Annotated in this window: 44 protein-coding genes and 1 pseudogene (1 of these 45 running past the window's edge); 19 read left to right on the plus strand and 26 right to left on the minus strand. The window is 61.4% G+C overall.

The genetic code is table 11. From position 1 onward, the window contains the following. Positions 1 to 1,718 precede the first annotated feature (1,718 nt). The 6 genes and pseudogenes from PG897_RS19050 to PG897_RS19075 all read right to left on the minus strand — a co-directional run. Positions 1,719 to 1,939, minus strand: a pseudogene (locus PG897_RS19050) (IS1595 family transposase); the annotation flags it as partial. Between the two features lie 1,183 nt (positions 1,940 to 3,122). After that, positions 3,123 to 3,821 (minus strand): IS5 family transposase, encoded by a 699-nt coding sequence (locus PG897_RS19055; protein WP_442866314.1) that lies wholly within the window; start codon positions 3,819 to 3,821, stop codon positions 3,123 to 3,125. A 229-nt stretch (positions 3,822 to 4,050) separates the two neighbouring features. Continuing rightward, the gene (locus PG897_RS19060) at positions 4,051 to 5,151 is read right to left on the minus strand and encodes an IS110 family transposase (protein WP_270829256.1); all 1,101 of its coding nucleotides are present in this window, start codon (positions 5,149 to 5,151) and stop codon (positions 4,051 to 4,053) included. A 113-nt stretch (positions 5,152 to 5,264) separates the two neighbouring features. Then, the gene (locus tag PG897_RS19065) at positions 5,265 to 6,473 is read right to left on the minus strand and encodes a tyrosine-type recombinase/integrase (RefSeq protein WP_270829257.1); all 1,209 of its coding nucleotides are present in this window, start codon (positions 6,471 to 6,473) and stop codon (positions 5,265 to 5,267) included. Between the two features lie 246 nt (positions 6,474 to 6,719). Then, entirely contained in the window at positions 6,720 to 7,934 is a 1,215-nt protein-coding gene (locus tag PG897_RS19070) for an MFS transporter (protein ID WP_201881183.1), read from the minus strand. 83 nt (positions 7,935 to 8,017) lie between these two features. Beyond that, positions 8,018 to 8,782 carry a COG4705 family protein gene (locus PG897_RS19075; RefSeq protein WP_201881190.1) on the minus strand — a complete coding sequence of 255 codons (765 nt, stop codon included), beginning with the start codon at positions 8,780 to 8,782 and terminating at the stop codon, positions 8,018 to 8,020. 388 nt (positions 8,783 to 9,170) lie between these two features. On the opposite strand from PG897_RS19075, the gene PG897_RS19080 reads away from it, so the two are divergent. From PG897_RS19080 to PG897_RS19095, 4 genes are all read left to right on the plus strand, one after another. Continuing rightward, entirely contained in the window at positions 9,171 to 10,796 is a 1,626-nt protein-coding gene (locus tag PG897_RS19080) for an MCR-3-related phosphoethanolamine--lipid A transferase (protein ID WP_042049508.1), read from the plus strand. 454 nt (positions 10,797 to 11,250) lie between these two features. Beyond that, positions 11,251 to 13,800 (plus strand): bifunctional lysylphosphatidylglycerol flippase/synthetase MprF, encoded by a 2,550-nt coding sequence (mprF, locus tag PG897_RS19085; RefSeq protein ID WP_201881192.1) that lies wholly within the window; start codon positions 11,251 to 11,253, stop codon positions 13,798 to 13,800. A 9-nt stretch (positions 13,801 to 13,809) separates the two neighbouring features. Then, a complete protein-coding gene (locus PG897_RS19090) occupies positions 13,810 to 14,496 on the plus strand; it encodes an AcvB/VirJ family lysyl-phosphatidylglycerol hydrolase (protein ID WP_042049512.1) in 687 nt (228 codons plus the stop codon). Between the two features lie 156 nt (positions 14,497 to 14,652). After that, a complete protein-coding gene (locus PG897_RS19095) occupies positions 14,653 to 16,206 on the plus strand; it encodes a methyl-accepting chemotaxis protein (RefSeq protein ID WP_201881194.1) in 1,554 nt (517 codons plus the stop codon). A 67-nt stretch (positions 16,207 to 16,273) separates the two neighbouring features. Here PG897_RS19095 and PG897_RS19100 read toward each other — a convergent pair whose 3' ends face one another. Beyond that, a complete protein-coding gene (locus PG897_RS19100) occupies positions 16,274 to 17,857 on the minus strand; it encodes a GGDEF domain-containing protein (RefSeq protein WP_054544651.1) in 1,584 nt (527 codons plus the stop codon). 86 nt (positions 17,858 to 17,943) lie between these two features. Here PG897_RS19100 and PG897_RS19105 point away from each other — a divergent pair, with 86 nt between their 5' ends. From PG897_RS19105 to maiA, 6 genes are all read left to right on the plus strand, one after another. After that, positions 17,944 to 18,603, plus strand: coding sequence for a TIGR01621 family pseudouridine synthase (locus tag PG897_RS19105; RefSeq protein ID WP_099359131.1), 660 nt, complete (start codon positions 17,944 to 17,946; stop codon positions 18,601 to 18,603). Between the two features lie 11 nt (positions 18,604 to 18,614). Beyond that, a complete protein-coding gene (locus PG897_RS19110; protein ID WP_407707040.1) occupies positions 18,615 to 19,268 on the plus strand; it encodes an HAD family hydrolase in 654 nt (217 codons plus the stop codon). 236 nt (positions 19,269 to 19,504) lie between these two features. Further along, complete coding sequence (gene hppD, locus PG897_RS19115; protein ID WP_005302356.1) at positions 19,505 to 20,602, plus strand: 4-hydroxyphenylpyruvate dioxygenase; 1,098 nt, start codon at positions 19,505 to 19,507, stop codon at positions 20,600 to 20,602. Between the two features lie 47 nt (positions 20,603 to 20,649). Further along, on the plus strand, positions 20,650 to 21,810 hold the full coding sequence (locus tag PG897_RS19120) for a homogentisate 1,2-dioxygenase (protein WP_017778803.1): 1,161 nt from the start codon (positions 20,650 to 20,652) through the stop codon (positions 21,808 to 21,810). 11 nt (positions 21,811 to 21,821) lie between these two features. Further along, on the plus strand, positions 21,822 to 22,820 hold the full coding sequence (locus PG897_RS19125; protein WP_095592492.1) for a fumarylacetoacetate hydrolase family protein: 999 nt from the start codon (positions 21,822 to 21,824) through the stop codon (positions 22,818 to 22,820). Between the two features lie 73 nt (positions 22,821 to 22,893). Continuing rightward, positions 22,894 to 23,532, plus strand: coding sequence for a maleylacetoacetate isomerase (gene maiA / locus PG897_RS19130; protein ID WP_041207222.1), 639 nt, complete (start codon positions 22,894 to 22,896; stop codon positions 23,530 to 23,532). 81 nt (positions 23,533 to 23,613) lie between these two features. Here the strand turns inward: maiA and PG897_RS19135 are convergent, their stop codons facing one another. The 5 genes from PG897_RS19135 to PG897_RS19155 all read right to left on the minus strand — a co-directional run bounded on the left by PG897_RS19135 (position 23,614) and on the right by PG897_RS19155 (position 29,035). Further along, positions 23,614 to 24,114 carry a thioredoxin family protein gene (locus tag PG897_RS19135; protein ID WP_195879259.1) on the minus strand — a complete coding sequence of 167 codons (501 nt, stop codon included), beginning with the start codon at positions 24,112 to 24,114 and terminating at the stop codon, positions 23,614 to 23,616. A 178-nt stretch (positions 24,115 to 24,292) separates the two neighbouring features. Continuing rightward, on the minus strand, positions 24,293 to 25,957 hold the full coding sequence (gene asnB, locus PG897_RS19140; RefSeq protein WP_201881210.1) for an asparagine synthase B: 1,665 nt from the start codon (positions 25,955 to 25,957) through the stop codon (positions 24,293 to 24,295). A gap of 206 nt (positions 25,958 to 26,163) precedes the next feature. After that, a complete protein-coding gene (locus PG897_RS19145; protein WP_201881213.1) occupies positions 26,164 to 26,529 on the minus strand; it encodes a cupin domain-containing protein in 366 nt (121 codons plus the stop codon). Between the two features lie 125 nt (positions 26,530 to 26,654). Beyond that, entirely contained in the window at positions 26,655 to 28,229 is a 1,575-nt protein-coding gene (locus tag PG897_RS19150; protein WP_065017970.1) for a cation:proton antiporter family protein, read from the minus strand. A gap of 56 nt (positions 28,230 to 28,285) precedes the next feature. Beyond that, on the minus strand, positions 28,286 to 29,035 hold the full coding sequence (locus tag PG897_RS19155; protein WP_005302324.1) for an HAD-IIA family hydrolase: 750 nt from the start codon (positions 29,033 to 29,035) through the stop codon (positions 28,286 to 28,288). Between the two features lie 212 nt (positions 29,036 to 29,247). On the opposite strand from PG897_RS19155, the gene PG897_RS19160 reads away from it, so the two are divergent. After that, positions 29,248 to 30,267 carry an adenosine deaminase gene (locus PG897_RS19160; protein ID WP_201881215.1) on the plus strand — a complete coding sequence of 340 codons (1,020 nt, stop codon included), beginning with the start codon at positions 29,248 to 29,250 and terminating at the stop codon, positions 30,265 to 30,267. Between the two features lie 81 nt (positions 30,268 to 30,348). On the opposite strand, the gene PG897_RS19165 is transcribed toward PG897_RS19160, so the two are convergent. The 3 genes from PG897_RS19165 to PG897_RS19175 all read right to left on the minus strand — a co-directional run bounded on the left by PG897_RS19165 (position 30,349) and on the right by PG897_RS19175 (position 34,417). After that, positions 30,349 to 31,470, minus strand: a complete 1,122-nt coding sequence (locus PG897_RS19165; RefSeq protein ID WP_201881220.1) for an alkene reductase — start codon at positions 31,468 to 31,470, stop codon at positions 30,349 to 30,351. 187 nt (positions 31,471 to 31,657) lie between these two features. After that, the gene (locus PG897_RS19170) at positions 31,658 to 33,193 is read right to left on the minus strand and encodes a TerC family protein (protein ID WP_201881221.1); all 1,536 of its coding nucleotides are present in this window, start codon (positions 33,191 to 33,193) and stop codon (positions 31,658 to 31,660) included. A 297-nt stretch (positions 33,194 to 33,490) separates the two neighbouring features. Continuing rightward, complete coding sequence (locus PG897_RS19175; protein ID WP_043169833.1) at positions 33,491 to 34,417, minus strand: cation diffusion facilitator family transporter; 927 nt, start codon at positions 34,415 to 34,417, stop codon at positions 33,491 to 33,493. A gap of 169 nt (positions 34,418 to 34,586) precedes the next feature. On the opposite strand from PG897_RS19175, the gene ydiJ reads away from it, so the two are divergent. The 4 genes from ydiJ (at position 34,587) to PG897_RS19195 (ending at position 40,805) form a co-directional block, all read left to right on the plus strand. After that, entirely contained in the window at positions 34,587 to 37,643 is a 3,057-nt protein-coding gene (ydiJ, locus tag PG897_RS19180) for a D-2-hydroxyglutarate dehydrogenase YdiJ (RefSeq protein ID WP_043169831.1), read from the plus strand. Continuing rightward, entirely contained in the window at positions 37,643 to 38,131 is a 489-nt protein-coding gene (locus PG897_RS19185) for a hypothetical protein (protein WP_043169828.1), read from the plus strand. Before ydiJ ends, PG897_RS19185 begins: the two co-directional genes overlap by 1 nt. A 136-nt stretch (positions 38,132 to 38,267) precedes the next feature. Beyond that, entirely contained in the window at positions 38,268 to 38,729 is a 462-nt protein-coding gene (locus tag PG897_RS19190) for a hotdog fold thioesterase (RefSeq protein ID WP_042008973.1), read from the plus strand. A gap of 180 nt (positions 38,730 to 38,909) precedes the next feature. Continuing rightward, complete coding sequence (locus tag PG897_RS19195; protein WP_005302298.1) at positions 38,910 to 40,805, plus strand: DEAD/DEAH box helicase; 1,896 nt, start codon at positions 38,910 to 38,912, stop codon at positions 40,803 to 40,805. A 374-nt stretch (positions 40,806 to 41,179) separates the two neighbouring features. On the opposite strand, the gene PG897_RS19200 is transcribed toward PG897_RS19195, so the two are convergent. Together PG897_RS19200 and rnt are read right to left on the minus strand one after the other, a co-directional pair. After that, complete coding sequence (locus tag PG897_RS19200; protein ID WP_005302295.1) at positions 41,180 to 42,502, minus strand: Na+/H+ antiporter family protein; 1,323 nt, start codon at positions 42,500 to 42,502, stop codon at positions 41,180 to 41,182. 270 nt (positions 42,503 to 42,772) lie between these two features. Continuing rightward, entirely contained in the window at positions 42,773 to 43,432 is a 660-nt protein-coding gene (gene rnt / locus PG897_RS19205) for a ribonuclease T (RefSeq protein ID WP_010633628.1), read from the minus strand. 148 nt (positions 43,433 to 43,580) lie between these two features. Between rnt and PG897_RS19210 the strand changes: the two genes are divergently transcribed. Both PG897_RS19210 and PG897_RS19215 read left to right on the plus strand, forming a co-directional pair. Further along, on the plus strand, positions 43,581 to 45,554 hold the full coding sequence (locus PG897_RS19210; protein ID WP_017778815.1) for a methyl-accepting chemotaxis protein: 1,974 nt from the start codon (positions 43,581 to 43,583) through the stop codon (positions 45,552 to 45,554). Between the two features lie 67 nt (positions 45,555 to 45,621). Next, positions 45,622 to 46,497 (plus strand): flagellar protein MotY, encoded by an 876-nt coding sequence (locus PG897_RS19215; protein WP_005302285.1) that lies wholly within the window; start codon positions 45,622 to 45,624, stop codon positions 46,495 to 46,497. A gap of 68 nt (positions 46,498 to 46,565) precedes the next feature. Here the strand turns inward: PG897_RS19215 and gloA are convergent, their stop codons facing one another. From gloA to rsxA, 8 genes are all read right to left on the minus strand, one after another. Continuing rightward, on the minus strand, positions 46,566 to 46,979 hold the full coding sequence (gene gloA / locus PG897_RS19220) for a lactoylglutathione lyase (protein WP_017778816.1): 414 nt from the start codon (positions 46,977 to 46,979) through the stop codon (positions 46,566 to 46,568). A gap of 96 nt (positions 46,980 to 47,075) precedes the next feature. Continuing rightward, positions 47,076 to 47,717, minus strand: coding sequence for an endonuclease III (nth, locus tag PG897_RS19225; protein WP_017778817.1), 642 nt, complete (start codon positions 47,715 to 47,717; stop codon positions 47,076 to 47,078). 14 nt (positions 47,718 to 47,731) lie between these two features. After that, positions 47,732 to 48,490, minus strand: coding sequence for an electron transport complex subunit E (locus tag PG897_RS19230; RefSeq protein ID WP_017764207.1), 759 nt, complete (start codon positions 48,488 to 48,490; stop codon positions 47,732 to 47,734). Between the two features lie 16 nt (positions 48,491 to 48,506). Continuing rightward, positions 48,507 to 49,139, minus strand: coding sequence for an electron transport complex subunit RsxG (gene rsxG / locus PG897_RS19235; protein WP_043169825.1), 633 nt, complete (start codon positions 49,137 to 49,139; stop codon positions 48,507 to 48,509). A 112-nt stretch (positions 49,140 to 49,251) separates the two neighbouring features. Continuing rightward, positions 49,252 to 50,304, minus strand: a complete 1,053-nt coding sequence (gene rsxD / locus PG897_RS19240; RefSeq protein WP_005302270.1) for an electron transport complex subunit RsxD — start codon at positions 50,302 to 50,304, stop codon at positions 49,252 to 49,254. A gap of 3 nt (positions 50,305 to 50,307) precedes the next feature. After that, positions 50,308 to 52,986 carry an electron transport complex subunit RsxC gene (gene rsxC / locus PG897_RS19245; protein WP_201884965.1) on the minus strand — a complete coding sequence of 893 codons (2,679 nt, stop codon included), beginning with the start codon at positions 52,984 to 52,986 and terminating at the stop codon, positions 50,308 to 50,310. Between the two features lie 2 nt (positions 52,987 to 52,988). Then, positions 52,989 to 53,552 carry an electron transport complex subunit RsxB gene (gene rsxB / locus PG897_RS19250; protein ID WP_005302265.1) on the minus strand — a complete coding sequence of 188 codons (564 nt, stop codon included), beginning with the start codon at positions 53,550 to 53,552 and terminating at the stop codon, positions 52,989 to 52,991. Between the two features lie 4 nt (positions 53,553 to 53,556). Continuing rightward, entirely contained in the window at positions 53,557 to 54,138 is a 582-nt protein-coding gene (gene rsxA, locus PG897_RS19255; protein WP_005302262.1) for an electron transport complex subunit RsxA, read from the minus strand. A 112-nt stretch (positions 54,139 to 54,250) separates the two neighbouring features. On the opposite strand from rsxA, the gene PG897_RS19260 reads away from it, so the two are divergent. Then, the gene (locus PG897_RS19260) at positions 54,251 to 55,147 is read left to right on the plus strand and encodes a DMT family transporter (RefSeq protein ID WP_270829262.1); all 897 of its coding nucleotides are present in this window, start codon (positions 54,251 to 54,253) and stop codon (positions 55,145 to 55,147) included. A 95-nt stretch (positions 55,148 to 55,242) separates the two neighbouring features. Here the strand turns inward: PG897_RS19260 and PG897_RS19265 are convergent, their stop codons facing one another. Beyond that, positions 55,243 to 56,541 (minus strand): methyl-accepting chemotaxis protein, encoded by a 1,299-nt coding sequence (locus PG897_RS19265; RefSeq protein WP_005302254.1) that lies wholly within the window; start codon positions 56,539 to 56,541, stop codon positions 55,243 to 55,245. Between the two features lie 326 nt (positions 56,542 to 56,867). Here PG897_RS19265 and fabV point away from each other — a divergent pair, with 326 nt between their 5' ends. Beyond that, on the plus strand, positions 56,868 to 57,671 hold the 5' portion of the coding sequence (fabV, locus tag PG897_RS19270) for an enoyl-ACP reductase FabV (protein WP_043169820.1). Its footprint extends 390 nt past the window's final position; 804 of the gene's 1,194 nt are visible here — the first part of the coding sequence; its start codon is at positions 56,868 to 56,870; the stop codon falls past the right edge of the window.

The following is a 57,671-nucleotide window of genomic DNA, read 5'->3' on the forward strand; positions in this document are numbered from 1 at the left end:
GCTACACGCCGAAACAGCGCTTGGCACAGGCCGCATGACCTCTACTTTTGAGTGCTCCAAAAAATGGGGGGATTACCGCAGTACATCATCGGCCTTGAAGAAGACACCGGAGCCGATCACCACGCCGACCACCATCGCAATGGCAGTCATCAGGCCATAGCGTTTATTCAATTCATTATTGCTCATACCCATACCATACCCCATAACTATTGCTCATATAGCCATTCTCAGTGAGGGGCGACACCACTCGGAGCCCCATTTCTTTAGGACCATTCTAGCTAGCCCAAAATATAAATTGTAAAGATGCGAAGTATTGTGAAATAAATTCCAGTCATCAACATGACTTAAATGATAAAGCGTTAGTAAATATGAGGGGAGCGGAGATAAAATTCAGTGCTCTCATCGCTTGCACCGATAATAGGAATGTGGAGATGTGATTGTTCTTGCCACTTGCATAAAATTCATTTCCGTTGAGGCTCCTTTATGTCCTTTATGTCCTTTATGTCCTTTATGTCCTTTATGTCCTTTATGTCCTTTATGTCCTTTATGTCCTTTATGTCCTTTATGTCCTTTATGTCCTTTATGTCCTTTATGTCCTTTATGTCCTTTATGTCCTTTATGTCCTTTATGTCCTTTATGTCCTTTATGTTTGTGGTATATTAAAATATATCTCTTGATAGTTCGGCAGTTGATGTGCTCATGATTTATTAACTTGGTGAACGGTTAGTGCTAATGAAAATAGTTCAAACATCGAATTGATAGGCTAATAGCGTAGTTGATGCGTGGTAACTGATATAAAGCCGCATAATTAATTACCGAGCCACCTATTTATCATCCGCTACGGCTGTATTATATAAAAAGTGGGACTGAATAGTCCCACGAATTACCACGGGTAGCGTGGCCTTGCCTTGGAGAAAATGGCAATATTAAAAAATAGAGGAAAAGCTATTTTACTACTACCAAAAATTATTCCTCAAAATTACAGGAAAGTCAAGCGTAGAAATATTTAAATAAAATAATAATTAACATAAAAAATAAATAAAAATATTATTTCTTTCTTTTGTGGCGACTCAATGATCTACCAAAATTAATGCACTTAATGCTTGCGCGCACGTACCGTATATTAGACACTAGGTTGAATCTTGGTCCTTGAGGGGCTGATTTTATGGTGCTTAAGTCGCGCTATTTCCTGTGAAACCCGTTTGCCATATCCCTGGCTTTTTCGTGCCACCTCATCGCTGAAGGTGGCTTTTTTTGTCTCAAAAATGTAAAGGCTATCACTCTCATGCAGAGTCTCGTGTTACTGGACTAATGGTCTGACCAATATTAAAGAAAGGGGAAAGCTTGAGCGAGGTGGGGGGCAGGAAGATTGCCACCTTCGATGCTGAAAGGGGGCATGATCGCCATGGGCTCGAGGATACACCACTTTTTGGAGAGAACAGGATTGATATCAACGCAAGGCGATCAGGCAAGAAACTACCATTAACAATTAGCTGCGTCCAGAGGGTGGAGCACCAAGGACTGGGAGAAAGCGACATCAGAACGATAAGTGGATACAACAAGCCCCGCAGCCATTCACACACCTTGGACGAGAATGAACACCGGCGCGGGGCCTGTGGTTGCCGCAGCGAAAACTCGCGAGACACCCACCACATGAGAGTAATACGCAGGCGGATGACAATCAATCATTGCATCCAGTCGCCAGACAAAAAAGAAGGCTATGTCCCAATTACGTGTTGCATGGGGTGCCCCAGCGCCTCATGCAAACACGCTTTGATACTCCCCCCTTCCCGTAATTCTCCCGCATTCTGCGCCAACCCTGGTAATTTTTCAGGTAGTGCATCGCCACACCATGGAAACGCACCATCCACTCTTGCAACCGATGGTGATACCCGTTCACGTGCTGGATGTGATACGCACCAGCCACTCGCTCACCATCATTACAACGGTGATTTAACACCAAATGAATCTGAATAGCAGTATTGGACTGCTTATAAAACCGAAACAATGGACAATATTACTTGACCACTACAGATAGATGGTTTGAGAATAAAGAAGTTACACCGAGGGCTCAGTGGCAAGCGGACATCAGAGAGGTCCCGACAAAGACAAACCAACATATCCTGACGAATCAATTAAACCTGTTCAGTGTGACTTTCTCAAGATAATGGGCGAATCGGGGTATCGGCAAGGTGACTGATTACTAGCCTTGATCAACATCTACCATCCCCCCCGCGCCAGTTGGAGTGTATCCAAAACAGTACAGACCTCCCGATATATCAGGGGTATTCCTCACACTTGTGAGGGTGTTTCAAAAACGGTTAGAGATGTTTCCGTGCTCCAGACGTAACTGGAGGTGTTTCTCTCAAGCTCTAGGTCTCCCGTACCTAAGTACAACCTTCCCCATACCCGTGGGGTGTTGCAGTGTTTTTTATATTGTTTATGTAGCACTTCAGCGCTTCTCTAGGCATATGGTGGTATTCATGTGGGGGTGTTTCTGAAGAAACAATTGAGCAGCTACGCAGTCGCTCTACTTCCTCACTTACGTGGGGGTGTTTCAGGGTTTTGCCGTGCGCAATCAAGGCTGCAGCCATCTTCCCCACGTTATGGGGGTGTTTCTCTGATAGAAAGCAGACAGGTGCCTTCCCCACTTCAGTGGGGGTGTCTCCCCAGAGGAGAGCCTATGAGCTACCAGGGATATAGAGGTGGAAAATGGAAATGGTTAATAGCTTATGCTGTCTATGTAACGGTTCTGCGCGCAAAAAACAAACCGACTATAACAATTACAATCTTTATTCTTGTGCACATTGCGGAAAATTCAAAATCTCATTAATAGCAGAAAGAAAACTACTGGAAATTGGTAACGTAATGATTGAGTTAATACAACAAAAAATAAATGCAACACCTGCCGGAAAAATATTAAGCATCGAAACCAACTCCAGTGAATTCATTTTTCATGACATAAATAAGCACACAATGTCATAACCACATAGCCGCTATTTTTTATTTAACCACATGGCTGCCCACTCAGGCGCCCGCGATGAAGATTAATTTATGTTACAAAAGGGAGTTGTTTCCCAAATCAATCATCAATCAGCAACTGCCCCAGCCCCTGGTGACCGCTACACTCGGGGCTTTCTGACAGACAGGCCCGAGGTCTTAAGCTTGTTTATGGCGCTTACATACACCATGACTTCTCCCACTTGACCGTTGTAGTTATGCAGACTGATTTTCCCCGCCAGCAACTGCTTGAACCGATACATTGCCGTCTCTGCCAGCGAGCGACGGTGATATCCCGACATCTTCTTCCAGTGCGTTAGCCCCTCCTTGCGCATCACCAGCACCGCCTCATTTCTTGGATGCCCCTTTTTCCACAGCCCAGCGTTCTTGCGGGGCGGGATACAGGCTGTCGCCCCTTTGTGCGAGATAAGCTGATGGCTGGCTTTGCTGTCATAGGCACCATCCGCATAAACACGTCCCAGCTTGCGCCGCAGAGGGTTGAGCAGAGTCGGCAGCACCTCTGCATCATGGACATTTTCCAGCGAGAGTTCCGCCGCCACGATATCGTGGGTCACCGATTCTACCGCCAGATGCAACTTGCGCCAGACTCGCCGTTTCTCGGCGCCGTGTTTTCTGATCTTCCACTCGCCTTCCCCAAATACCTTGAGGCCAGTCGAGTTGATAACCAAATCGGTAATGTGTCCTGTTGGGGGCTGCCGATAAGCCACCTTTACTGTACGGGCCCGCTTGCTGACACATAGATGGTCGCCCCGGTTTGCCAAGCCCTCAATCCATGAAAGTGAGTCAGGTGGAGATTGCAGCCATAGATCCGGATTTCACCGAGACAACAGCCTCTATCCCTGATGGAATTCGCTGACTGGCTCCGCTATCAACGCCACGAACTTGGAGTACTTTGTTTCACTCGGGTTTTACCAGCCACGGTCTGACCTGGCTCGCCATCACTTCATGATTGCCTGTGCAATCGGTGCTTCCTTACTAATTTTTGGTCATAGGGCTGTCAATCAGCCCTTACATTGCCAAACCTGTTTTTCATGCGGCCATGCCATAGTTGGCGTCATATTTTCTGTCGTGTGCCGGCAATGCCCAGATGATTCTAGCCGTCTTGTTGGCTTGCGCTACCGCCGCCACGTTAGGGTTGCGCCGAGCCATCATCCCGGCTAGCCAGCTTCCCGAGAACGACTCCTTGCGTTCTGCTACTCGTAGCACCGCCTGAGCGCCATGAATTAACAAGGTGCGCAGATAGCTGTCGCCACGCTTGCTGATCCCAAGTAGGTTCTGCTTACCACCGCTGGAGTGTTGCCGTGGCACTAACCCCAGCCACGCGGCCAATTGCCGGCCATTCTTGAAGTTTTTCGCATTGCCGATGGAAGCAACCAGTGCGCTTGCGGTGATAGGACCGATACCTGGCAGCTGGGCTAAGGTTTGGCTGGCGGCACTGTCCTTATGCCAGCGAACGATCGCGTCCCCCAATTCGTTTACCTGCATGTCGAGCATCTTGAGGTACTCGTGAAGTCGCATTAACAAATGGTGAAACGTTCCTGGCAAGCCGTTTTCACTGTCCTCCAGCAGCTCGGGAACGTGTTTGCCTATGTGGGTGATGCCTTGAGGAAGGATGAACCCATATTCTGCTAACAGGCCCCGGATCTGTTTGGCTTGGGCTGTCCTGGCCTTGATGAAGCCTTGTCGGGCACGATGCAAGGCCAGGATGGCCAATTGTTCGCTGCTCTTTATCTGCACGAACCGCATGGTGGGCCGAGTTAGAGCTTCACAAATAGCTTCGGCATCTGCAGCATCGTTCTTGTTGGTCTTTACATAGGGCTTAACGAACTGAGGCGCCATCAGCTTGACGGTATGTCCCAGCCCTTGCAATTTATTGGCCCAGTAATGGACACTGCAGCATGCCTCCATGCCTCCATGCCTCCATGCCTCCATGCCTCCATGCCTCCATGCCTCCATGCCTCCATGCCTCCATGCCTCCATGCCGATCAGGCTAGGAGGAAGATTGCTAAAGAATGAGAGCATCTGCTTCCGCTTCAACTGGTGCTTGAGGACCGTCTTGCCATGTTGATCAACGCCATGTAATTGGAAGAGATGTTTTGCCAGATCGATGCCGATAGACGTAGTCTTCATGGTGGCCGCCTCTTTTCAGTCAGTGGGAACTTACATTCGCCGCTTTGGCACTCAGATGCCGTTTTGGGGAGGGGCGACCATCTCATTAACGTCGCCTTCTGGCCGCTTTCTTCTTATTCGGTTGGTAGATCTCCAGCCACGAATTCAGCCCAAGCATCCATCATGGGTCTGCGTTGAGTCAGCAAGTCAGTGCGGTGGTATGCAGCTTCGACCTTGTTCTGCACTGTATGGGCTAACGCTCGTTCAGCGAGATCCCGCGCATAGCCCTGCTCGCTGCACCAGTCTCGAAAGCTGGAACGAAAGCCATGAGCAGTTGCCATTCTGCCAGGAGTACAGCTCTCCGCTTTAGCTCTTCTCAGAAACATCGTCAGCACTGTGTCTGAGAGTGGTACTTGGTCTCTAGGAGAAGGGAATACCAATTCGTCATGTAATCCCCTTAACCCCTTCAGGATCTCGACAGCACGAAGAGATAACGGAACACGATGTTGTTGCTTGGCTTTCATTCGCTCGGCCGGTAGGGTCCAGATCTTTGCTTGCAAGTCTACTTCTGACCACTTCATGGCTCTAACTTCACCTGAGCGGCATGCAGTCAGGATCAAGAACTCCAGCATAGAGCGGGTGACGTCGTACTGTTGCGTTGTTCTCAGATGTTTTTGCACAAAGGCGGGAATATCACGCCAAGGCATTGCAGGCTGGTGTTCTACCCGTACAGACTTGCTAGGTTGTGCCGGTAGTAAGTGACCCACAACATCCACTGGGTTGGCAGAGGTATAGCCGTGGGCCCATGCCCAAGCCATCACTGCGTGTAGGCGCTGCTTAACACGGCTTGCTGTTTCCGGGATCGTCAGCCATATCGGTTGCAGAACTGAAGCGATATGAGCTGGGGTTATCGTATCAATGGAGATAGCGCCAATGGTAGGAAAGGCATATTGCTCCAATGTGGTGATCCATTGCTTACCATGTTTGGGGTTCTTCCAGCCTGGTAGCAAGCTTTTGTAAACCAATCTGGCAGATGCTTCCAACGTCGGGATCTTCGGCTTGTTCTGCTCCTGCAGCCGGACCTCTAGCGGATCCAAATTATTCGCCAGCTGTTCCCGCATGACCTGTGCGTCTCGAGCTGCATCAGCGATGGTGATCTCGGGGTAAGTCCCGAGGCCAGCATTCCGCCGTTTCTTTGTCAGTGGGCTGACATAGCGGAATACCCACTTGCCTCTGCCCTTGGCTGTAGAAGGGTGTAGCGTCAAGCCTGTAACGCCACCGTGAGCAAGGGGTTTATCTTCAGGCTTGATGTTACGAGCTTTGGTGTCGGTGAGGATTGCCATCAGGTAATCTCCTTGAGAATTGAATATGCCACGCAGTATGCCACCAAGCATGCGCAGTGGTAACATGTGATTGGGATGGATTGGACAGAGTGATTAAGTAAGGTGCTGATATAAAGTGACTTACTGGACTGACTTGGTATTGGTTAGACTTTATTGCGGCGGGCACCTCCTCCGCCATCTTCAGAAAAGCCCCGGCAACCTGGTTGCCGGGGCTTTTTGCTGTCTGCAGCAAGCGGGATGCGCTGCTCATGGCTGGCTGCCGGCGTCGGGCTGCGGGTATCTGCCGAGCACCAGCAGGGTGAGCAGGCAGCAGGCGGCGCTGGCGTAGAAGGTGCAGGCGGCGCCCAGCGTGTCCCACAGCAGCCCGGCCAGCAGGCTGGCCAGCAACATGGCGAGGCCGCAGACCAGATTGAAGAAGCCGAACGCGCTGCCGCGCAGTTCCGCGGGCGCGCTGGCGGCCACCATGGCGGCCAGCAGCCCCTGGGTCATCCCCAGATGAATGCCCCACAACATCACCCCCATCAGCAATGACCCCCAGTGGGTGCTGGCCGCCAGCACCAGATCGGCGGCTACCAGCACCAGCAACCCCCAGACCAGCAGGGTTCGGTGACTCATCTGATCCGAGAGGCGGCCGAACGGATAGGCGCCGAGGGCATAGACCAGGTTCATTGCCACCATGACCAGCGGCACCAGGGCGAGCGCCATGCCGCTTTGCTGGGCGCGCAGCACCAGAAAGGCTTCGCTGAAACGGGCCAGGGTAAACAGGGCGCCGATGAGCACCACCCAGCGATAGGGTTTACCCAGCCGGCGCAGGTTGTCGCGCCGCAGGGGGTTGCTGCGGGCGTGGTGGCCAGCCGCTTTGGGTTCACGCAGGCCGATGGCGAGCAGGGTGACCGAGGCCAGCCCAGGCACCACCGCCAGCCAGAAGATGGCGCGAAAGTCATCGTGCCAGAGCAGCATCAGCCCCACTGCCAGCAGCGGCCCCAGCAGGGCGCCGACCGTGTCGAGAGACTGGCGCAGGCCGAAGGCAGCGCCGCGCAGCTCCGGCGGAGTGAGGTCGGCCACCAGTGCATCGCGGGGGGCGCCACGGATGCCCTTGCCAACTCTGTCCAGCAGGCGGGCGGTCAGGATCAGTCCGCTGCCGGTGGCGATTGCAAACAGCGGCTTGGTCAGCGCTCCCAGCCCGTAGCCCAGCAAAGCCAGCCCCTTGCGGCGTCCCAGATAGTCGCTCAGGGTGCCGGAGAAGACCTTGACCATCAGGGCCGTCGCCTCTGCCATCCCTTCGATGAGGCCGATGGTGAGGGCACTGCTGCCAAGCACGGTCACCATGAAGAGGGGTAGCAGGCTGTGGATCATTTCAGAAGAGATGTCCATCAGCAGGCTGACAAAACCCAGCACCCAGACGCCACCCGGGATCCGGCCGGCGGGTTGGGGAGCGGGGGGACTGCTTGTCGTGGTCATGGGGTTCTCCTGCCTTGCATCGATTCACCCAGAGCATAGCCAGCCCGGCGACCCAGAGGCAGCCGGGCTGGCTTGCTGCGTGATTACTGTTCGATATCGAGTTCAGCCCGAACCGGTTGCCGGTTGCGCAGGGTCGAGATGAGCACCAGGGTGGCGATGGCGGCCAGCAGGGCAAAGGAGGCGGAGTAACGGCTCAGTTCAAGCCAGCCCTTGCTGAGTGGCTTGTCCAGAAAATCTCCCACCACGGCGCCAAGGGGCCTGGTCAGGATGAAGGCGGCCCAGAACAGCAGGGTGCGCGATACCCGGGTCAGGTAGTAGGCGGCAATGATGGCGGCCAACATGCCGCCAAACAGCAGGGTGCTGCCCGCATAGCCAAAGCCGGCCTCGTCTGCGGTCCAGTCGCCCAGTGCGGTGCCCAGGGTCTGGGAGAACATGATGGTCACCCAGTAGAACAGCTCGGTGCGCGGCGTGGTGATGCTGCCCTGCAGCCGATACCAGAGCAGGAAGGAGCCCATCAGCAAGGCCAGCAGCAGGGTGGAGCCGCCGGCATAGCCCAGCCCGAGCGAGCGATCGGCAAAATCCGCCAGTGTGGTGCCGACCGTGGTGGTGGCGATGATGGTGGTCCAGTAAAGGAGGGGGTTGTAGGAGGTCGTTGCGATCTGCGCGCTGACCGAGACGAAGAAGATCACGGCAAAGATGCCTGTGCTCACCAGATAACCGAGTTCCATCGACATGGAAACGGCGTCCCCCCCTGTCTCCCCCAGGGTGGTCGCCAGGATCTTGATGACCCAGAACGCCAGGGTGATCTCTGGCACCTTGCTGATCGCTGTCTTGCTGTTGTCGTGCATGTTAACCCTCTCTCGTATCTGTCGTATGACGAGGACTCGTCAGGAGACAGCGTCGCCGAGCACTCTTAAGCAAAACTTAAGCGCGGGAGAGGGGCCTGAAAAATGGTGGTAACGACGTGCCGATGGGAGGGCGTTGTCATTCAATATGACAGCGAGCCGGTTTTTTGAGCAATCACATAATACGGGTTGCTTAATTCTTCCTTAAGTTTTGCCGGTTAGGCTGTCGGTTTGCTGTGATTGTTGATATTCATCACATTATTGAAAATGTCTGAAAATATCGTATTTGGCGTTTTCAACACACTGTTAATATCCGGCGCCAAATATCGGCGTGTCGACTCCGGAGCGGGTATTTCAAGGTGTAATAAAGAAGTGTAACAGGGAGATATACATGCCTTCTTTTCTTAGAATAAGAATTGTTCCATTTGTTTTTTTGCTGGCATTCATCTTTGCCTTCTTGCTCAACTGGCCAGTATTGCTGCATTTTTATGAAATATTGACACAGCTTGAACATTTTAAAATCGGGTTTGCCATCTCTATTCCCATCGTGCTGGTTGCGGCATTGAACTTTGTCTTCATGCCATTTTCTGTACGTTATTTAATCAAGCCTTTCTTTGCTTTTCTGTTTATCACGGGTGCCATTGCCAGCTACACCATGATGAAATACAAGGTGCTGTTTGATGGCGACATGATCCAGAACATCTTTGAGACCAACCAGAGCGAGGCGCACTCCTATCTGAGCGTGCCCATCGTGATCTGGGTATTGCTGGCCGGGGTACTGCCAGCGGTGCTGCTGTTCTTCGTCAAGATAGAGTATCCGGCCAGATGGTATCAGGGGCTGCTGCAGCGCGGGCTCTCCATGCTGGCCTCCCTCGTGGTGCTGGGGCTCATCGCCGCGGCCTACTACCAGGACTACGCCTCGGTCGGGCGCAACAACCAGACCCTGAACCGGGAGATAGTGCCGGCCAACTACATGTACAGCACCGCCAGGTATCTGCAGAAACGCTATCTGACAGAGCCGGTGCCGTTCCAGCGCCTGGGCGACGACGCCAAGCGGGTGGCCGGTGCGGACAAGCCGACCATGATGTTCCTGGTGGTGGGGGAGACGGCGCGCGGCAAGAACTTCTCCATGAACGGCTATCACAAGGAGACCAACCCCTTCACCAGCAAGCAGGCGGGGATCATCTCCTTCAACGACGTGCGCTCCTGCGGCACGGCGACCGCGGTCTCGGTGCCCTGCATGTTCTCCAACATGGGGCGCAACCAGTTCGACGGCAACCAGGCCCGCAACAGCGAAGGGCTGCTGGACGTGCTGCAAAAGAGCGGCGTCTCCATCTTCTGGAAGGAGAACGACGGCGGCTGCAAGGGGGTGTGCGATCGGGTGCCCAACATGGTGGTCAACCCCAAGGATCACCCCAAGTTCTGCGACAAGAACACCTGTTATGACGAGGTGGTGCTGGAGGGGCTGGATGACGAACTGGCGGGCATGAAGGGGGACAAGCTGGTGGGTTTCCACCTCATCGGCAGCCATGGGCCGACCTATTACAAGCGTTATCCGGGCTCGCACCGCCACTTCCTGCCGGATTGCCAGCGCAGCGACATCGAGAACTGCACCGATCAGGAGCTGGAGAATACCTATGACAACACCATTCGCTACACCGATTATGTGATTGCCAGCATGATCGAGCGCTTGAAAAAGTACGAGGACAAATACAATACGGCGCTGGTCTATATTTCCGACCACGGTGAGTCACTGGGGGCATTGGGACTTTATCTGCACGGCACCCCTTATAAATTTGCGCCGGATGATCAGACCCGGGTCCCCATGCAGGTGTGGATGTCATCGGGTTTTGCCAAAGAGAAGGGGATGAACCTCGACTGTTTGCAGCAGAAGGCGGCCAATACCCGTTATTCTCACGACAACCTGTTCTCCTCCATGTTGGGGATCTGGGATGTGAATACGGCCGTGTATGAACAGCCGCTGGATATCTTCAGCCAGTGTCGCAGCGTGCAATAACGCCATAGCGATATAAAGGGGAGCCAGGCTCCCCTTTTTTATTTTAGCGCGCCACTATGATGATTCTTTGAGCGACTTGCCGCACCAACCAGATGGGGCGGGCGGATCCCTTTATCTGGTGTATGATATTTCTGTTTATTAATTGTTCAGAGCGATGGCGGGATGCGGGCCTGTGTCGCCGGGGAATTAATCCGGCCAGGGCTGAGTAATTTATTTTCACGGCGAGACTCGTCTTTTGCAAAAGAGTCGATATAAAGTGGGATGCCATGCTGGGGCGTGCTGGTTTGCCGGATGATCAGGTCGTCACGCTCACCTTCCCGGCTCGCCCGTCATGGCGCATCACACAGCAGTCAAAGAGCAAGAGGCGAGTATGTGCCAGGGGCACTGCCCGCCTCGGTGCAATGTTCAGCAACATGACGCAGGCAGCCATCAGCCGCGTCGGTAGGGATTGGCAATGCGGCGTCATCTGTTTATCTGGTTAGGCCCGTTATGTAGCTTGTTGTTGTTGGGGGCGGCGCTGGTCGTCCTCTATCGTTTGACCCACCTCTGGCACTGGCACGACATCCGGCTGGCCATCTGGTCTTTGCCGCTGCCGCTGTTGGGGGGTGCCCTGTTGCTGACCCTGCTCAGCTATGGCTGTCTCTGCTGCTACGACATGCTGGCGGTGCACGCCCTCGGCAAGCGGCTGCCCTGGCAGCAGGTGGGAGTCACCTCGTTTATCGCCTACACCTTCTCCAATACCCTGGGTTTCGCCCTGCTGACCGGCTCGTCGGTGCGCTATCGCATCTACTCGGCCCTCGGGCTCAACACCGGGGAGGTGGCCAGGATCATCCTCTTCTGCTCGGTGACCTTCTTCCTCGGCCTGCTGGCCTGGGGGGGCTCTGCCCTGTTGGTGGGGCAGGCCACCACCCTGTTGCCGGACTGGCCGCTGTGGGCCGATCAGCTGCTCAACCTGGCGGGGGGGCTGGCGCTCTTGGCGGTGCTTGGCTACCTGTTCTGGCCAAAGCCCGTGCTGGTCTGGCGTGGCCATGAGCTGGTGTTGCCGATATTCAGAACCCGGTTGCTGCAACTGCTGGTGGCGCTGCTGGACTGGATGGCCGCTGCCGCCGTGCTCTATGTGCTGCTGCCGGCAGACAGCGTCTCCTATCCGGTGCTGCTCAGTGCCTTCGTGCTGGCCAGCTTCCTCGGGGTGTTGGCCCATGTGCCCGGCGGGATCGGGGTGTTCGAGGCGAGCATGAGCCTGCTGCTGGCCAAGTACCTGCCGGTGGACAAGCTCTTGGCCTCCCTGCTGCTCTATCGCTGCATCTACTATGTGCTGCCCTTTTTGTGCGCCCTGCTGCTGTTCACCAGTCAGGAGCTGCTGCAACAGAAGGCGCGCTGGAGCCGGCTGCAGGGCATCATGAGCGCGGTGCGCGAGTTCCTGCCGGCCCTCATCAGCCTGGGGGCGTTCGCGGCGGGCAGCCTGCTGCTCTGCTCCGGGATGATCCCCACCATGCGCGGGCGCATCGAGATGTTCCTGCAGGTATTGCCGTTGCACCTGCTGGAGCTCTCCCATGTGCTGGGCAGCGTCAGTGGCGTGCTGCTGATCCTGCTGGCCCGCAGCCTCTACCGGCGCCACGATGCGGCGTTTCGCATCACCCAGCTGCTGCTGGGGCTGGGGATGATCTTCTCCCTGCTCAAGGGGTTCGACTGGGAGTCGGCCCTGCTGCTCGGGCTGTTCCTGCTCATCATCACCCCCTGTCGCTCACTGTTCTATCGCAAGGGCTCCCTGCTGCACGCCCAGTTCACCCCGGGCTGGCTCATCTCGGTGGGGGCCGTGCTGCTGGGGGCGCTCTGGCTGCTGCTCTTCTCCTACCGCCAGGTGGAGTATGACCACGCCCTCTGGTTCCACTTCTCGCCCCATGGCGCCGCCTCCCGCGGGCTGCGGGCCATGGGCAGCGTGGTGGCGGTGCTGGCCGTGGTCGGGGTGGCCCAGCTGCTGGCGCCGCTGCGGGTCTCCGGGCGCAAGCCGGAGCCGGACGAGCTGGCCCGTGCCCATGCCCTGGTGCTGCGCGAGGGGGGTGGCCACGGTTACCTGGCCCAGCTTGGCGACAAGTCGCTGCTGTTTCACCCCGGCGGCGAGGCGTTTCTGATGTACGGCGTCGAGGGCAACGGCTGGATCGTGATGGGGGATCCCATCGGTCAGCCTGAGCTTATCGAGGAGCTGCTCTGGCAGTTTCGCGAGCTGTGCGATCAGCACGATGCCAGCCCGGTGTTCTACCAGGTGTCGGCCCGCTACCTGCCGCTCTATCTGGAGCTGGGGCTGATCCCGTTCAAGCTGGGGGAGGAAGCCATCGTCGATCTGGCGGCCTTCGAGCTGGCCGGCAGCCGGCTGCGCAACCTGCGTCAGAGCCATGCCAAGGGCAAGCGGGAGGGGTTGTCGTTCGAGGTGGTGGCGCCGGAGTGCGTGCCTGCGCTGCTGCCCCGCCTCAAGGAGGTGTCGGACACCTGGCTGCAGAGCAAGCAGGGCAAGGAGAAGGGCTTCTCGGTGGGCAGTTTCGAGCCGGTCTATCTCAGTCTGAGCCCGGCCGCCCTGGTGTGGCACGAGGGGCAGATCGTCGGCTTTGCCAACCTCTGGGTCAGCGACAACAAGGCGAGCCTCTCCATCGACCTGATGCGCTACAGCCTGGACACGGGCACGGCCCCCATCATGGATTTCCTGTTCGTCGAGCTGCTGCTGTGGGGCAAGGGCGAGGGCTACGCCAGCTTCAACCTCGGCATGGCGCCCATGTCCGGCTTCAACGATCACCCCCTGAGCGGTTACTGGACCAAGCTTGGCAACACCATCTTCACCCGGGGCAGCCGTTTCTACAATTTTCAGGGGCTCAGGCGCTACAAGGAGAAGTTCTCGCCGGACTGGGAGCCGCGCTACCTGCTCTGCGCCAGCAAGCTGGTGTTGCCGCGGGTGCTGACCAACCTGATCTCCCTGATCAGCCGAGGCCCGTTCGGGCTCATCAAAAAGTAGGAGTCGTTCATGAGGATCCTGTTATTGCTGCTGGCGTGCTGCGCCTTCTCGCTCTCGGCCGCGCCGGTGAAAGAAGATCTCGGGTTGGTGGAGCTGCCGGTGGCGCAAGCCTCGAGTGCCCCCATGGTGGTGTTTCTGAGCGGTGATGGCGGCTGGGCCGCGCTGGACAAGGGGCTCAGCGCCCAGTTGCAGCAGCACGGCATGCCGGTGGTGGGCTGGAGCTCGCTCACCTACTACTGGAAGAAGAAAGATCCAGAGCAGGTCACCGCCGATCTGGTGCGGATCCTGGACGATTACCAGTCCCGCTGGGGGCGCCAGCGCTGGCTGCTGGTGGGCTTCTCCTTCGGGGCGGAAATCGTGCCCTTCGTCATCAACCGGCTGCCCGAACCCTACCGCAAGAGCCTGATCGGAGCCGTGATGCTCTCCCCCTCGACCGCCTCCGACTTCGAGATCCACGTCAGCGACATGGTGACCCGCGACAAGGCGGGCAGCTATCCCACCCAGCCCGAGGTCAACGCCATTCACTCCCTGCCGATGCTCTGCCTGCAGGGGGCGGCAGACGACTCGCCGGTACGGCTCTGCCCCCACTTGCAGCAGCCCAACGTGACTACTGTGACCCTGCCGGGATCCCACCATTTCGAGGATGACTACCCTGTGCTGTACCAGGCCATCGCCAGCCATCTCCGCCTGCAGTAAGTGTGAACGCGGGTAGAAAAACTTGATGTAAATCAAAGTTCATTCCCTATCAGGCCGGATTGTGCGCAGCCGGCCTGTTTCTTTTTGATTTCGCCTTTACAGGCGTGGATTGCTTCCCAACACTCTACTGAGAAATAAAACAGTAGAGGGGGCTGCATGCGCGAACAAAGAGCTCATCTAATTGATCAGGAAGTGGATTTCGCCGCTGATGAACAGCTGGTGTCCACCACGGATCTGCGGGGCGTGATCACCTACGCCAATGACAACTTCTGCCGGGTCGCCGGTTACAGCCGAGCCGAGCTGGTGGGGCAGCACCACAACATGGTGCGCCACCCCGACATGCCCAAGGCGGCATTTGCCGACCTGTGGGGCAAGCTCAAGCAGGGCCAACCATGGCGCGGCATGGTGAAGAATCGCTGCCAGGATGGTCGCTACTACTGGGTGGATGCCTATGTCACCCCCATCTTCGAGCAGGGCAAGATCAGCGGCTACCAGTCGGTGCGCTGCCGCGCCGATCCTCAAATGAAGCAGATCGCCGCTCGCACCTATGCGCGGCTGCGGGCGGCGGAACAGGGCGGTGGCAGGCCCAGAATTTCACTGGCGCGGCTGCGCCACGGGGTGGCGGTGGCCGGGCTGCTGGCACTGGGTTGGCTCGGCACAGTAGAACTGGGCGGCTGGGCCGCTCTTTACATGGCGCTGCCGCTGATCTTGCTGGGGTTGCTCTATCGTCACGAGCTCATCACCACCCCCCGTTACCTGCAGCAACTGGCCGGTGAGTATGACAGCCTGACCCGCCTCATCTACTCGGGGCAGGAGCCGAGCGCCATCGCCGACTTTCACATCAAGCTGCTGCAGGCCCGTATTCGCACCGTGCTTGGCCGGGTGGACGACGCCACGCACTCGTTGCAGGATCTGGCGGTACATCTGAAGAGCGCCTCCAGCGAGGCGAGCTCGGACATCGCCGAGCAGGATGCCCAGACCCAGCAGATGGCGACCGCCATCACCGAGATGGCGAGCACGGCGCAGGAGATCGCCCGCAACATCCAGGATACCAACAGCCAGATCGCCGAGGCCAAGGCTCACTGCCAGCACACGGATCAGCAGTTGATCGAGACCGAGCACAAGATCACCGATCTGGCGAAGGAGGCGGAGCACGCCTTTGCCTCGGCGGTGGCGCTGGCCAGCGAGTCGGATCGCATCGGGGTGCTGATGGGGGAAATCCAGGGCATCGCCGATCAGACCAACCTGCTGGCGCTCAACGCCGCCATCGAGGCGGCCCGGGCCGGCGAGCAGGGGCGCGGCTTTGCGGTGGTGGCGGACGAGGTGCGCACCCTGTCTACCCGCACCCACAAGGCCACCGAACAGATCCAGGGCAGCATCGGCCAGATCCAGCGCACCCTGAACGGCTGGAAAGGGATGATGCAGAACAACCTGCAACAGACCCAGGCCTGCGTGGAGATGACCCGGATGGGGTCGGACAGCCTGCATCAGGTGCTGGCGGAGATCGAGCTGGTGATGGACTTCTCGGCCCAGATCTCGGCGGCGGCGGAGCAGCAGCAGGCGGTGGTGGAGGACATCAGCCAGAACGTCAACCTCATCTCCCAGCACTCCCACGCCAACAGCAACAAGATGCAGGACGTGGACGAGTCGAGCGAGATCCTGCTGACCAAGGCCAGACAGCTCAAATCCCTGGGGCAGACCTTCGGCTAGCCGGCGCCTGTCATCAGCAAGAGAACAAGGCCACCCACGGGTGGCCTTGTTCTGTCAGGCGTGTCGATCAGGCAGTGGCCTGGCCCAGCGGGTTTCCCTTGTCGTGGTACATGGCGCGGTCGGCCTGGATCAACCACTGCTCGGGACGCCAGCCCGGCTGGTACTGGCTGATGCCGACGCTGATGCCGACCGACAGCGGGACTCCCTCCACCTCGAATGGCGGCTGCATGGTGGCCCTGATCTGCTCGGCGATGGCGTCAGCCTGCGCCTGATCATGGTCCGGCAACAGCAACACGAACTCGTCGCCGGCCAGCCTGGCGAAGAAGTGCTGCGGCCCGAGGCTGCGGCTGATCCGCTCCGCCAGTTGGCAGAGGAGGGCATCGCCGTGGCTGTGGCCGAAGTTGTCGTTGACCTGCTTGAAGTCGTTGAGATCGCAAAACAGCAGGCAGCCTGGCGCCGGCCCCTTGACCTGGGCGTCGAGCCGCTCCATCAGGCTCAGCCGGTTGGGCAGGTTGGTGAGGGGGTCGCGGCGGGCCAGCTGCCAGATCTCCTCTTCCCGCTGACGGCGCAGGGCAATTTCGCGGTTGAGCCGCTGGTTGCACATCAATAGATAGAGGGCCAGCAGCAGGATCAGCACGCTGGCTGCCAGGCTTAGCAGGAACCAGGGGCGCCAGAAGATCCACTGCTCGGAGGGGGCCTGATAGAGAAAGTCGCTCAAGGAGACCGGCTTTGACACCAACCCGATCTCCACCAGCTGCTGCATGATATGGGCCATGCGGTCCGGATTCATATACCCGATCTCCACATAGAGCGGCTGGATCATCTCCTTGCTCACCTGCAGCTCGTACTCCATGTGGGCCTGACTGCGGTTGACGCCATACTCCTTGCGCAGCAGGGCGATGGCCTCCTGCGGGTGGGCCAGGGCGTAGCGCCAGCCGGCCAGGCTGGCGGCCCGAAAGCGGGCCACCCGATCCGGATGGGCGTGCTCCTGGGCCTGGGTGGTGAACAGGATGTCGCTGTAGAAATCGATGCCGTAGTTGCGCGGATTGATGACGGAGACGGGGATGCCGCGCTCCTCCAGATAGAAGGGCTCGTTGCTGAGGTAGGCGTTGAAGATGTCGACCCGGCCCTGGATGAGATCCTCGATGTTGACCGAGGTGGGCAGCGGGATGAGCTGACGCTCGCTCAGCCCCTGATAGAAGAGGGTGGCCAGCAGTTCGGCGTCCTGATGGGCCGAAAACATCATGATCCGTTTGCCACGCATGTCGTCAACGGTGAGAATGCCGCTGTCACGGCGGGCCAGAAAGATGGACGGGGAGTGCTGATAGACGCTGGCGAGCGCCAGCAGCGGCTTGCCGTTGGCATAGCTGGTCAGCACCTCTGTGTTGCCGACCCCGAAGTCGGCTCGTCCGCTCAGCACCTCTTCTACCGGGCTGATGCCCTTGCCGCCGGGCCGTATCTCGACGTCCAGCCCGGCACTGGCATAGAAGCCCTTGGCCTTGGCCATGTGATAGCCAACGAACTGGGGCTGGTGCAGCCAGCGCAACTGGAGCACCACCCGCTCCGGGGCTTCAAGGGGGGATTCGCTGGCCCGCAGGGGAACAGCATGGCTGATACCGATCAGCAGCAGCCAAAGCAAGCATCTCTTCATCCGTGCGAGTCTTGTTCTGAGTGTTCATGGGGTGCGACCCCGCAGGGTCATCTTCTTGTAATTAAAAACATTCTAAAGGGTTATTGATGTACCGGATACTAGCGCAGCACAAAGATTTCATGGTTATCAACAAGGGACCCGGGCTCGGCATGCACGACGAGACCGACGAGTCCGGCCTGCTCCATCCTGGTCTGGTCAGCCGGGTCAAGGCTGACACGGGTCTGCTGCTCTATCCGGTGCATCGGCTCGACAAGATGACCTCCGGGCTGGTGCTGCTGGCGCGCACCACCGAGGCCAACCGGGCCCTCAGCATGGCCTTTGCCGCGCGGGAGGTGAGCAAGCAGTATCTGGCCCTCTCCGATCGCAAGCCGAAGAAGAAGCAGGGCTGGGTGAAGGGGGACATGCAGAAGGGGCGGGGGGGCAGCTGGATGCTGGCCCGCACACTCGACAACCCCGCCATCAGCTGGTTCGACTCGGTCTCGGTGCGCGAGGGGTTGCGCCTTTATCGCATCAAGCCTCAGACCGGCAAGACCCACCAGATCCGGGTGGCCTTGAAGAGCGTGGGGGCGCCGATCCTCGGGGATGAGCGCTACGGCGGCACGGCGGCCGATCGCGGCTATCTGCACGCCTGGCGCCTCGCCTTCACCCTGGCGGGGGAGGCGTTCGACTTTGTCTGTCCGCCCGACGAAGGCGCGCTGTTTGTGCTGCCTGAGCTGCACGCCGCCATCGCGGGGTTGGCCGAATGAAGGGGGCTGCCATGCAAGGGGCCTCGGATCTGCCCGCCAGCGGCTGGATCCTGGCGGATTTTGACGACACCCTGGCGCCGGATGACAGCCATGCCGGGCTGCTGCGCTTCATCCTGCGTCGCCGCATCTGGCCGCTGCTGCTGTGGCCTGTGATGGCGCTGGGAGGGCTGGTCTATCTGCTGCCAAGCCAGCGTCGGCGCGGCATTTCACTGATCTGGTGGGCCATCACCCTCGGGCTCTCGCCGCTGGCGTGGCGCCGCCTGGTGCGGGCCTATTGCCGCACGAGACCTGGGCTGTTTCAGGAGGCGCGCGCCCTGCTGCTGGCCGAAGGGCAGCGCTGCTGGGTGCTCTCCGCCAGCCCCCGCGCCCTGGTGCGGGGTCAGCTCCATCAGCAGCTGCCCGGCCAGCTGCCCCATCGTATTCTGGGCTCGCGGATGCACTATCGCCTCGGCGGCCTGATGCCACGTTTTTACTGTCACGGCCGCCACAAGATCCTGCCCGGGATCCAGGCCCTCAGCGCCACCCTGGCCCTGAGCGACAGCCTGCACGACTTGCCACTGCTGGCAGAGGGGCAGGCGGCCTGGCTCATCAACCCCACCCCGGCGCGGCTGCAACGAGCGCGGCAGTCACTGCCCCGCATCGAGCCCAGATACTGGTCCCTGTAAGGCAAAACTGACAGCCTTGTGGGTCGCCACCGAGCGTGCCACAAGGCTGCGGCTTAAATGTCACAATCTATTTACATCTTTTAGCGCCGCCCCCCGCCAAACTATCTGAACGCCGCCTCTTTTCTTCCGCTACGCCCCTGCCTCTAATGAAACAAGTTGTTAACAATGCCGGGGCAGCTGCCCGCAGCGCCCCGGTGTGACCCGTTTCGTTATCAGTCAATCGCAAGGAGCGCATCATGACGACCACTTCTTCTGCCCGTACTCACACCATCAACCCGCTCGGTACCGATGGTTTCGAATTCGTCGAGTACACGGCGCCCGATGCCAAGGGCATTGCCGCCCTCAAGGCGCTGTTCGTCTCGCTGGGCTTTGCCGAGGTGGCCAAGCACAAGCACAAGCAGTGCTGGCTCTATCGTCAGGGGGACATCAACTTCGTGGTCAATGCCGAGCCCCACTCCCAGGCCGAGCAGTTTGCCAGCCTGCACGGGCCGAGTGTCTGCGGCATGGCGTTTCGGGTGAGCGATGCCGGCAAGGCCCAGCAGTACGCCATCGCCAAGGGCGCCAAGCCGTTCGTCGGCAAGATTGGCCCCATGGAGCTCAACATCCCCGCCATCTACGGCATCGGCGAGAGCACCCTCTCCTTTGTCGACCGCTACGGCGACAAGGGCTCCATCTATGATGTGGATTTCGTCTTCTATCCCGACTGGCAGGCGCGCATGGCCGAGGTGGATGCAGGGCTGTATGAGATTGACCACCTGACCCACAACGTGCAGCGCGGCAACATGGATGTCTGGTCCAATTTCTACGAGCGGATCGGCAACTTTCGCGAAATCCGCTACTTCGACATCGAGGGCAAGCTGACCGGGCTCCATTCCCGCGCCATGACCGCCCCTTGCGGCAAGATTCGCATTCCCATCAACGAATCCTCCGACGACAAGTCCCAGATTGAAGAGTACCTGCGTCAGTACAAGGGGGAGGGGATCCAGCACATCGCCATGGCGTCGAGCGACATCTACCACACCATCCGTACCCTGCGCGGCCGTGGCACCGGCTTCATGCCGACCCCGGACACCTACTACGAGAAGGTGGACAGCCGGGTCGAGGGGCACCAGGAGGATCTGGCGGCGCTCAAAGAGCTGCGCATCCTGATCGACGGCTCCCCCACCAAGGATGGCATCCTGCTGCAGATCTTCACCGATACAGTGATCGGCCCGGTGTTCTTCGAGATCATCCAGCGCAAGGGCAATGAAGGCTTTGGCGAGGGCAACTTCCAGGCACTGTTCGAATCCATCGAGCTGGATCAGATCCGCCGCGGGGTGCTCAATGATGCGTAACGAACGCCGCCACGCGCAGGTTGTCGGTCAGGCAAGGGAGGTTGGCAATGCGTAACTGGATTAACTTTCCCCACCGGGAGGGGACCCACTCCCGTCAGGCTCATGCCGACCTGCCCGAGCAGGCCATCTATGAGCGTGAACTGGGCCGCTCCGGCTTTTTCGGGCCGGCCACCCACATGCACCACAAGCATGCCCCCACCGACTGGATCAACTGGGAGGGGCCGCTGCGCCCGCGCCTGTTCGATCTCAACGCCTTGGGCGAGGAGGTGAGCTCTCTCTCCCCCTGGGTGATGCCGGATATTCTGAGCAACCCCCACTGCCGCTACCGCATCTGGCGCCTGCATGAGCCCATGCCGTTTCTGGTGCGCAACGCCGATGGCGACGAGCTCCTGTTCATCCACGAGGGGAGTGGCGAGTTTTACTGCGACTACGGTCACCTGACCCTGCGCGATGGCGACTACCTGGTGATCCCCCGCGGCACCATGTGGCGCATCGAGCCGACGGCCCCCCTCTTCATCCTGATGATCGAGGCGACCAACGACAGCTACCAGCTGCCGGACAAGGGGCTGGTGGGCAATCACGCCATCTTCGACCCGGCGGCGCTGGACGTGCCGGCCATCAACGAGCGCTTCCTGGCCCAGCAGGATGAGAATCCCTGGTCGCTGCAGGTCAAGCGTCACGACCAGGTGTCGGTCATCACCTGGCCGTTCAATCCGCTGGATGCGCAAGGGTGGCACGGGGACTTGTGCGTGGTGCGCCTCAACTGGCGGGACATCCGCCCACTGATGAGCCACCGCTACCACCTGCCGCCGTCGGCTCACTCCACCTTCGTGGCGAGCCGGTTCGTGGTCTGCACCTTCGTGCCGCGCCCCATCGAGAGCGATCCCGGCGCCCTCAAGGTGCCCTTCTACCACAGCAACGATGACTACGACGAGGTGCTCTTCTACCACGCCGGGGATTTCTTCAGTCGGGACAACATAGAGCGGGGCATGGTCACCTTCCATCCCGCCGGATTTACCCACGGTCCCCATCCCAAGGCGTTTGCGGCGGGTCAGGCCTACGCCAAGAAGTTCACCGACGAGGTGGCGGTGATGCTCGATACCCGCGATGCGCTCAACGTCGGCAGCCTGTGTGACGGGGTGGAGAACCCGCGTTACGTCACCAGCTGGTTGCGCCCGGAACTCACACCCGCCACCAACGGCAAATAAAAGGAATCCCTATGAAACTGGCAACCCTGAACAATGGCAAACGGGACGGCGCCCTGGTGGTGGTGAGTCGCGATCTGAGCCGCGCGGTGCGCGTGCCGCACCTTGCCGCCACCCTGCAGGCGGCCCTCGACGAGTGGGCCGAGCTTGCGCCCAGGCTGACCGCCGTCTATCAGCAGCTCAATGATGGCGCCTGCCCTGACGCCTTCCCGTTCGACGAGACGGCTTGTCTCTCCCCACTGCCGCGCGCCTACCAGTGGGCCGACGGCAGCGCCTACGTCAACCACGTGGAGCTGGTGCGCAAGGCGCGCGGCGCCGAGATGCCGGAAAGCTTCTGGCACGATCCCCTGATGTATCAGGGGGGCTCGGACAGCTTCCTGCCGCCGCGGGGCACTATCCCGATGGGGTCGGAGGAGTGGGGCATCGATTTCGAGTCGGAGATCGCCGTCATCACCGACGACGTGCCGATGGGCATCAGCCCGCAGGCCGCCGCCGGCCACATCAAGCTGCTGATGCTGGTCAACGACGTGAGCCTGCGCAACCTCATTCCGGGTGAGCTTGCCAAGGGCTTCGGCTTCTTCCAGTCCAAGCCCTCCAGCAGCTTCTCGCCGCTGGCCATCACCCCGGACGAGCTGGGGGATGACTGGCGCGACGGCAAGGTGCATCTGCCCCTCGAGACCCACCTCAATGGCGCCCTGTTCGGCGCCCCCGATGCCGGGGTGGACATGACCTTCAACTTTTATGAGCTGATCGCCCACGCCGCCAAGACCCGGCCGCTCGGGGCGGGCTGCATCATCGGCTCGGGGACCGTCTCCAACTACGACAGAAGTCGTGGCTCATCCTGCCTCGCCGAGCTGCGAATGCTGGAAATTATCGAGTCAGGTCAAGCCACTACACCCTTTCTGCGCTTTGGTGATACAGTGTCTATCGCGATGCAGGATCGCAACGGGATGAGTCTGTTTGGCACCATTTTGCAGCGGGTCACGCCGGCAGAGGCCAGTCAGACGAAGTGAAGGGGCCGGCATGGACACGTGGCCGACGGGTGAGCGGCAGGTGTCCATGCACCTGTCAACACAGGGACAAAGTATGTTGCAGTTGTTTGGATATTGGCGTTCATCGGCAAGTTATCGGGTACGGATCGTGATGCAGCTCAAGGGGCTCGACTACGAGCAGCATCCGGTCAATCTGCGGCAGGGCGAGCAGCGCGAGAAGGCCTATCGCCGGCTCAATCCCCAGGGGCTGGTGCCGTTTCTGGTGGATGGTGAGGTGCAGGTGGGGCAGTCGGTGGCCATCATGGAGTACCTCGACGAAACCTACCCCGCTCACCCGCTGATGCCGTCCGCCCCCGAGGAGCGGGCCCGGGTACGCCAGATCGTCAACATGATCGCCTGCGACATCCATCCCCTCAACAACCTGCGGGTGCTCAATTACCTGGGAGAGCATCTCAGGGCGGGCAAGGAGCAGGAAGCGGCCTGGTATCGCCACTGGATTGACGAAACCTTCAGCGCGCTGGAGCAGCTGCTGATGACCACCGCCGGCATCTATTGCGTCGGCAACGAGGTGACCCTGGCTGACTGCATGCTGGTGCCCCAGGTCTACAACGCCCGTCGCTACGACATGTCGCTGGAAGACTATCCCACCATCAACCGCATCGTCGCCAACTGCGAGCAGTTGCAGGCCTTTATCAAGGCCGCCCCCGTCAATCAGCCGGATGCCCAGCCCTGAAGCTGCGCCTCCCTGCCAGGTTCCAATTATCGAGCCCCGCACCGTCAGCCGACCGTGCGGGGCTTTCATATCAGAGGCTCGCTAGCCGCGGGTGGGTTTGGGCTGGAAGAAGGCGATGAACTTGCCGAATTTCTCCCCGTCGTAGCTGTCCCCCTTCTCCAGCAGTCCGGTGTTGAAGGATTCGAGCAGCTTGCCCTTGCCATCCAGCACGTAGAAGTGGGGCACCCCCAGGTACTCGGGATAATCTTTGAGGAAGGATTCGTTCTTGTTCTGCTTGCTGACGTTCACCTTGACCACCACGAAGGTGCGGTTGAACTGGCCGGCGAGTTTGGGTTCCCGGTCCAGAAAGTGGTTCATCTCCTGGCACCAGCTGCACCACTCGCCGCCCACCAACAGCAGGACTTTCTTGTCCTCCGCGCTGGCCTTGGCGGTGGCGGCGGCGAGATCGCGGGCCGGATCCCGCTGCTCGTCATAGCCCTGGCTGTAATCGGGCAGGGTCTGGCTCCAGAGGTGGTCGGCGCTGTACACCTCGCCATGAAACAGGGCGGTGCCAAGCACCAGCGGCAATAGCAGTCGGTTCATCACGTGCTCCTTGTGTTGTTGTGGTTGCTTCCAAGCCGCAACAATGTGACACGAGCGAGCCCGGCCGCCAAGGGCGAGATGGGCCCTTGTTATGCAAAAAGCGGGAATGGGTCGACGGGAAAAACAAAGCCCCTCGCAGGAGGGGCTTGGCATTCAGGCAAGGGTGGTCGCCGGCAGATCAGTAACCCTGCTGGTGCACGTCCATCACGGCGCGACCGGAGGGGTCGGCCATCTCCTTGAACTTGGCATCCCATTCCAGCGCAGTCGGGGTGGAGCAGGCGACCGACTTGCCGTAGGGCACGGTGCGGGCGGCGGACTCCAGCGGGAAGTGCTCGTCGAAGATGGCGCGGTAGTAGTACGCCTCCTTGGTGAGCGGGGTGTTGATGGGGAAGCGGAACGCCGCCGCCTCGAACATCTGATCCGTCACTTCCTGCTCGACCATGGCCTTGAGACTGTCGATCCACGAATAACCCACGCCGTCGGAGAACTGCTCCTTCTGGCGCCATGCCACTTCATGGGGCAGCAGATCCTCGAAGGCTTCGCGCAGGATGTGCTTCTCGATCTTGCCCTTGCCGCACATCTTGTCGGCAGGTTGCAGGCGCATCGCCACGTCCATGAACTCCTTGTCGAGGAAGGGCACGCGACCCTCCACCCCCCAGGCGGCCATCGACTTGTTGGCGCGCAGGCAGTCATAGAGGTGCAAAGAGGCGAGCTTGCGCACGTTCTCTTCGTGAAACTCGCGGGCGTTGGGCGCCTTGTGGAAGTAGAGGTAGCCGCCGAACAGCTCGTCCGAGCCTTCGCCCGAGAGCACCATCTTGATGCCCATGGCCTTGATGTAGCGCGCCATCAGGTACATGGGGGTGGAGGCGCGGATGGTGGTGACGTCATAGGTCTCGAGGTGATAGATGACGTCCCGCAGGGCATCCAGACCTTCCTGCACCGTGAAGTGGATCTGGTGGTGGATGGTGCCGAGGTGATCGGCCACCTTCCGGGCCGCGGCCAGATCCGGGGAGCCTTCCAGGCCGACGGCGAAGGAGTGCAGCTGGGGCCACCAGGCTTCGCTCTTGCCATCGTCTTCTACCCGGCGGGCGGCGTAGAGCTTGGTGATGGCGGAGATGACGGAGGAGTCCAGACCGCCGGAGAGCAGCACGCCGTAGGGCACGTCACACATCAGCTGGCGCTTGACCGCCGCTTCCAGGGCCGCTTTGAGCTCGGCTCTGTCGCTCTGGTTGTGCTCGACCGCACCGTATTCCATCCAGTCGCGCTTGTACCACTGTTTGAGCTCTCCATCCTTGCTCCACAGGTAGTGTCCCGGCGGGAAGGTTTCGACGCTCTTGCAGACCGGTACCAGCGCCTTCATCTCGGAGGCGACGTAGAAGTTGCCGTGCTCGTCGCGGCCGGTGTAGAGGGGGATGATCCCCATGTGGTCGCGACCAATCAGGTAGGCATCCTGCTCGGCGTCATAGAGGATAAAGGCGAAGATGCCGTTGAGATCGTCCAAAAAGGCGGGGCCCTTCTCCTTGTAGAGGGCCAGCAGCACTTCGCAGTCGGAGTGGGTCTGAAACTGGAAGTCGACCTTGAGGTTCTTCTCCAGCTCCTTGTGATTGTAAATCTCGCCGTTGACGGCCAGCACATGGGTGCGCTCGGGGTTGTAGAGCGGCTGGGCGCCGTTGCCCGGATCGACGATGGCCAGGCGCTCGTGCACCAGAATGGCCTTGTCGGAGCTGTAGACGCCGGACCAGTCAGGACCGCGGTGACGCAATCGCTTGGACATCTCCAGCGCCGATTTGCGCAGGGCGGCCGCATCGGATTTGATGTCCAGAATGCCGAAAATAGAACACATTGGCGGTAATCCTCTTGATTTTTATATGAGCCCCCCACGTTCGGGCTCGAAATTCCATTTACATTCCTCGCCAATCACAATGCCTAGTGCAAAAACCTTTTGCAAGCGGGAAAACCGCAGAAAATCATGCCGTAAGCATCAAGCAGGTAGGGGAGTGCGGCGACCCGTCCGGCCGCCGGAAAAAAGAGGGGAGATTGACGTGAACGTCAGCTGGTGGGCTCGAAGATCACGTAAAGCTTGCGGCAGGGGGTGAGGGTCTCCCACTCCCCGACAAAGCCGGCGGGAATGACGAACTGGTCGCCGGACTTGAGGGGCAGCCTGCCGCCCTGGCCGTCGTGGATCACCGCCTCGCCCTCCAGCAGCTGGCAGTATTCATGCTCGGTGTAGTGGATGGCCCAGCGGCCGGGCTCACAGCTCCAGAAGCCGACGTGGAACTGCTGGCTCGGATCCGAGTAGTGGTTCCAGACCGTCTGGCTCGGGTTGCCGGCGCGCAGGCGCTCGGGGGTGGGCATCAGCGGGGTGGGAGCCACCTCGTGGCGGTCGAGCAGGATCCAGTCGTTGAGGGTCTTCATGCTGCCTCCTTGGCAAGGGATAAAAAACGGGGCCATCCAGGCCCCGTGATTGTTCGTTTTATTAAACGAGGTTGCGCATAACGTAAACGATGGCGCCCTCCTTGCCAAGGGGCTGCTCCCGCCCGTCAGCGTGGCTGCAGCCGCTTGATGACGTGACGGGCGAAGCCGCTGCCCGCTTCGTCGTAGACGTTGAACACCGCATCCACCCCTTGCTCCTTGAGGGAGGCGATGTCGTCCTCGAAGCGGACGATGGCGGCAATCTTGCCGGCAAAGCCGTGGCTGCGCAGCTTCTCGATGGCGTAGAGGTTGCCCGAGTGGTGAGGCATTGCCAGCAGCACCAGGTTGACCTGGTTGGAGAGCAGCACCTTGTCCCAGAAGTCGGTATCGGTGGCGTCACCCTCGATGACGTTCATCCCCTGGGCGCGCAGGGTAGGCAGCTTGTCGCTGTCGTTCTCCACCCCGAGGATCACGGTGCCGTACTTGTTCTCCAGCTCGAAGTAGGCCCCCTGGCCGATCCGCCCCATGCCGAGGATGATCACCTCGGCATCGCCGAGCTCGATGGGCCTGTCCTCCGGGTGCAGGGTGGTGGCCTGCATGCCACGCAGCCAGTTGCCGAGCCGATGGTAAATTCGCTCGCTCTGGCCGTTGAGGGGGGCCGAGATCATGAAGCTGGCCGCCAGCGCCAGAGAGAGCGCAACCAGCCACTCGTGGGAGATCCAGCCCGCCTTGGCGGCGATGGCCGCGACGATGAGGCCGAACTCCGAGAAGTTGGTGAGCGCCAGGGTGGAGAGCAGGGCGGTGCGCACCCGCAGGTGGGCGCCGCTGTAGACCAGGTAGTAGAGCGCGCTCTTGAGCGGCAGGGCCAGCACCAGTGCCAGCGCCAGCAACATGGTGTCGTGGGTCGGCAGGCCGTTGAGGCCGATGGTGAGAAAGAAGCAGATGAGAAACAGGTCTTTGAGGTTGAACAGCGACTTGGCCAGTCCCGCGGAGGCGGGGTGGGAGGCGATCAGCATGCCGATGATGAGTGCCCCCAGATCCGGTTTGAGCCCCACCACCTCGAAGCCGGCGGCCCCCACCACCAGCGCCAGGAAGATCCCGAACAGCACCTGCAGCTCGCCGTGGCCGGCCCGCTCCAGCAGTTTCAGCAGCAAGGGGCGCAGCAGCGGCAGCCCCAGGATCCAGAGCGCCCAGATGCTGGGCCACTCGCCGCTGGAGACCGCTAGGAAGGCCACCGCGAACAGATCCTGCATCACCAGCACGCCGATGGCGAGACGGGCATAGAGGGCGTTCATGTCGCTGCGCTCCTCCAGCACCTTGACCGCAAATACTGTGCTGGAGAAGGAGAGGGCAAAGCCCAGCAGCAGCGCCAGCTGCCAGTCGAGCGACATGGCCAGCGCCAGTCCGAGCCCCTTGCACACCAGCAGCACCACGGTAAACAGCAGGGTGGAGAGCAGCAGGTGCAAACTGGTGGTACCCCAGACGTCACGCCGCATCAGGATCTTGACGTTGAGCTTGAGGCCGATGGTGAACAGCAGCAGGGTGACGCCGAGATCGGCCACTTCGCTGAGGGCCGGGGTGTTGTGATAGCCCATGGCGTTGAGGATGAAGCCGGCGGCCAGAAAGCCCAGCAGGGGCGGCAGGCCGATGAGGTTGACCAGCATGCCGCAGCCGAAGGCCACGGCGATAAGAATGGGTTCCATGTTGTTTCCTGCGAGGGCAGGGCCGGCCTGCCCTCTTCTCTATCCTGGGTAGCGGGTCAGACGATGTCGATGTCCACTACTGAGTCAAAGATGTGGTTCGGCCGAAACGGCATGCGGTCGATGTCGGCCACCTTGCTCACCCCGGAGAGCACCAGCACCGTCTCGAGGCCGGCCTGGAAGCCCGCCAGAATGTCGGTGCGCAGGTTGTCGCCGATGATGATGGTGTCGTCGGAGTGGGCCTCCATCCGGTTGAGCGCCGCGCGGATGATCCAGGCGCTCGGTTTGCCCACATAGAACGGCTTCTTGCCGGTCATCCGCTCGATGGGGGCGCACAGGGCGCCGCAGGCCGGGTGCATCATGGGGCCGTGGGTATCCGGGTTGGTGGCGATGAAGCGGGCTCCCTGATCGACGAACTTGGCCCCCAGCTGCATCATGGTCCAGTTGTAGTTGCGGGTCTCGCCCACCACCACGAAGTCGGGGTCGATGTCGGTGATGGTGAAGCCGGCCTTGTAGAGTTCGTGGGTCAGCGCCCCTTCGCCGATCACATAGGCCTTCTTGCCGTCCTGGCGCTTGAGAAAGTCGGCGGTACCCATGGCGGAGGTGTAGAAGCACTCCTCCGGCACCTCGATCCCGGCGGAGCGGAAGCGGTTTTGCAGATCTTTCTGGGTCTGGGCCGGGTAGTTGGTCAGAAACAGCAGCTTGCTGCCCTGCTCCAGCAGGCGGTGGACGAAACGGTCGGCGCCCGGCACCAGATCGTTGTTGTGCAGGATGACGCCGTCGATGTCGCAGATGACGCTTTTCTTCATGGGGACTCCTTGTGTAGGCGCAAGAGGCGGCGGAAAGTTGCGCCAACTCTCAAGATCTTCAAATAGTTATGTTGTTTTTGTGACGCCATTATAAGTCTGTTTGATGACAAGTCTCCCCCATAAACAGAGATAGGTGCACAATCAATTGCAGGGGAGGGAACCGCTCTGCCACTGGCGGGTCCCGCTGTCTGTGCACTGATGGAGCCGTCATCATGGATAACTTTATTGCCGGTCTGCCCAAGCTGGAGCTGCACCTCCATATCGAAGGCTCGCTCGAGCCGGAACTGATGTTTGCCCTGGGCCAGCGCAACGGCGTGGCCCTGCCCTGGCCAGACGTGGCCAGCGTGCGCGCCGCCTACGAGTTCGACTGCCTGCAATCCTTCCTCGATCTCTACTATCTGGGGGCCAGCGTACTGGTCAACGAGCAGGACTTCTTCGATCTGACCTGGGCCTATCTGGCGCGCTGCGCCGCCGACAAGGTGGTGCACGTGGAGATCTTCTTCGACCCCCAGACCCACATCGCCCGCGGCGTGCCCTTTGCCACCGTGCTGGGCGGCATCGAGCGGGCGCTGCAGCGCGGGGAGAAAGAGTTTGGCATCAGCTGGCGGCTCATCATGAGCTTCTTGCGCCACCTGAGCGAAGAGGAGGCCTTCGCCACGTTGGCAGAGGCCACTCCCTTCTTGTCGCGCATTCACGGCATCGGCCTCGACTCGGGGGAGCTCGGCAATCCGCCCAGCAAGTTTGCCCGGGTCTTTGCCCGCTGCCGCGAGCTGGGGTTGCCGGTGGTGGCCCACGCCGGCGAGGAGGGGCCGGCGGACTACATCTGGCAGGCCATCCGGGAGCTGGAGGTGCGGCGCATCGATCACGGGGTACGCTGCGTCGATGATCCCGAGCTGCTGCGTTATCTGGCCGATACCCGGCTGCCGCTCACCGTCTGCCCCCTCTCCAACACCCGCCTCAAGGTGTTTGACCAGATGGCCCACCACAACGTACTGAATTTGCTGGAGCAAGGGCTGTGCGTCACCATCAACTCGGACGACCCCGCCTATTTCGGCGGCTACATGAACGCCAACTTCCACGCTCTGGCCCATGAGCTGGGGGCCAGCATGAACCAGCTTTGCCGTTTGTCACTCAATGCCGTCGAGGCGAGCTGGCTGAGCCTGGCCGACAAGGCGCGGCTGACCCGGGAGATCAGAAGCTACGCCGCCTGCTACGGGGTCAGCCTCTACTGAGCATTGGCACGTGTGAAAAGCAAAAACGGCGCGCCCACCAGTGATGGTGGGCGCGTTTTTTTATGCCTGGGCGGGTTTGATTCAAGCCGTGTGAGGCTGGGCGGTTGCCTGATAGGTCGGGTAGTCGGTCAGGCCCTTCTCGCCGCCGCCAAACAGGGTGGCTGGATCGTGAGGGGCCAGCGGATAGCCGTGGCGCAGCCGCTCGGGCAGGTCGGGGTTGGCCACGAAGGGGCGACCGAAGCCTATCATGTCGGCCCAACCCGCCTCGAGCGCCGCCCGGGCACGCTCGCCGTCGTATTTGCCGGCATAGATGAGGGTGTTGGGGAAGGCATCGCGCAGCCCCTGCTTGAAGCTCTCAGCCATCAGCGGGGCGTCGTCCCAGTCCGCCTCGGCAACGTGCAGGTAGACCACGTCGAGCCGGCCCAGCAGGCGGGCGGCGGCCAGGTAGGTCTCCTGCGGATTGGCATCCACGGTGCCGTTCAAGGTGGTGAGCGGCGCGAGGCGCACCCCGACCCGGTCGGCCCCGATCTCGCTGCAGACCGCCTCTGTCACCTCTTTGAGGAAGCGCAGCCGATTCTCCAGCGAACCGCCGTAGCCGTCGGTGCGGGTATTGGACTCGGAGTCGAGGAACTGGTTGATGAGGTAGCCGTTGGCTGCGTGCAGCTCGATGCCGTCAAAACCGGCCAGCATGGCGTTGCGGGCCGCCTGGCGAAATTGCCCCACTACCGCGTCGATATCGGCCTGGGTCATGGCGCGCGGGGTGACGGTTTCGACGAACCCGGGGGCGTCGCTGCCGTTGTCGACGAACACCTTGACCCCTTTGGCCTGAATGGCGGAGGAGGAGATGGGCTGGGCGCCGCCGAGGTTGTCAGGGTGAGTGACCCGGCCCACGTGCCAGAGCTGGGCGAACATGGTGCCGCCCTTGGCGTGCACGGCGTCGGTCACCAGCTTCCAGCCGGCCACCTGTTCGGCACTGTGGATCCCCGGCGTCCAGGCGTAGCCCTTGCCCATGGGGTCAATCTGGGTGCCTTCGCTGATGATGAGGCCGGCTCCGGCGCGCTGGGCGTAGTAGGTGGCCATCATGGCGTTGGCCACGTCACCGGGCTGGCTGGCGCGGGAGCGGGTCATGGGTGGCATGACGATGCGATTGTTGAGGTGCAGCTGGCCGAGGCGCAGGGGGCAGAACAGGTGATCGTGGTGCATGGTGAATTCCTCATGGTGATGATGGGCTCACTCTAGTGCCGGCATCCCTTGCGAAAAAGAGGGGTAATTGCAGATGAGAATTGCGCTGATGACAGCAATGGCGAAATGAGAGAGGAGAAAGGGGGGAGGATAAATAGAAAAGGGGACCGACAAGGTCCCCTTTTGCTGCAGGCTTCACGAGATGGCGTCAGGCCGCCAGCGGCATGACGCGCACCCGCTCGATGCGCCGCTCGCTCACCTCGACTACCTCGAAGCAGAGCTGCTGCAGTTGCAGCTGCTGGCCCGGGGCGGGCAGGGTGCCGAAGTGGGAGAGCAGCATGCCGGCGAGAGTCACGTACTCGTCGCTCTCGCTCACCAGCCCTTCGTGTTCCAGCACCTGCTCCACGTGGTGGATGTTGGTGCTGCCGTTGATGAGCCAGCCAGCCCCGTCGCGGATCATGTCCGGCGTTTCATCTTCATCGGGCAGCTCGCCGACGATGGCCTCCAGCAGGTCGTGGGTGGTCACCAGCCCCTGGATGATGCCGAACTCGTCGGCCACCAGGATGAGGCTGCCCTTGGCCTGGCGCAGCTCCGCCAGCAACCTGATCACGTTGATGGTCTGCGGCACGATAATGGGGTCGTTCTGTTTGGCCAGCCCGCTCAGGGACTGCCCCTCGTTGAGGGCAAACAGCAGGTCGCGCGCCTTGACCACCCCGATCACCTCGTCCAGATCGCCGTCACAGACCGGGAACAGGCTGTGGGGCTCCTGCTTCAGCAGGGCGCGGATCTCGTCATCGGTGTCGTTGACGTCGATCCAGGCCATTTCGGAGCGCGGGGTCATGATGGTACGGATGGAGCGATCGGCCAGCGACAGCACCCCGGTCACCATGTAGCGCTCCTCCTCGCCAAAGCTCACCGGCTCGGGGGCGGGGGCATCCAGGTCGTCGTCCGGTTTGTCCTGATACGCCTTGCTACCCATCAGCTTGAAGATGGCGGCGGTGGTGCGCTCACGCAGGGGCAGCTTGGCCTCGTGGCGCTCGGCACTGCGCTGGGAGAGCTGGTTGAAGAATTCGATCAGCACCGAGAAGCCGATGGCCGCATAGAGGTAGCCCTTCGGAATATGGAAACCGAACCCTTCCGCCACCAGGCTGAAGCCGATCATCAAGAGGAAGCTCAGACAGAGCACCACCACTGTGGGATGGGCGTTGACGAAGCGGGTCAGCGGCTTGGAGGCGAGCACCATCACCACCATGGCGATGGTCACGGCCGCCATCATGACGCCGAGCTGTTCCACCATGCCGACGGCGGTGATGATGGAGTCCAGCGAGAAGATGGCATCCAGCACCAGGATCTGGGTGATCACCACGCCGAAGCTGGCGTAGACGCCGACCGGTCCCTCTTCGGGCGGCTTGGCCTCCAGCCGCTCGTGCAGCTCGGAGGTGGCCTTGAACAGCAGGAACAGGCCGCCCCCCATCAGGATCAGGTCCCGCCCGGAGAAGGGGTGATCCCAGATGTGCAGTATGGGGGTGGTCAGGGTGACCAGCCAGGACATGACGCTCAGGAGCCCCAGGCGCATCAACAGGGCCAGCGACAGGCCGATGATGCGGGCCTTGTCCCGCTGGGCGGGGGGCAGTTTTTTCACCAGGATGGCGATGAAGACCAGGTTGTCGATCCCGAGCACGATTTCCAGAACGATCAGGGTAAACAGACCGATCCAGATGTGGGGATCCAGCAGCAATTCCATGTAGTGACCTCAATAAAAACAGACAGAGCAAAGAGTGATCACGGCGCACGACGGCCGTAGTGACAGCAAGGCTATGACGTTATTCAGAGGCGCTGATTAAGCAGATAGAGATAGGTTTTGACGGGAAGAAACGAAGGGCAACTTCGGGGATTGTCCATGATGGGCAATAAAACCTCGGGTTAAAAGTGAGCCCTGATGATAGCGGTTGGCGCCGTTTTGGCAAGAGGGAAGCCATGAAGATGTGATGACAGGGGGAGGCGGCGGCTGGCCTCCCCCAAACGGCAGTTCAAGCGGCGGTTACAGCCAGCGCTTTTCGCGGGTGAAGCAGACCGACAGCCAGGCGTCTCCCAGGGTATCGCCGAGGCGGGACCAGAGCTCCTGGCGCAGGGCATCCTGGCGCTCAATGGGCCACTCCTGACCGGGGGCCACCAGAATGTTGAGTTCGAGATCGAAACGACGGCCGCTTTTCGCCAGATGGCTGTAGCACTCGACCCCATGGCGCAGGCGCAGGGCCTCGACCTCGCTCGCCACCAGCCGGGAGACGTCCCCCTTGGGGGCTATTTTCAGCACTTCCCGCAGGTTGCGACCGAGCACCTTGATGGGGATGAGGGTGGCGCACAGGGCCAGCAGCGAGACCAGCAGCGGGTCTATGTAGCGGTTGTAGTGGCCGTAGCCGATGGCATCGAGGCCAATGGCGACCACGAAGCCGATGAGCAGGGTGGTGCTGAGCAGGGTATCCACCAGCCACTCCTTGGAGTCCACCCGCACCAGCTCGGAGTTGACCCGCTCAGCCACGTTGGCCTCGACCAGATAGATGATGCCGCAGAAGAAGGTGGAGACGACGGCATAGATGAGGGCGTGGCCGAGATCGATCTCCCGTCCCCCCGCCAGCAGGGTGGTGAGGCCGTTGTAGAGCGCAGCCAGACAGAGCAGCAGAATGATGGTGCCGTTGATGACGTTGGCGATGGGTTCGAAGTGGGCGTAGCCGTATTGAAAGCGGGCGTCGGAGGGTCGGGTGACCAGGTAGGCGGTGATGAGCCCGAGGCCCGTCATGCCCATGCTGAACAGGGTGAAGATGCCGTCGAGCATGATGGCGTTGGAACCGACGAACAGGCCATAGCCGATGCCGAAAATAGCAAAGGTGATGCAACCAAACAGCGACAGGGTCAGCGCCTGTTTTTCGGTGCGGATAAGCGTACTGATAACATGGCTGTAGTGAGCCATAAAAGTCCTCCTTTCAAATGGTGAAGATTGCGCGCGCAAGCGGTTTTCTAGCTGATATACTGCCCGCTCACATGTGAGCGGACTGGTTCGGGGGCCCGCGAAGAGGCTGGCCCGAACGGTCGTTGTCGCCGGAATGCCGGCATCAAGCAAAGGATGGGAACAAGGATTCATGATCCCGAGACTCGATTACCAGGACAGTTTGTCACCTACAACCCTGCAGTTTCTTGAGTTGCTGGCGCGATCAGCATTTCGTGGTGATATCGAAAAGTCTTATGCAAGCCGGTTGGCGATGGCGACGGATAACAGCGTCTATCAGGTCGTACCTCAGGCGGTTCTCTATCCGCGCAGCGCGGATGACATAGCGGTGATGCTCAAGCTGGCCCAGGGGCCCGAGTACGCAGCCTTGAGTTTCTTCCCTCGCGGCGGCGGTACCGGCACCAATGGTCAATCCTTGGGCGGCGGCATTATCGTCGATCTCTCGCGCCATATGAACCAGATCATGGAAATTAATCTGGAAGAGGGTTGGGTGCGAGCCCAGGCCGGGGTGGTGAAGGACCAGCTCAACGCCTATTTGAAGCCTCATGGCTACTTCTTCTCGCCGGATCTCTCCACCTCCAACCGCGCCACCCTGGGGGGCATGGTCAACACCGACGCCTCCGGGCAGGGGTCGCTGGTGTACGGCAAGACCTCGGATCACGTGCTGGGTCTCAAGGCCGTGCTGGAAAACGGCGAGCTCATGGCCACCGAGCCGGTGACCGGTGAGCGACTGGCCGACAAGCTGGCTCTCGAGAGTCGTGAAGGGGAGATCTATCGCACCCTCTATCGCATCGGCCGCGAGCGGCGCGCCGACATAGAAGCCACCTTCCCCAAACTCAACCGCTTTCTGACCGGATACGATCTCAAGCACCTTTATATTCCAGAGAGCGACACCCTGGACGTGAGCCGGGTGCTGTGCGGCTCGGAAGGTTCTTTGGGTTTCATCACCGAAGCCAGGCTCAACATCACCCCCATCCCGCGCTACCGGACGCTGGTCAACGTCAAGTACGACAGCTTCCCCTCGGCCCTGCGCAACGCCCCCTTTATGGTGGAGGCACACGCCCTGTCGGTGGAGACGGTGGACTCCCGGGTGCTGGGGCTGGCCCGCGCCGACATCATCTGGCACTCGGTGAAGGATCTCATCCAGGACGTACCCGGCAAGGATCTGCAGGGGCTCAACATCGTCGAGTTTGCCGACACCGACGAGGATGCGCACAAGGCCAAGGTAGCCGAGCTGTGCCGGCGCATCGACGACCTGCTGGCGCGCGGTGAGGCGGGGGTCATCGGCTATCAGGTGTGTGACCACCTGCCGAGCATCGAGACCATCTACGGCATGCGCAAGAAGTCGGTGGGGCTGCTCGGCAACGCCGAGGGGCGCAAGAAGCCGGTGGCCTTCACCGAAGACACCGCCGTGCCGCCGGAATCCCTGGCGGACTTCATCATGGAGTTTCGTGCCCTGCTGGACGCCCATGGCCTTGACTACGGCATGTTCGGCCACGTCGATGCCGGGGTGCTGCACGTGCGCCCGGCGCTCGATCTGTGCGACCCGGAGCAGGAGGTGCTGCTGCGGCGCATCTCGGATCAGGTGGTGGCGCTCACCGCCAAATACGGCGGCCTGATGTGGGGGGAGCACGGCAAGGGTTTTCGCTCCGAATACAGCCCCGCCTTCTTCGGCGAGCTGTGGGAGGAGCTGCAACGGGTCAAGGGGGCGTTCGACCCCGCCAACCGCATCAACCCGGGCAAGATCTGCATGCCTTACGGCAGCGGCGCCGAACTGGTGTCGGTGGACGGGCCCAAGCGCGGCAAGTTTGACCGCCAGATCCCGCTGGCGGTACGCACCAGCTATACCCGGGCGCTCGATTGCAACGGCAACGGTCTGTGCTTCACCTTCGAGACCGACTCCCCCATGTGCCCCTCGGTCAAGATCAGCCGCGATCGCCGCCACTCCCCCAAGGGGCGGGCCGGCCTGATGCGCGAGTGGCTGCGCCAGCTGGCGGAGCAGGGCTTCGACCCTCTTGCCGAAGAGGTGGCGCTGCAAAGCGGCGGTCTGCGCTTCAAGCAGATTGTCGACAAGTTCCGCAATACGGTGGCCCGCGCTCGCGGCCAGTATGACTTCTCCCACGAGGTGATGGAGGCAATGGAGGGGTGCCTCGCGTGCAAGGCGTGCACCAGCCAGTGCCCCATCAAGGTGGATGTGCCCACCTTCCGCGCCCGCTTCATGCAGCTCTACCACAGCCGCTATCTGCGTGGACCCAAGGATTACTTCGTCGGCACGGTGGAAGCTTACGCTCCTCTGCTGGCCAAGGCGCCGAAACTGGTCAACTTTTTCCTCGAAAAAGAGTGGGCCCAGAAGGCGACCGAGAAGAGCATCGGCATGGTGGACGTGCCGCTCTTGAGCGTGCCGACCCTGGCCGAGGAGCTGCGGGATCACCGCGCCCGCTATTTCGATCTGCCGGGTCTGGAGGCCATGAGCCCAGAGCAGCGCCAAAAAGTGGTGCTCATCGTGCAGGATCCCTTCACCAGCTACTACGACGCCCCCGTGGTGCGGGACCTGGTGAAGTTGGCCACCAAGCTCGGCCTGCAGCCCTATCTGCTGCCGTTCAAGCCCAACGGCAAGCCCCAGCACGTGAAGGGTTTCCTGCGCGCCTTTGCCCGTACCGCGGCCAGCAGCGCCCAGTTCCTCAACAAGGTGGCGGCGCTCGGCATCCCCATGGTGGGGGTCGATCCCTCCCTGGTGCTCTGCTATCGGGATGAATACGTGAAGGCGCTCGGCCCCGCTCGCGGCGACTTCCAGGTGATGTTGCCCCAGGAGTGGTTGCTCTCCCTGCCGGCCGAGGCGCTGCCGGTGCGGGAAGAGGCGGGCACCGAACCCTGGTATCTGTTCGCTCACTGCACCGAGAAGACCGCCAAGCCCACCACCCACGGCGACTGGAGCACCCTGTTCCGCCGCTTCGGTGCCACGCTGCAGCCGGTCTCGGTGGGCTGCTGCGGCATGGCCGGTACCTATGGCCACGACGCCAAACAGGTGGAGAACTCCAAAGGCATCTATGGTCTGAGCTGGGCCGAGCCCCTCGCGCGCCTGCCCAAGGAGCGCTGCCTGGCCACCGGTTATTCGTGCCGCAGCCAGGTCAAGCGGATGGAGGGGGAGAAACTCAAGCACCCGTTGCAGGCCCTGCTGGAACTGCTCTGATGCTGACGCTGCCCAAGCGGTTTCGGGTGCCGCAAGCCTATCGGCACCCGCACTTCCTGCTGCTGCCGGTCAGCCCGGCCCAGGCGGTGGTGGAGTTCGTCGCCATGCTGCGCGAGCGCGAGCAGCTCCATCAGCTGTTTCGCCCGGACGATGTGTGGCCCTCCGCCAATTTCAGCCTGAGCCAGCACGAGGCCGATCTGGAGTGGCAGCGCTCCGAGTTTCTGGCCAAGCGCTCCTTTGCCTATGGTCTCTGGAGCCCGGCACGGGAGCCCGAGTTCTGGGGCGGAGTTTACCTCTACCCCTCGGTGCTGCCGGAGGTGGCGGTGGAGCTCTTCTTCTGGAAGGTGGCCGAGGCGCCGCTCACCGATGCCGAACTGGAGGCCGAACTGCGCGCCTGGCTTGGCAAGGTGTGGCAGTGGCCCGAGCCGAGCCTGCCTGGGCGGGACGTCCCTTGGGCCGGGTGGCCCGGGGTGACCTACCCCTGGTGACAGGGCCTGGCCAGCCAGCCCTGAAGATGCCCCCTCAAGCGGGGCATCTTTTTTTCTGCGCCTTTTTCGCCGACACTGCTGGTTTGCCGCTACGGCGCAGCGATAACCCATTGATCACAGAAGGAGTCAGCTCGTCATGAGTCAAGATAACGCCCCCATCTGGCGCAAGCCCATGAGCCTTGAGGGGCTCAACGCCAGCTCCCGCAATACCCTGATGGCCCACCTCGACATCGTCTACACCGCCTTTGGTCCTGACTGGCTGGAGGCCACCATGCCGGTGGATCACCGCACCCATCAGCCGCTCGGCATGCTGCACGGCGGCGCCTCCGTGGTGCTGGCGGAGACGCTGGGATCGCTTGCGGCCAACATGGCGGTCGGACCTGACAGTTACTGCGTGGGGCTGGAGGTCAATGCCAACCACTTGAGGGCCAAGCGGGAAGGGGTGGTGACGGGGCGCTGCGCGCCGCTGCATCTGGGGGCGACCACTCAGGTGTGGCAGATAGAAATTCGCGATGAACGTGGTCGTTTATTGTGCACCAGCCGGTTGACCATGGCGGTGCTCAAGCACAAGCGGGACAAGGACTCTGGCGAAGCGTGATCCGCAATCACGCACCATGAGTGAAAAATAAGCAAGCCATAGTCGTCAGATCCCTCTATAATTGCCAACGTCTTGAGAGGCCTATCACATTTTTCAAGACAGCAGAACAAAGTGGCGCTATAATCGCCGCCTTTTTGCTATTCCGCGGTGTTAGCCGCCTGCCTTAATCTGGAAGAATCTATGTCTGATACCGAACAACTGCCCCTTTTTAGTGAGCTTGGACTGGCCGCGCCTGTACTGAAAGCGCTGCAGGACGTGGGCTATGAGCGCCCGTCCCCCATCCAGGCCGCAGCAATTCCCCACCTGATGGCGGGCCACGATCTGCTGGGGCAGGCGCAAACCGGTACAGGGAAGACCGCTGCTTTTGCCTTGCCTCTGTTGTCTCGTCTGGAAGCTGGTAACCGCAACACCCAGATCCTGGTGCTGGCGCCTACCCGCGAACTGGCCCTGCAGGTGGCTGAGGCGTGCCAACGCTATGCCCACCACATGCCTGATTTCCACGTGCTGCCCATCTACGGCGGCGCCTCCTACGAAACCCAGACCCGCGCCCTGCGTCGCGGTGCTCAGGTTGTCGTGGGTACTCCGGGCCGTGTGATGGACCTGATCCGTCGCAAGAACCTGGACCTCTCCGGTCTGAAAGCCCTGGTGCTGGACGAAGCGGACGAAATGCTGCGCATGGGCTTCATCGACGACGTGGACTGGATCATGGATCAGTGCCCGGCCGGTCGTCAGGTTGCCCTGTTCTCTGCCACCATGCCGGAGCAGATCCGTCGCGTTGCCCAGAAGCACCTGAAGCAGCCCAAAGAGATCAAGATCGCCTCCAAGACTGCTACCGCCACCACCATTCGCCAGCGCTACTGGCAGGTGACCGGTCTGCACAAACTGGACGCCATGACCCGTCTGCTGGAAGTGGAACCCTACGAAGCGCTGCTGGTGTTCGTGCGTACCAAGAACGCCGCCGAAGAGCTGGCCGGCAAGCTGGCCGCTCGTGGCCACGCCTGTGAAGCGCTGCACGGCGACATCCCGCAGAAGCTGCGTGAGCGTACCGTCGACAAGCTGCGTCAGGGCCAGTTGGACATCCTGATCGCCACCGACGTGGTTGCTCGTGGTCTGGACGTTGAGCGTATCACCCACGTAGTGAACTACGACATTCCGTACGACACCGAATCCTACGTTCACCGTATCGGCCGTACCGGCCGTGCCGGTCGCAAGGGCGAGGCCATCCTGTTCGTGGCACCGCGCGAGCGCCGCATGCTGCGCGCCATCGAGCACGCTACCCGTCAGGCCATCGAGCCGATGAAGATGCCGAGCACCGAGGACATCAACCAGCACCGTCTGGCCAAGTTCAAGGAGCGCATCCGCGAAACCATGATGGGCGAAGAGCTCGAGATCTACGTGAACCTGGTGAACGAGCTGATCGAAGAAGATTCTGCCGATCCGCTGGAGCTGGCTGCCGCACTGGCCAAGCTGGTACAGGGTGATCAGCCGCTGCTGCTGGATGACTCCATCCCGGATCCGCTGTTCAGCAACAACAACGATCGCGGTGGTTTCGAGCGTCGTGAGTTCAACGACCGCGGCGGTCGTGACTTCGGTGACCGTGGCGATCGTCCGGCCCGTCGCATGCCGTCCCTGGAGCCGCGTCCGCTCAAAGACAACCCGGACGTGGAGATGGAGCGTTACCGCGTAGACGTGGGTGCCCATCACGGCGTCAAGCCGGGCCAGATCGTGGGCGCCATCGCCAACGAAGCGAACATCGAGAGCCGTTTCATCGGCAACATCGACATCGCTGACGACTTCTCCACCGTCGATCTGCCCAAAGGCATCAGCCCTGACGTGCTGGAAGTGATCAAGAAGGCCCGGGTCTGCCAGCGTCCGCTGCAGATCAGCCGCTACACCGAGGTGCCGGCCGGCGGCAACACCAGCAGCCGTCCGCCGCGCGGTGATCGTCCGTTCCGTGGCGACCGTCCTTTCAACAAGGATCGCCGTCCGCAGGGTGACCGTCCCTTCAACAAGGATCGCCGTGAAGGCGGTTTCGACAAGGGTCGCAAGTTCGGTGGCAAGCGCCGCGACAGCTAAGCCCTGATGGTTATCTAAAAAGGCCGCTCATCGAGCGGCCTTTTTGTTGCCTGTGGTTTACCCATGCTGTGCTGGTGGGGCTCACCCATTGAGCGCCATTGATATCACCGACAGGCTGCCCGGCATCGGCATCGGCTGCAAGGTGCAGGATGGTAACTAAGGTAGCCAGCCCATGAGCCGCCTTGTGCCGTTGCGAGCAGAACCTGCGCAAAGGGGAGAGCGAAGCAGAACAAGAGAGGGCCGACAGAGCAGCCAGGAAGGAAAAGTGCCTCGCCTGTTCGCTCGTATATTCCGGCGTATACATGGCACGATGAAGGCAGCAAAAAGGCGACCCATAGGTCGCCTTTTTGCTGTGTTGTCTCTTGCTGCCCGGCTTAGAGCACCATGGCGGCAATCCAGCCGAAGAGGATGAGCGGGATGTTGTAGTGGATGAAGGTCGGCACCACGCTGTCCCAGATATGGTCGTGCTGGCCGTCGGCGTTGAGGCCCGAGGTGGGGCCCAGGGTCGAATCCGAGGCGGGCGAGCCCGCGTCCCCCAGCGCGCCGGCTGCCCCCACCAGGGCGATGGTGGCCATGGGCGAGAAGCCGAGCTGGATGCACAGTGGCACATAGATGGTGGCGATGATGGGCACGGTGGAGAAGGAGGAGCCGATCCCCATGGTGATGAGCAGGCCCACCAGCAGCATCAGGAGGGCGGCCAGCCCCTTGTGGCCGGTCATCATGCCGGCTACGGACTGCACCAGGCTGTCGACCCCGTGGGTCTCCTTCATCACGGCGGCAAAGCCGGCGGCGGAGATCATGATGAAGCCGATGAGGGACATCATGCGCACGCCTTGAGTGAAGGCATCCTGACTCTCGCGAAACTTGATGACGCCGCCACAGGTGAAGATGACGAAACCTGCCAGGGCCCCCAGCACTATGCTGTTGGTCATCAGTTGCAGCCCCAGCGCCACGGCGATGGCCAGCAGGGCCACCCAGATGTGACTGAGGTTGAGTTCGACCGTCTCCGGCTCGGCGGCCAGGATCTTCTCCAGATCGTACTGGCGCGGTTTGCGGTAGCTGAAGAAGACGGCGATGAGCAGGCCGCAGAACATGCCAAGCACCGGGATGGCCATCGCCATCGGCAGCTGGCTGAGCTCGACCGGCACGCCGTTGTCGATCAGGTTCTTGGCCAGGATGTTGTTGAGGAAGATGCCACCAAAGCCCACCGGCAGCAGCATGTAGGTCGCGGTCAGGCCGAAGGTGATGACGCAGGCCACCTGACGACGGTCGATCTGCATCTGGGCCATGACGTGCAGCAGCGGCGGGATCAGGATGGGAATGAAGGCGATATGGACCGGGATCAGGTTCTGGGAAGAGACGGAGACCGCGAGCACGGAGGCGAGCAGCAGGCTCTTGACCCAGAGAATGCGGGTGCTGCTGGCATCCTTGCCGAGCTGGCTGATCACCTTGCGGGCCAGCAGATCGGTGATGCCGGAGCGGGAGATGGCGACGGCGAAGGCACCCAGCATGGCGTAGGAGAGGGCGATCTCGGCGCCGCCACCCAGGCCACCGGTAAAGGTGGAGAGCGTCTGCTCAAGGGTGAGCCCCCCGATCAGGCCGCCCGCGATGGCGCCGATGGCGAGGGAGACCACCACATTGATCCGCAGCAGGCTGAGCACCAGCATCAGCGCCACTGCGATAACAACAGGATTCATTTGATTTCCTTATAGTTTGTGTTGCTGTCTGTCGTGTGAAAGGCAGTTAGTTTGCGAAAAATGTGACAAATGTCGAGTAAAAAATCAGGCTGATGGCCTATCTGCAGCATTCACGGCGCTCTGCTGCCGACAACGGGGTCGGAGGCGTGAAAAAAGGCGCTGGATGGCACTTTATTATCTATTCTGGTCAAACCAGATCAGGAATAAACGAGCAGAGGCAAACCGTACAAAGAAAAGCGGCTGCCGTGGCAGCCTGCTTGAGATCGGGGTTTATTCGCCCCCATCGTCACTCTCGTTGTCCGGGTGAGCGGGTGGCCAGCCACCCAGGCTCTTCCAGCGGTTGACGATATGACAGAACAGCTCTGTGGTGCGTTCGGTGTCATAGAGGGCGGAGTGTGCCTCTTTGTTGTCGAACGGGATGCGGGCGCTCTGGCACGCCTTGGCCAGCACCGTCTGACCCAGGGCCAGGCCGGAGAGCGCCGCGGTATCGAACGTGGCAAACGGATGGAACGGATTGCGCTTGAGGCCGGCCCGCTCGGCGGCGGCCATCACGAAGCCGTGATCGAAGGTGGCGTTGTGGGCCACTATGATGGCGCGGCCGCAATCCTGCTCCTTCATCCCCTTGCGAATGCCCTTGAAGATCTCGGTCAGCGCCTCTTTCTCGCTGACGGCGCCACGCAGGGGATTGAAGGGGTCGATGCCGGTGAAGTCGAGCGCCGCCTTTTCCAGGTTGGCGCCCTCGAACGGTTCGACATGAAAATGGAAGATCTGATCGGGCACGAGCCAGCCCTGCTCGTCCATCTTGAGGGTATGGGCAGCGATCTCCAGCAAAGCGTCGGTTCTGGCATTGAACCCGGCGGTTTCAACATCGATGACGACGGGGTAAAAGCCACGAAAACGGCCCTTGAGGGTGTGAACTGCGTCGGTCATGGTATCTCGGTCGGCGTGAAATGAGGCGGCATTATGGCAAAAAAGCGGGCCCTTGTCCCATCTCCGCCGCCCCTCAGGCGCTAGCCGATTCTATTATCGACACGCGAGCTTATAATTGACCACTCAATCAATGGAATGGAGAGCAAGGATGAAGAAGCTGGGATTGGCGCACAAGATGTTGCTGGTTGTCTGCCTGCCACTGCTGGCCCTGCTGTTTTTCTCCGGCCGGTACGTGTATGAACGCTATCGGGTCGAACAGGAGATGAGCCAGGCCCAGGCCGCGTTGGATGTGGTTCGGGAAGCGGCGCAACTGGCCCACGAGCTGCAAAAAGAGCGCGGCATGTCGGCCGGTTTCCTCGGCTCCGGCGGCAACAAGTTCCGCGATGCCCTGCCGGCCCAGCGCAAGGTGGTGGATGGCCTGCTGCAGCGTTTTGCACAAGATCCGGCCCTGCTGGCGCTCAGCGAGGTGCAGCAGGAGCTGGCCGGACTGACGGCCATGCGCGAGCGGGTCAGTGCGCTGGGGGTGGAGGTGGCGGAGCAGGTCGGCGTCTACAGCCGGATCATCTCCCGCCTGCTGGCGGTGGTGGATCAGATCAGCATCCACAGCCGGGATGCCACCATAGCGCTGCAGACCAACGCCTATGCCGCCTTCTTGCAGAGCAAGGAGCGGATGGGACTGGAGCGGGCAACCTTGAGCAACGTGTTCGGCCGAGACAGCTTCACGCCGGCACTGCTGCAGCAGTTCATCTCGTTGCTGGCGGCCCAGAATACCTATCTTGAGCGCTTCCAGGCGGTGGCGAGCCCCTCCCAGCGCCAGCTGCTGGCCGACAGCCTGGCCTCGCCCGTGGTAGCCAAGGTGGCCGCCATGGAGAAACTGGCGCTCGACAAGGCGGCCAGCGGCGGCTTCGGGGTGGATGCCGAAGCCTGGTTTGCCTTGAGTACCGACAAGATAGGCCTGCTCAAACAGAGTGAGGATCGCCTCTATCAGCAGCTGTCCGAGCGGGTCGACCAGATGCGGGCCCAGAGTGCCAGCGACTTCTGGTGGGCTGCCATCGGGGTCTTGCTGTGCGTGGCACTGACCACCTTCGTCTGCTGGCGGGTGGTGCGGGATCTGCACCTGGGCTTCACGGCGCTGCATCAGACCTTCAAGCGGCTGGTGAAGGAGAACGACCTGACGGTGCGGGTCAACTGGCAATCCGGCGACGAGCTGGGGGCGCTGGCGCGGGATCTGAACCACTTCCTCGAACACCTGGAAGGCTTGTTGCTGGCGGTTCGCCGCTCCTGCGAGGTGTTGACCCGCAGCGCCGCCGCCTCGGCCAACGTCATCTCCGAGGTGAACGCCGGGGTGGCCAGGGGCTTTGGTCAGGTGGACCTGGTGGCGACCGCCGCCACCGAGATGGCCTCGACGGTGGCGGAGATCGCGCGCAATGCCACCCAGACCTCGCTGGCGACCCAGCAGGCCATCGGCCGGGCCCGGCAGGGGGACAAGGAGGTGGATCAGACCATAGACGCCATCCAGCTGGTGGCGGGTACCCTGAGCGATACCCAGCAACTGGTGGACAGCCTGCATCAGGATACCGAGTCGGTGGGGGAGGCCCTCAACCTCATCAAGCAGATCTCGGATCGCACCAACTTGCTGGCCCTCAACGCCGCCATCGAGGCGGCTCGTGCCGGCGAATCCGGTCGCGGCTTTGCGGTGGTGGCGGAAGAGGTGCGGGCGCTGGCATCGCGCACCCAGCAGGCTGCCGACGACATCGAACGGATGCTGGCGCGTCTGCGTCAGGGGGCCAATCAGGCGGTGACTGCCATGCACCTGGGAACCGAGCAGGCGGGGCTGAGCGTGACCGAAGCCAAGCGGGCGGGCAGCGAGCTGACCGACATCGTCAATGAGGTGCGCAAGGTGAGCGACATGACGGCCCAGGTGGCCACCGCCACCGAGGAGCAGCGCTACGTCACCGACGATATCCAGCACAACGTGATGACCATCCGCGAGGTGTACGAGGCGCATCGCCAGCACTCGGAGACCCTGCAGCAGAACAGCGTTGAGCTGGATCAGCTGGCACGAGAGCTGGCAGGCCGCATCGCCAGCTTCAAGCTGATGGGCGGATCTTCACCCCATTGAGCGCTTGACCTAAAGCTTGTCCTGCCCCTGCCGATACCTAACCAGAGATCGTGTGGAGGGCAGGCAGTTGAACGCTTGGGTGTTGGGGTTGGTCAGCATATCAGTGAGTATGCAGTTGCAGGCGGGGGTCACCGAATTCGGTGCCGGCCTGGATCAATCCGTCTGGCGGTTGACCTCTGATACCCAGGTGGAGTGCCGGCTCGAGCATCCGATCCCCAGCTGGGGCACGGGGGCCTTCGTCAGCCGCGCCGGTCGCAAGATCAATCTGGACTTCGAACTCAAGGGGCTGCGCCAGCAGGCCCAGACCCAGACGGTGAGTCTGGGCATCATGCCGCCCATCTGGCGTCCTGGCCTGGCCGGTCGGGAGATAAGCCAGCTGCGTTTTTACCAGCAGTTTGATGGCCTGGTGGAGGGGCAGACCGCCTGGACCATGCTGGACGAGCTGGAGGGGGGGCGTATGCCGACCTTCCAGTATCGCGACTGGTACCGTCAGAACCGGCCGGTGCGGGTCTCCCTCTCCTCGGTCAATTTCCGGGTCAAGTACCAGGCCTTCATGGACTGCGTGAACGGCCTGTTGCCCTACAGTTTCAACGACATCGCCTTCAGCGTGCTCACCTACGACAAGAACAGCGATCAGCTGTCGCTGGCTTCCAAGCGGCGGCTGGCGATGATCGGCGAGTATGTGAAGGTGGACAAGAGCATCGACGTGGTGGTGATCGACGCCTACAGCGACAGCTATGGCGGCCGCTGGCCGAACCAGAAGCTCTCGGAGAAGCGGGCCGATGCCATCAAGAAGGTGTTTGTGGATCTGGGCATCGATCCCGGCAAGATCTCGGTGGAAGGGCACGGCGAGAAGCAGCACGTCGCCTCCAACGAGACCGAGGGTGGCCGTGCCAAGAACCGGCGGGTGGTGATCAACATGGGCCGCAACGGCGCCATCTGAGTGATATCTTTGCCATAAAAAAAGAGCGCCTCGGCGCTCTTTTTGGTTTTTCAGGGGACAAGCCTGGATCAGAAGCTCTCGCCAAGGCCGCTGCCGGCATCTTTCTTGGCGATCAGTTCAATCTTGTAACCGTCCGGATCCTCGACGAAGGCGATGACGGTGGTACCGCCCTTGACCGGACCCGGCTCGCGGGTGATCTTGGCACCGGCGGCGCGCAGCGCGTCGCAGGTGCCGTAGATGTCGTCCGCTTCCAGCGCGATGTGGCCGTAGGCCGAGCCCAGCTCGTACTCGCTCACGCCCCAGTTGTAGGTGAGCTCGATGACGGCCTCATCCTTCTCGTCGCCGTAGCCGACGAAGGCCAGGGTGTACTTGTACTCGCTGTTCTCGCTCTTGCGCAGCAGTTTCATGCCCAGCACACGGGTGTAGAAGTCGATGGAACGTTGCAGATCGCCGACGCGCAACATGGTATGCAGAATTCTCATTGCTCAATTCTCCGGGTTGGTGATTGGTACTGCCTTGAATCCATGGCCCTCGGCCTGGGTCCGCAGACGCCTGTAAGCCAGGCCTCGCCCTGCGGATCAGCTCTCGGGGTAGACTTTTTCTTTGTACTCACACAAATCTTCGATGATGCAGGAGCCACAGCGCGGCTTGCGGGCCAGGCAGGTGTAGCGCCCGTGCAGGATCAGCCAGTGGTGCACATCCAGCTTGAACTCGGCCGGAACCACCTTGAGCAGCTTCTCCTCCACCTGATCGACGTTCTTGCCCACCGCAAAGCCGGTGCGGTTGGAGACCCGGAAGATATGGGTATCGACGGCGATGGTGGGCCAGCCGAAGGCGGTGTTGAGCACCACGTTGGCGGTCTTGCGGCCAACACCGGGCAGGGCCTCGAGGGCCTCGCGATTCTCCGGCACCTCGCCGCCGTGGCGCTCCAGCAGGATGGCGCAGGTCTTGATGACGTTCTCGGCCTTGGTGTTGAACAGGCCAATGGTCTTGATGTACTCCTTGAGCCCGTCCACCCCCAGATCCAGCATGGCCTGCGGGGTGTTGGCCACCGGGTAGAGCTTGTCGGTGGCCTTGTTGACGCTCACGTCGGTGGCCTGGGCGGACAGCAGCACGGCGATCAGCAGCTCGAACGGCGTGGTGAAGTTGAGCTCTGTGGTGGGGTGGGGATTGTCGTCCCGCAGTCGCTCCAGGATCAGTCTGCGTTTCTGGTTGTTCATGGCTCCCTCTTGGCTCAGAGCTGGGTCGCGCGGGCGCCCGCGGCCGGCACGCTGCAATGGGCCTTTTCGGCGCTTTGCTTGCGGCCCATCCAGTCGTTGATGGCGTTCTTGCCGGCGATCATCAGGCCGAGACCGATGAAGCCGCCAGGGGGCAGGATCGCCAGCAGCAGGCTGGCGTCGGCATGGAACAGCTCGATGCGCAGGGACTTGGCCCACTCACCCAGCAGCAGGTCGGCACCGTCAAACAGGGTGCCCATGCCGATGATCTCGCGAAGCCCCCCCAGCACCAGCAGCACCAGGGTAAAGCCCAGTCCCATCATGAAGCCGTCGATGGCCGCCAGCAGCGGCGGGTTCTTGGAGGCATAGGCCTCGGCCCGGCCTATGATGACGCAGTTGGTGACGATGAGGGCGATGAAGATGCCGAGCGCCTGATAGAGGCCGTAGGTGTAGGCGTTCATCAACAGCTGCACGCTGGTCACCAGGGCCGCGATGATCATCACGTAGACCGGGATGCGGATATCCTTGGGCACCCAGTTGCGCACCAGGGAGATGGCGAGGTTGGAGCTGACCAGTACCGCCATGGTGGCAAGGCCGAGCCCCAGCGCATTGGTGAAGGTGGAGGAGACCGCCAGGGTGGGGCAGAGCCCCAGCACCTGCACCAGGGAGGGGTTGTTCTTCCACAGCCCCTGCAGCATCAGCTCCTTGAGCTCTTCACGGCGGCCATTGCTCTCGCTGATCGGGCTCTGCCCGTCAATCACATCAACTTGTTCCATAGCTTGTGCTCCGGCGTTAGGGGGTGGCGTCACAGGCGGGGGCGTCCCGCAGCAGCTCGGGGTGCTCCTGTTGCAGCAACAGCAGGTTCTTCACCGCCTTGACCACGGCCCTGGGGGTGATGGTGGCGCCGGTGAAGGCGTCGAACTCGCCGCCATCCTTCTTCACGGCCCAGCTGGATTCGTTGTCGCGGTTGAGAAACTTGCCGACGAAGCTGTTGATCCAGCCAGATTTTTTCAACTCTATCTTGTCGCCAAGACCGGGCGTCTCGTTGTGGGTCAACACCCGCACCGCGCTGACGGTGCCCTTGGCGTCGGTGCCGACGATCAGGCGAATGGCCCCACTGTAGCCGTCGGGGGCCACGGTTTCCAGCGCATAGCCGGTGGTGGTGCCCTGCAGGGTCGCGGTGTAGAGGGGCATCGGCTGGTCGCTGCCCAGATAGCGTTTGCTCTGCACCAGCTTGCAGCTGGCCACCAGATCGTTGTCATAGCTCCCCTCCGGCAGCAGGGCGGAGAGGGTGCGCAGCTTCTCCAGCTGCTGTTGATGGGCGATCCGGCCCTGGGTCAATTCGTTGGTCAGTACCACCAGGGTGGTACAGGCCAGGGCGAACAGGGCCAGGGTGACGCCATTCTTGCGCATGCTCTTTAACATTGCATCGTTCCTGAGAGTGAGGTGTGCGCGACGTTCATACGACGGGCGTCATGGGCGCCGGGACAGCTCAGGCTGTCTGTCCAGCAAGCCATGCAGGCGTTGGCTGTCGAGATCATTTGCGGCGGGCTCCATAGACTTTGGGGCGTGTCAGGCTGTCGATCAGCGGCACGCACAGGTTGGCCAGCAGCACGGCGAAGGCGAAGGCGTCCGGGTAGCCGCCAAAGCGGCGGATGAGGTAGACCAGCACCCCGATGAGCACGCCATAGACCAGGCGGCCGCGCGGTGTGGTGCTGGCACTCACCGGATCCGTGGCGATGAAGAAGGCCCCCAGCATGGTGGCGCCGCTGAACAGGTGGAACATGGGGGTGGCGGTGGCATCCGGCGTCACCAGATAACCCAGGGTGGCAGCCAGCAGCAGGGCGCCGAGGATGGCCCCCGGGATGCGCCAGTTGATCACCTTCTGTTGCAGCAGGAACAGACCGCCCAGCAGGTAGCCGAGGTTGACCCAGCTCCAGCCGATGCCGCCCCAGCCCTCGAACACCTTGTGGGTCATCACTTCGCCGGCGGTGAGGCCCTGGGTCAGCCCGGTTTTCAGGGTATCCAGCGGTGTGGCCATGGTCAGTCCGTCCACTCCCTGCTTGAGCTGGGCCATGCTGTAGCCATCCAGGCTGAAGCCGGTGAAGATCACCGAGGCCGCATCGCCAAAGCCGATGTCGTAGGCGGCGATGCTCGACGGCGGCAGCCAGCTGGTCATCTGTACCGGGAAGGAGACCAGCAGCAGCACATAGGCCACCATGGCAGGGTTGAACAGGTTCTGGCCCAGTCCGCCGTAGAGGTGCTTGGCGATGATGATGGCAAACGCCGTGCCCAGCACCAGCATCCACCAGGGCAGCAGCGGCGGCAGGGAGAGACCGATCAGCACGGCGGTGAGCGCCGCACTGCCATCCAGCAGGGCTGGCTTGACGGGGCGTTGGCGCAGGCGCAGCACCAGGGCTTCGGAGGCCAGCGCCGTGACCAGGGCCAGCAGGATCTGGATCAGGGTGCCCCAGCCAAAGAACCAGCTCTGCGCCAGAAAACCGGGCAGACAGGCCAGCATCACCAGCAACATCAGGGTTTGGGTCTGTCTGCGGTTATGGGCAAACGGCGCACTCGCGATATTGAACATGGATCAGTGGCTCTTGTCGGTCGATGGAGAAGGGGAGGCCTGGGCTGCCGCCTCGGCCGCCAGTTTCCGGGCCTTGGCACGGGCCACGGCGGCAGCGATGGCCGCCTTCTTGGGATCTGCCTCGGCAGCATCAGGCTGCGGGGCGGTAGCAGGGGCCGCCGCAACAGCCGCTTCACCCTCGCTCACGGCTGTGTCGCCTTGCGCTTGAGCCGCAGCCTTCTTGGCCTTGGCGCGGGCGATGGCGGCGGCAATGGCCGCCTTCTTGGGATCCGCCTCGGCGGCATCAGGCTGCGGGACGGTAGCAGGGGCTGCTGCAACAGCCTCTTCACCCTCGCTTATGGCGGTGTCACCTTGCGCTTGAGCCGCAGCCTTCTTGGCCTTGGCACGGGCGATGGCGGCGGCAATGGCTGCCTTTTTGGGATCCGCGTCGGCAGCATCAGGCTGCGGGGCGGTAGCAGAGGCGGCTGCAACGGCCTCTTCACCCTCGCTCACGACTGCGTCGCCTTGCGCCTGAGCCGCGGCCTTCTTGGCTTTGGCGCGGGCGACGGCGGCAGCGATGGCCGCCTTCTTGGGATCTGCGTCGGCAGTGTCAGGCTGCTGGACGGCAGCAACAGCTTCTTCACCCTCGGTTACTGCTTTGTCGCCTTGCGCCTGAGCAGCGGCCTTCTTGGCCTTGGCACGGGCGATGGCGGCAGCAATGGCCGCCTTCTTGGGATCGTCCCCCGCGCCGGTCGGCTCGGCTGTTGCCGCACGGCTGTCAGCGCCAGGCTCGGTGGTATCTGCCTCGCTGCCAGCTTGCGCTTTCTTCGCTTTGGCGCGGGCAATGGCTGCCGCGATGGCGGCCTTCTTGGGATCGCTCTGGGCAGCAGCACTGGTTGACGCTGTGGCATCCTCCGGGGTGGCCTGTGCCGCTTCGGTGTCACCGCTCTGGGCTGCCTTCTTGGCCTTGGCCCGCGCCAGTGCGGCGGCGATGGCCGCTTTTTTCGGATCCGCCTCTGTGGCTGCAGCCTCGCTTGGCATAGCTGCCGTCGTATCGAGCGCCTTGGCGGCGCGGCGGGCTTCCGCCTCCCGCTTGCGGGCCTCACGGGCGGCGATCACCGCGCTGTTGTCGGGCACACCTTCGGCAGTGGCGGCAACGGCCGTGACGGGAGCCTCCTGCTTGGCCTTGAGACGGGCCAGGGCCGCAGCCACCGGATCCTCTCCGCCGGCCGCTGTCATGGCCTGGCGGCGCTGGGCAGCTGCCTCGGCATGGCGGGCTTCGCGGGCGGCTTTCTCCCGCTCGAAGCGGGCCTGCTTGGCCTCGAAGCGCTGCTTGGCGCGCTCGGCCTTCTCGGCCTCGGCGCGAGCTTCGCGGATGTCATCCTTGGCAATCTTGTAGTACTGCACCAGCGGGATCTCGCTCGGGCAGACCCAGGCGCAGGCGCCGCATTCGATGCAGTCGAACAGGTTGAGCCCTTCGGCCTTGTCGTACTCCTTGGCCCGGCTGTACCAGTAGAGCTCCTGCGGTAGCAGGTTGGCCGGACAAGCGTCGGCACAGGCGCTGCAGCGAATGCAGGCCTGCTCCGGACCGGGGGGCGGCAGCTCGGCCCGGGTGGGGGAGAGCAGACAGTTGGTGGCCTTGACCACGGGGACCATGGCGTGGGGCAGGGTGAAGCCCATCATGGGCCCCCCCATGATGACCCGCTGATCCGCCTCGGGCTGCAGCTCGAAGCGCTGCAGCAGCCAGCGTACCGGCGTGCCCAGCAGCACCCAGGCGTTGCCCGGCTTCTTGAAGGCGTCGCCGGTGAGGGTGACGATGCGGGAGATGAGCGGTTCGCCGTCGATGATGGCGCGCTTGATGGCAAACACGGTGGCCACGTTGAGCACCATGATGCCCATGTCTACCGCACGGCCGCCTTTGGGTACCTGACGACCGGTGAGCAGCTCTATGGTCTGCTTGGCGCCGCCCGAGGGGTACTTGGTGGGGACCGTCTTGACCAGTACGTCTTCGTCAGTGGCGTGACGGGTCAGCTCGCCGATGGCGGCCGGCTTGTTGTCTTCCACCCCGATCAGGGTCAGCTTGGGTTTGAGCAGGTGCTTGAGCACCCGGATGCCGTCCATTATCTCGTCGGCATACTCCTGCATCAGCCGGTCATCGGTGGTGATGTAGGGCTCGCACTCCAGCCCGTTGACGATGAGAATCTCGGTGAGCTGGCCACGGCCGTCGAGTTTGCTGTGAGTCGGGAACACGGCGCCGCCGAGGCCGGCGATACCGGCCTGCTGAATGCGCTCGAGCAGTTTACCCCGCTCCAGATTCCAGTAGTCGGCTTGGCCCTTGCGCTCGCCCCAGGCATCTTCGCCATCCGGGGTGAGGGTGATGCAGAGATCGTCGAGACCGGAGGGGTGGGCCACCGTATGGTGCCCGATGGCGGTGATGGTGCCGGAGGTGGAGGCGTGCACCGGCACGATCCGCCCCTTCTCATGACGGGTGAGTGGCTGACCCTTCTTGACCCGGTCGCCGACCCGCACCAGCAGATCGCCGGCCGGGCCCGCGTGCTGGCGTACCGGAATGATGAGCTGGGGCGGCAGGCCCGCGTCCACCACGGGGGTGAGGCTGGACTGCTCCTTGTTCTCGGGAGGATGAATGCCGCCGTGAAAATCCCACAGGGTGCCGGCTTTGATGCGTTCGAGTAAGGACTGCATGGTTACTCCACTATCTTGACCGGAATGGTGACGTTGTTGAGATCCCACTTCCAGTTGTCGACCGTGGTGGGCACCGGGATCATCTCGATGCAGTCGGTCGGGCAGGGATCGACGCAGAGATCGCAGCCGGTGCACTCGTCCTTGATCACGGTGTGCATCGCCTTGGTGGCACCGACGATGGCATCGACCGGGCAGGCCTGGATGCACTTGGTGCAGCCGATGCACTGATCTTCATGGATGAAGGCGACTTTCTTGACCGGTACGGCGGCTTCTGCGCCGCCCAGCGGCTGGGGTTCGACCCCCATCAGATCGGCAATCTTGCGCATGGTGGCATCGCCACCGGGTACACACTTGTTGATCTGATCGCCGTTGGCCAGTGCCTCGGCGTAGGGTTTGCAGCCAGGGTAGCCGCACTGGCCGCACTGGGTTTGCGGCAGCAGGGCGTCGAGCTGATCGACGATGGGATCGGCTTCCACATGAAACTTGACGGCGGCAAAGCCCAGAATGATGCCGAAAGCCAGGGCCAGCAGAGCCAACACCAGAACGGCAAAAAGAATGTGAATCATAGCGCTATATCTTGATGAGGCCGGTAAAGCCCATAAAGGCCAGCGACATCAGGCCGGCAGTGATCATGGCGATGGAGACGCCGCGAAACGGGGTGGGAACATCGGCGGCCACCAGGCGCTCACGCATGGCGGCAAACAGGATCAGTACCAGCGAGAAGCCGGTGGCGGCACCAAAGCCGTAGATGATGCTCTGGATGAAGTTGTGGTGCTCGTTGATGCTGAGCAGCGCCACCCCCAGCACGGCACAGTTGGTGGTGATGAGCGGCAGGAAGATGCCAAGCAGACGGTAGAGGGTAGGGCTGCTCTTGCGGATAACCATCTCGGTAAACTGAACCACGACGGCGATCACAAGAATGAAGGCGAGCGTGCGCAGGTAGGCGATGTTCAGCGGGATCAGGATATAGTGTTCCATCAGATAGGAACAGGCGCTGGCCAGGGTCATCACGAAGGTGGTCGCCAACCCCATGCCGATGGCGGTTTCCAGCTTGCCGGAGACGCCCATGAAGGGGCACAGGCCAAGGAACTTCACCAGCACGAAGTTGTTGATCAGCACGGTGCCGACCAGTAAAAGCAGGTACTCAGTCATTGCAGGTTGGTTATCCGGTTTGAAGGCGGCGGTATTATCTGATTTTAGGTGCCTTTTAACAACCGCAAGGCCGCATGGTTATTATTCAAATAGCCAATTTCATGGAGGAAACGTGCGCCCTTTACCCATTTTTACCCTGACTCTGGCGATGCTGCTCTGGTCCAGCTCCTTCATCGCGCTCAAGCATGTGCTGGCGGTCTGGGGCTTCGGTCAGGTGCTCTTCATGCGCATGAGCGTGGCGGCCCTTTGCTGGCTGTGTTGCTACCGCTATCTCGGCAATTTCCGCTACCAGAAAGGGGATTGGCGCTGGCTGGCCTTGATGGGGGCACTGGAGCCCTGCCTCTATTTTCTGCTGGAGGTCAACGCCCTGCGCTACACCAGCGCCGGCCAGGCGGGCATGGTCTGCGCCCTGCTGCCGCTGGTGGTGGCCCTGGTCGCCTTTTTGCTGATCGGGGAGCGGGTGAGCCGCCGCCAGCTGCTCGGCTTTGCCGTGGCCATCTTCGGCATCGCCCTGCTCGGTTTTGGCAGCGGAGCCGATGAGTTTGCCCCCAACGCCCTGCTTGGCAACAGCCTGGAGATGGCGGCCATGTTCTGCGCCGCCACCTACTCGGTGGTGTTCAAGAAGCTCTGCAGCCGCTACAGCGTGCTGACCCTGACCGCCCTGCAGGCCTTTGTCGGCACCCTCTTTTTTGCCCCCTTCGCCCTCAGCGAGCCCTGGCCTGCAGGCTGGGCCTGGCAGGATATGGCGGTCATCGTCTTTCTCGGTGCCTGCGTGACGCTCGGGGCCTACCTGCTCTACAACTGGTCGGTGACCCAGGTGAAGGTGACGCTGGCGGCAGCCTACGTCAATCTCATCCCGGTGTTTACCCTGCTGCTGGCCTACCTGCTGTTGGGGGAGACCCTCAATGCCCTGCAATGGGTGGCCTGCGGCGCCGTGCTGCTGGGCATCGCGCTGGGGCAACTGCCGGCCAGGTGCAAGGGGGCGCAGGCCGTCACCGCCGAGGGGTAACGGGCGGAGCACCCCATCGAATGCAGGCGGGTAACACAGGAGACAAAGCAAACAGGCGACGCACCGGCGTCGCCTGTCTGTTGTGGGCGAAATGGCTAGATTGAGAGCCCTTTGACCGTCTCCGAGACGGAGTTGGCGTCCTCGATGATCTCCTGAATGACGCCGGCGATGATGTCGGCCTGGGCCTGACCTGCCATCGCCTTGTCCGATACCACAGAGACGGTCTGGGTGATCCTGGAGGTGATGTCAGAGTTAAGCCGGATGACGGAGACAATCTCGCCGGTGGAGGTGGAGGTTCTGGCCGCCAGCTGGCGCACTTCATCGGCCACCACCGCAAATCCGCGCCCCTGCTCGCCGGCGCGGGCCGCCTCGATGGCGGCGTTGAGCGCCAGCAGGTTGGTCTGATCCGCGATGCTGCTGATGGTGGAGATGATGGACTCTATGCTTCTCGACTGCTGGTTGAGGTTCTCTATCTGCCGGGTGACCTCGCTGACCGAACTGTTGATGTGGGCCGAGGTTTCCAGCACCTTGTCGATCACCTCCCGTCCTTTGGCGGCGCTCGAAACGGTCTCACCGGCGATGGCGCAGGCTTTCTGGGCCGCCTCGCGCACCGAGATGGATTTCTCCACCCGCTCGCTGATGTCGCTCGCCAGCTTGATGATCTTCACCACCTTGCGCTCGTGGTTGAAGATGGGGTTGTAGGTGGCCTCCAGCCAGATCTTCTCGCCGTGGCGGCCGCGGCGCATGAAGAGCCCGGACTGGATGGCGCCGGATCCGAGATCCCGCCAGAAGTTGGGATTCTGCTGATAAAACTCCTCGTCACAGAACATGCGGTGGGGCTGACCCACCACCTCGTCCAGCCGGTAGCCAAAACAGTGCAGGAAGTTCTGGTTGGCGGTGATGACGGTGCCATCGGGCTGGAAGTCGATGACGGCCAGTGACTTGTCCAGTGCCGTCAGCAGCGCCTGGGTGCGCTCCAGGGTGGATTGTTGCTCGCTGACGTTGGAGGCGACCTTGGCCACCTTGCTCACCTTGCCATCGAGGAGGATCGGGAAGTAACTGGCTTCGAGCCAGACCGCCTTGCCCGATTTGGCCTGACGAATGAAGCGGCCGCTGCGCGACTCTCCCCGCCGCAGCTCCTGCCATAGCTGCTCGTATTCCCGGGTGTTGACATCGTCGGGGAAGCAGAGGGAGCTGTGGTGCTTGCCGATCACCTCCTCCCGGCCGTAGCCCACGATGGCGAGAAAGCGATCGTTGACGAAGGTGATGACCCCCTCCGGGGTGAATTCGATATAGGGCAGCCGTGACTGGATGGCTTGCTCAAAGGCGCCGAGTGCTGCGATCTTTGCCGCTTGTTCACTCTTGTCGTGATTTCCCGTGCGATTCCAAAACATGGCGGAGCTCCTTGTTAAGACCCCTGTGAGGCTCTTCATGACAATAACCGACCGTCTGAATACTAGTACAGGTTCTTTGGCCATCGCCTTGGCCATTGGGGGGAACTGCTTGTTTTGTCGTTATTTATTGTTCCATGCGGGTGAGCGGCAACAGGGGGGAACGGGGCAAGTCCGCCTGAGGGCGTGACGGTAGGAGGGGCGGCGGCGGTTTTTGTCCCTCCATTTGCTCATTTTCCCTGCGATTCAACACATCAGAGCACCTTATCGCGGCAAGATGAGGTATCTTATGCCCCGATTTCATCCATCAAACGGATAAGAGACAACACATGATCATCAAACCCAAGGTTCGCGGCTTTATCTGCACCACCACTCACCCGGTCGGTTGCGAAGCCAATGTTCGTCGTCAGATTGCCTATACCCAGGCCAAGGGCACCATCGAGAATGGTCCCAAGAAGGTGCTGGTGATCGGTGCCTCCACAGGTTATGGCCTGGCGTCTCGCATTGCCGCCGCCTTCGGCTCCGGCGCCGCCACCCTCGGCGTCTTCTTTGAAAAAGCGGGCAGCGAAACCAAGACCGGTACCGCCGGCTGGTACAACTCCGCCGCCTTCGACAAGGCCGCCAAAGAGGCAGGTCTGTACGCGAAAAGTGTCAACGGCGATGCCTTCTCCAACGAATGCCGCGCCAAGGTGATCGAGCTCATCAAGCAGGATCTGGGTCAGATTGATCTGGTGGTCTACTCCCTGGCCTCTCCGGTGCGCAAGATGCCGGAAACCGGTGAAGTGGTGCGCTCCGCCCTCAAACCCATCGGCGAGGTCTACACCACCACCGCCATCGACACCAACAAGGATCAGATCATCACCGCCACCGTCGAGCCGGCGAACGAGGAAGAGATCCAGAACACCATCACCGTCATGGGCGGTCAGGACTGGGAGCTGTGGATGACCGCCCTGCGCGATGCGGGCGTGCTGGCCGACGGCGCCAAGTCCGTGGCCTACTCCTACATCGGTACCGACTTGACCTGGCCAATCTACTGGCATGGCACCCTGGGCCGCGCCAAGGAAGATCTGGACCGCGCCGCCGCCGCCATCCGTGGCGATCTGGCTGCCAAGGGCGGCACCGCCCACGTGGCC

Origin of the sequence: Aeromonas sp. QDB20 (genome assembly GCF_027707805.1) — a bacterium.
GTDB lineage: Bacteria > Pseudomonadota > Gammaproteobacteria > Enterobacterales > Aeromonadaceae > Aeromonas > Aeromonas dhakensis.

Coding starts and splice junctions, on each gene's coding strand:
- PG897_RS19060 (WP_270829256.1), bottom strand. CDS start 5,151: ATGAAGACTACGTCTATCGGCATCGATCTGGCAAAACATCTCTTCCAA.
- PG897_RS19065 (WP_270829257.1), bottom strand. CDS start 6,473: ATGGCAATCCTCACCGACACCAAAGCTCGTAACATCAAGCCTGAAGAT.
- PG897_RS19070 (WP_201881183.1), bottom strand. CDS start 7,934: ATGACCACGACAAGCAGTCCCCCCGCTCCCCAACCCGCCGGCCGGATC.
- PG897_RS19075 (WP_201881190.1), bottom strand. CDS start 8,782: ATGCACGACAACAGCAAGACAGCGATCAGCAAGGTGCCAGAGATCACC.
- PG897_RS19080 (WP_042049508.1), top strand. CDS start 9,171: ATGCCTTCTTTTCTTAGAATAAGAATTGTTCCATTTGTTTTTTTGCTG.
- mprF (WP_201881192.1), top strand. CDS start 11,251: ATGCGGCGTCATCTGTTTATCTGGTTAGGCCCGTTATGTAGCTTGTTG.
- PG897_RS19090 (WP_042049512.1), top strand. CDS start 13,810: ATGAGGATCCTGTTATTGCTGCTGGCGTGCTGCGCCTTCTCGCTCTCG.
- PG897_RS19095 (WP_201881194.1), top strand. CDS start 14,653: ATGCGCGAACAAAGAGCTCATCTAATTGATCAGGAAGTGGATTTCGCC.
- PG897_RS19100 (WP_054544651.1), bottom strand. CDS start 17,857: ATGAAGAGATGCTTGCTTTGGCTGCTGCTGATCGGTATCAGCCATGCT.
- PG897_RS19105 (WP_099359131.1), top strand. CDS start 17,944: ATGTACCGGATACTAGCGCAGCACAAAGATTTCATGGTTATCAACAAG.
- PG897_RS19110 (WP_407707040.1), top strand. CDS start 18,615: ATGCAAGGGGCCTCGGATCTGCCCGCCAGCGGCTGGATCCTGGCGGAT.
- hppD (WP_005302356.1), top strand. CDS start 19,505: ATGACGACCACTTCTTCTGCCCGTACTCACACCATCAACCCGCTCGGT.
- PG897_RS19120 (WP_017778803.1), top strand. CDS start 20,650: ATGCGTAACTGGATTAACTTTCCCCACCGGGAGGGGACCCACTCCCGT.
- PG897_RS19125 (WP_095592492.1), top strand. CDS start 21,822: ATGAAACTGGCAACCCTGAACAATGGCAAACGGGACGGCGCCCTGGTG.
- maiA (WP_041207222.1), top strand. CDS start 22,894: ATGTTGCAGTTGTTTGGATATTGGCGTTCATCGGCAAGTTATCGGGTA.
- PG897_RS19135 (WP_195879259.1), bottom strand. CDS start 24,114: ATGAACCGACTGCTATTGCCGCTGGTGCTTGGCACCGCCCTGTTTCAT.
- asnB (WP_201881210.1), bottom strand. CDS start 25,957: ATGTGTTCTATTTTCGGCATTCTGGACATCAAATCCGATGCGGCCGCC.
- PG897_RS19145 (WP_201881213.1), bottom strand. CDS start 26,529: ATGAAGACCCTCAACGACTGGATCCTGCTCGACCGCCACGAGGTGGCT.
- PG897_RS19150 (WP_065017970.1), bottom strand. CDS start 28,229: ATGGAACCCATTCTTATCGCCGTGGCCTTCGGCTGCGGCATGCTGGTC.
- PG897_RS19155 (WP_005302324.1), bottom strand. CDS start 29,035: ATGAAGAAAAGCGTCATCTGCGACATCGACGGCGTCATCCTGCACAAC.
- PG897_RS19160 (WP_201881215.1), top strand. CDS start 29,248: ATGGATAACTTTATTGCCGGTCTGCCCAAGCTGGAGCTGCACCTCCAT.
- PG897_RS19165 (WP_201881220.1), bottom strand. CDS start 31,470: ATGCACCACGATCACCTGTTCTGCCCCCTGCGCCTCGGCCAGCTGCAC.
- PG897_RS19170 (WP_201881221.1), bottom strand. CDS start 33,193: ATGGAATTGCTGCTGGATCCCCACATCTGGATCGGTCTGTTTACCCTG.
- PG897_RS19175 (WP_043169833.1), bottom strand. CDS start 34,417: ATGGCTCACTACAGCCATGTTATCAGTACGCTTATCCGCACCGAAAAA.
- ydiJ (WP_043169831.1), top strand. CDS start 34,587: ATGATCCCGAGACTCGATTACCAGGACAGTTTGTCACCTACAACCCTG.
- PG897_RS19185 (WP_043169828.1), top strand. CDS start 37,643: ATGCTGACGCTGCCCAAGCGGTTTCGGGTGCCGCAAGCCTATCGGCAC.
- PG897_RS19190 (WP_042008973.1), top strand. CDS start 38,268: ATGAGTCAAGATAACGCCCCCATCTGGCGCAAGCCCATGAGCCTTGAG.
- PG897_RS19195 (WP_005302298.1), top strand. CDS start 38,910: ATGTCTGATACCGAACAACTGCCCCTTTTTAGTGAGCTTGGACTGGCC.
- PG897_RS19200 (WP_005302295.1), bottom strand. CDS start 42,502: ATGAATCCTGTTGTTATCGCAGTGGCGCTGATGCTGGTGCTCAGCCTG.
- rnt (WP_010633628.1), bottom strand. CDS start 43,432: ATGACCGACGCAGTTCACACCCTCAAGGGCCGTTTTCGTGGCTTTTAC.
- PG897_RS19210 (WP_017778815.1), top strand. CDS start 43,581: ATGAAGAAGCTGGGATTGGCGCACAAGATGTTGCTGGTTGTCTGCCTG.
- gloA (WP_017778816.1), bottom strand. CDS start 46,979: ATGAGAATTCTGCATACCATGTTGCGCGTCGGCGATCTGCAACGTTCC.
- nth (WP_017778817.1), bottom strand. CDS start 47,717: ATGAACAACCAGAAACGCAGACTGATCCTGGAGCGACTGCGGGACGAC.
- PG897_RS19230 (WP_017764207.1), bottom strand. CDS start 48,490: ATGGAACAAGTTGATGTGATTGACGGGCAGAGCCCGATCAGCGAGAGC.
- rsxG (WP_043169825.1), bottom strand. CDS start 49,139: ATGTTAAAGAGCATGCGCAAGAATGGCGTCACCCTGGCCCTGTTCGCC.
- rsxD (WP_005302270.1), bottom strand. CDS start 50,304: ATGTTCAATATCGCGAGTGCGCCGTTTGCCCATAACCGCAGACAGACC.
- rsxC (WP_201884965.1), bottom strand. CDS start 52,986: ATGCAGTCCTTACTCGAACGCATCAAAGCCGGCACCCTGTGGGATTTT.
- rsxB (WP_005302265.1), bottom strand. CDS start 53,552: ATGATTCACATTCTTTTTGCCGTTCTGGTGTTGGCTCTGCTGGCCCTG.
- rsxA (WP_005302262.1), bottom strand. CDS start 54,138: ATGACTGAGTACCTGCTTTTACTGGTCGGCACCGTGCTGATCAACAAC.
- PG897_RS19265 (WP_005302254.1), bottom strand. CDS start 56,541: ATGTTTTGGAATCGCACGGGAAATCACGACAAGAGTGAACAAGCGGCA.